Raw genomic sequence first — 54,486 nt, 5'->3', positions numbered from 1 at the left:
CCTGAGCGCTCTGAAATTAAGGGCGCAATGGACTAGCAACCGCAAGACCAAGGCGACAGTTACCTTGACACGTACCGGTTTGTAAAAAAAGTGAGTCGCCGTAAGGGCGAAACCGCCAGCCGCAGCCCCCGAAGAAACGGATATTCACTCAGTCAGCCAGAACATGGTCGCCTATAAGGGCGCCATCGCGAGCAGGCTCACTCCTACAGAAAAGCAAATCGCAGGCAACAAAAAACCCGCAGACAATCCCTCATCTGCGGGTTTCCCGTTCCAGCAGCAAAGAAGATCAGAAATCCTCCAGCCGCCACACCTCATAAGCCGGCGTCTCATACGGATGACTGAGCTTCAACGCCGCCACAACAGCAACAATCAACTCATCCGCAACGACAAGCTCAACCTTCCATTCCTCAACCCGCTCAACCTGCCCCGCCTCACCAATAAACGGCTGACTGCCGTCCAACGGTCGAAACTGACCAGAGCCAAGCACCTGCCACGCACAGTGGTCATAGTCACCGATCCGCCCACCACCGGCAGCGAACACAGCCCCTTTGACCACCTCGACATGACTGTCAGGAACAAAAAAACCGAGCTTGTACACAGGCCTTAGTTCACCCAGACGCGCGCGTTACGGAACATACGCATCCAAGGTGCATCCTCGTTCCAGTCTTCCGAACGCCACGAGTTCTGCACCGCGCGGAACACACGCTCCGGGTGCGGCATCATGATCGTTACGCGACCATCACGGCTGGTGAGGCCGGTAATCCCGCGCGGCGAGCCGTTCGGGTTGGCCGGGTAGGCTTCGGTGACCTTGCCGTGGTTGTCGACAAAACGCATCGCCACGCAACCGGACAGATCGGCTTCCAACAGTGCCTCTTCGCTGGCGAACTCGGCATGACCTTCACCGTGGGCGATAGCGATCGGCATGCGCGAACCGGCCATGCCCTGCAGGAAGATCGAATTCGATTCCTGGATCTGCACCATCGCCACGCGCGCTTCGAACTGCTCGGAGCGGTTGCGCACGAAGTGCGGCCAGAACTCGCTGCCCGGGATCAGCTCGTGCAGGTTGGACATCATCTGGCAACCGTTGCACACGCCCAGCGTGAAGCTGTCGTTACGTTCGAAGAAGCCCTGGAACGCATCACGGGCGCGGCTGTTGAACAGCGCCGACTTGGCCCAGCCTTCACCGGCGCCGAGCACGTCGCCGTAGGAGAAACCGCCGCAGGCTACCAGGCCTTTGAACTCGTTGAGGTCGACACGACCGGCAAGGATGTCGCTCATGTGCACGTCGATCGCGCTGAAACCGGCGCGGTCGAACGCGGCGGCCATCTCCACCTGCCCGTTGACGCCCTGCTCACGCAGCACGGCAACCTGAGGACGGATGCCTTTCTTGATGTAAGGCGCGGCGATGTCCTGATTGACGTCGTAGCTGAGCTTGACGCTCAGGCCCGGATTGTCTTCTTCCAGCAGCGCGTCGAATTCCTGCTCGGCGCAGTCGGCGTTGTCACGCAGACGCTGGATCTGGTAGCTGGTCTCGGCCCACTGACGCTGCAGCAGACGACGCTGGCCTTCGAACACGGTGTCACCGTTGAAGGTGATGTTGATCTGGCCATTGTTGATCGGCTGACCGATCACCGACACGCAGTCGCCCAGACCGGCGGCGCTGAATTGCGCGAGGATGTCCGGGGTGGCGTCCTGACGAACCTGGATCACCGCGCCGAGTTCTTCGTTGAACAGGATCGCGGCGATTTCCGAAGCGGATTCGGCAACACTGTCCAGGTTCAGGCTCAGACCGCAGTGGCCGGCGAAGGCCATTTCCACCACGGAGGTCAGCAGACCACCGTCGGAACGGTCGTGGTAGGCCAGCAGATGACCGTCGGCGTTGAGGCCCTGGATCACCGCGAAGAAGGCTTTCAGGTCTTCGGCGTCATCGACGTCCGGCGCATGTTGGCCGAGTTTGCCGTGGACCTGCGCGAGGATCGACGCACCCATGCGGTTCTGCCCCCGACCGAGGTCGATCAGGATCAGGTCAGTGGTGCCCTTGTCCATGCGCAGTTCCGGGGTCAGGGTCTGACGGATGTCAGCCACTGGCGCGAAACCGGTGACGATCAGCGACATTGGCGAAGTGACGGTCTTGTCTTCGCCGTTGTCGTTCCAGCGCGTGGCCATGGACATCGAGTCCTTGCCCACCGGAATGGTGATGCCCAGCTCGGGGCACAGCTCCATGCCGACCGCTTTCACGGTGTCGTACAGACGCGCATCTTCGCCCGGGTGACCGGCAGCGGACATCCAGTTTGCCGACAGTTTGATGTCGGAGAGCTTGTTGATGCGCGAGGCGGCAATGTTGGTGATGGTTTCGCCGATGGCCATGCGGCCCGAGGCCGGCGCGTCCAGCAGAGCCAGCGGAGTGCGCTCGCCCATCGCCATCGCTTCACCGGTGTAGACGTCGAAACTGGTGGCGGTGACGGCAACGTCAGCCACCGGCACCTGCCATGGGCCGACCATCTGGTCACGGGCGACGAGGCCGGTGATGGTGCGGTCGCCGATGGTGATCAGGAAGCTTTTGCTGGCCACGGCCGGGTGATGCAGAACACGCTCGATGGACTCGCTGATGTCGAGGTTCGACGGATCGAAGTCATCACCCAGCTCGGCTTCGCGGACCACCGAACGGTGCATGCGCGGCGCCTTGCCCAGCAACACTTCCAGCGGCATGTCCACCGGGTTGTTGCCGAAGTGGCTGTCGGTCACGGTCAGTTGCGGTTCGGCAGTCGCTTCACCGACTACGGCAAACGGGCAACGCTCGCGTTCGCAGATCGCCTGGAAGCGCTCGAAATCTTCCGGGCCGACCGCCAGGACGTAACGTTCCTGGGATTCGTTCGACCAGATTTCGTGCGGGGCCATGCCCGGCTCGTCGTTGGGAATGTTGCGCAGTTCGAAACGGCCACCGCGGTCGCCGTCGTTGACCAGTTCCGGGAAGGCATTGGACAGACCGCCCGCGCCGACGTCGTGGATGAAGCTGATCGGATTCTTGTCACCCAGTTGCCAGCAACGGTCGATGACTTCCTGACAACGACGCTCCATTTCAGGGTTTTCACGCTGCACCGAAGCAAAATCCAGATCCGCCGAGCTGGTGCCGGTGGCCATCGACGAAGCCGCGCCGCCGCCCAGACCGATCAACATCGCCGGGCCGCCGAGCACGATCAGCTTGGAGCCGACGACGATCTCGCCTTTCTTGACGTGTTCTTCACGGATGTTGCCCATGCCGCCAGCGAGCATGATCGGCTTGTGGTAACCACGCACTTCGTCGCCGTGCGGGGTAGTGATCGATTGTTCGAAGGTACGGAAATAGCCGGTCAGCGCCGGACGACCGAATTCGTTGTTGAACGCGGCGCCGCCGAGCGGGCCTTCGATCATGATGTCCAGCGCGGTGACGATGCGCTCAGGCTTGCCGTAAGGCACTTCCCACGGCTGTTCGAAGCCCGGGATCTGCAGGTTGGAAACGGTAAAACCGGTGAGGCCGGCCTTTGGCTTGGCGCCGCGACCGGTTGCACCTTCGTCACGGATCTCGCCGCCGGAACCGGTCGATGCACCCGGGAACGGAGCAATCGCGGTCGGATGGTTGTGGGTTTCAACCTTCATCAGGATGTGCACCGGCTCCTGCACCGCACCGTACTGGCGGGTTTCAGGGTTCGGGAAGAAGCGGCCGGCGACGTTGCCAACGATCACCGATGCGTTGTCCTTGTAAGCGGACAGCACACCTTCGCTGTGCATCTGATAGGTGTTCTTGATCATGCCGAACAGGCTTTTTTCCTGGCTCTGGCCGTCGATGTCCCAACTGGCGTTGAAAATCTTGTGGCGGCAGTGCTCGGAGTTGGCCTGGGCGAACATCATCAGTTCGATGTCATGCGGGTTGCGCTTGAGACCATTGAAGGCATTGACCAGGTAGTCGATCTCGTCTTCGGCCAGGGCCAGGCCCAGCTCGGTGTTGGCCTTTTCCAGCGCGGCGCGACCGCCACCGAGGATGTCGATTGCGGTCAACGGCTTCGGCTCGGCATGGCTGAACAGACCGGCGGCCTGCTCGAGGTTGGCCAGCACGATCTGGGTCATGCGGTCATGCAGCGCGTCCGAAATCAGCTGGGCTTCGGCTTCGCTGAACTGCCCTGCAACATAGAAGGCGATACCGCGTTCCAGGCGCTGGATCTTGCTCAGACCGCAGTTGCGGGCGATGTCGCTGGCCTTGCTCGACCACGGCGAGATGGTGCCGAAACGCGGCAGCACCAGAAACAGACGGCCGGTCGGCTCTTGAACCGGAACACTTGGGCCGTACTTCAGAAGGCGCGCTAGCACCTGCTGTTCGTCGCCGGTCAGGACGCCGGTGACTTCGGCGAAGTGAGCGAATTCAGCATACAGGCCACTGACAGCTGGAACCTTCTGGCTCAGTTGCTCAAGGAGTTTGCTGTGGCGAAAGGCAGAAAGGGCAGGAGCGCCGCGCAGGATCAACATCTTCGGGACAGCCTCGGGAAGGGGTGTGCTTTGAGGCCGTGCATTCTAGCCTAAACCGACCTCAACATCACCCGAAACGCTACGCACGGTTGCACTCGGGTAGCAATCTGTGTTTCTGCCTCCGGGGTCAGGTAAATCGAGCGTTTCAGCGCGGCTTATTTTTACTGTAACAAAACGCCCTGAAGGCCCGTATTCAAGGGATTTCGTTCGGATTTGTGATCGCTAGCAGACTAGTCCTACGCTGTCGAGATATGGCGCCCGTGGCCGTTTGCGTATACTGCGCAGATGTTTTTCCCAACGGCTTTGCGTCCGCGATACGCCAAATGGCTGATCGCAACCGGACTCTTCCTGATGCTCGGTGGCTGTGTTGATAAACCCAACACACTCGAGCGCGTAAAGGAGGACGGTGTGCTGCGGGTGGTTACCCGTAACAGCCCCGCCACCTACTTTCAGGATCGCAGCGGTGAAACCGGCTTCGAATACGAGCTGGTGAAGCGTTTCGCCGACGATTTGGGTGTCGAGTTGAAGATCGAGACCGCCGACAATCTCGATGACCTGTTCAATCAGGTAGGCAAGCCGAACGGCCCGGTGCTTGCGGCCGCCGGTCTGGTCAGCAGCGATGAACGCAAGAAGCAGGTGCGGTTCTCCCACTCCTACCTTGAAGTCACCCCGCAGATCATCTACCGCAACGGCCAGTCGCGGCCCACCGATCCGGCGGATCTGGTCGGCAAGAAGATCACCGTGCTCAAGGGCAGCACCCACGCCGAGCAACTGGCGGAGCTGAAACAGAAATTTCCCGGCATCGAATACGAAGAATCCGACGCGGTTGAAGTGGTCGATCTGCTGCGCATGGTCGATGAGGGCCAGATTGACCTGACATTGGTCGACTCCAACGAAGTGGCGATGAATCAGGTGTACTTCACCAACATTCGTGTCGCCTTCGACCTCGGCGACGCACGCAGCCAGAGCTGGGCGGTGGGCCCGGGCGAGGACAACAGCCTGCTCAATGAAATCAACGCCTATCTGGACAAGGTGCAGAAGAACGGCACCCTGCAACGCCTGAAGGACCGCTACTACGGCCACGTTGATGTCCTCGGCTACATGGGCGCCACCACCTTCGCCCAGCACTTGCAGCAGCGCCTGCCGAAATACGAACAGCACTTCAAGAACTACGCGAAGAAAGAGAAAGTCGACTGGCGCCTGCTGGCCGCCATCGGTTATCAGGAATCCCTGTGGCAGCCAACCGTGACCTCGAAAACCGGCGTACGCGGCCTGATGATGCTGACCCAGAACACCGCGCAGGCGATGGGTGTATCGAACCGCCTCGATCCCAAGCAGAGCATCATGGGCGGCGCCAAGTACATGGCCTATATGAAGGATCAGCTAGACGATTCGATTCAGGAACCGGACCGCACCTGGTTTGCCCTGGCGGCATACAACGTCGGCAGCGGCCATCTGGATGACGCGCGCAAACTGGCGGCGAAGGAAGGCTTGAATCCGGACAAGTGGCTGGACGTGAAAAAGATCCTGCCGCGCCTGTCGCAGAAACAGTGGTACAGCAAGACCCGTTACGGCTACGCCCGGGGTGGCGAGCCAGTGCATTTCGTGGCGAACATCCGTCGCTATTACGACATCCTGACCTGGGTAACCCAGCCGCAGCTTGAGGGCGATCAGGTGGCCGAGGGCAATCTGCATGTGCCGGCGATCGACAAGTCGAAACCGGCGCAGGAACCTGCCCCGCTCTAACAACACCTCAAATCCAACTGTGGGAGCGAGCCTGCTCGCGAAAGCATCAGCCCATCAACCCGCGCATCGCCAGAAACAGCAGCGAAGGCCCCAGCAGACACCCAAGCGCGGTGTAGAACGCCGCCGTCAGGCAACCATACGGCACCAACTTCGGATCGGTGGCCGCCAGCCCCCCGGCGACGCCGCTCGAGGTGCCCATCAAACCACCGAAAATCACCGCGCTGCGCGGGTTGTTCAGGCCGATCATCGGTGCCACGAACGGTGTCATCACCATCACCAGAATCGCCTTGATCAGCCCCGCCGCAATCGACAACGCCATCACCTCGGAACTGGCACCAATCGCCGCGCCGGTCACCGGGCCGACAATGTAAGTCACGGCCCCCGCGCCAATGGTGGTCAGGCTCACCGCATCGGTATACCCGAATGCCATCGCCACGCCGACCCCGGCGACGAACGAGGTGCCAACACCGACAAACAGCGCCAGCACACCCACAAACCCGGCACGCTTGAGCTCATCGACACTCACGCCAAACGCCGTCGCCACAATTGCGAAATCACGCAGCATCGCACCGCCGAGCAGGCCGATGCCGGACAGCAGGGGAATATCCACCACGCCTTTTTGCCCACCGGTCAGTGCGCCGCCGATATACGACAGCACCAGCCCGAGCAGAATGGCGATCGCCGAACCGTGCAATCGGCCCTTGGTGAAGGTGTTGGACATCCAGTAGGACACCCACATGGTCAGGCCGACAATCAGAAAGCCGCTGATCAGACCGTAACCGGTGATCACTTTCATCATTGATTCGTACATGGCGATTACCCCGCAGTCTTGGCAGGAGCAATCGGCGTCTCTTGCTTGTTGCCCATGCGTGTCAGCACCGGCACCAAGGCAAAAGCGATCACTACGGCGAGGGTGCCGGCAAGAATCGCCATCGGCCCGCCCTTCAGCGCACCGTAGACATTCTGCTGCGCGGCCATGGCGACCACGATGGGAATGTAGATCGCGCTCCAGAACTCCACGCCCTGCTCGGTCTTGCCCTTGAGCCAGCCGCTCTTGTAGAGATAGCTGCCCAGGCCGATCAGCAGCAGCATCGCAATGCCGACGCCACCGACGTTGGCCGGCACGCCGATCAGCTTGCCGAGCAATTCACCGACCCAGATACCGACCAGCGTGCAAAAGGCGAGAAACGCCACACCGTAAATAATCATTGTTGTAGTCCTCAAAGTGCATCGTCGAATGTTGTTTTTGTTGTTCGAAGCTTGAGTCGCGGCGGTTTTTAGAGTTGGCGGCCACCCTCCTCGCGCAACAGCGCTTGCAAGGTGTCGAGGCGGGCACTGTCGAAGGCAGTGACGGTGCCCTGCTCGAACACCCGGCGCGCCAGCCCGGTCAGCACCGCACCGGGCGGCAGTTCGATCTGTAGACGTACGCCGCGCTCGTAGGCGCTTTGCACGGTGCCGCGCCAGTCCACCACGCGGCACATGTTGAAAGCGAGGTCATCGCGCAGCGCTTCGACTTTGCTCACAGGACGGGCGCGGCTGCCGCTCAGATAAGCGATCTTCGGGTTTTTCAGTTCAATCTTGGCGAAGGCCTCGGCAAGCGCCTGCGCCGGCCTTTCCAGTAGCGGGCAGTGCGACGGCACGCTCACCGCCAGCCGTTTCGCCACTCCGGCACCACGACTACGCGCCAGTTCGGCCACCGCATGCATGGCCTCGTCGCTGCCGGCAATCACCACTTGGTTATCGGCGTTGATGTTGGCCAGATACACCGGCCGATCTTCGCTGTGCACTTGGGCCAGCAGTGTTTCGACTGTGGACAACTGCAAGCCGATGATCGCGGTCATGCCGTAGCCCTGTGGATAAGCCTGTTGCATCAGCTCACCGCGCAGGCTGACCAGATGCAGTGCATCGCTGAAACTCAAGGCCCCCGCCACCACCGCCGCCGGATAAGCGCCGATCGACAGGCCGGCGACGTAATCCGCGCTCAGTTCATCCTGCAATAACTGCCGCGAAGCAGCGACACCGGCGATCAGCAGGCACAGCTGCACCGCTCGTGTCGTGCGCAATGCCTCGGCTGAATCCAACTGTAAAACATCCTCGCCGAGCACATCACTGGCCTCGACCAGCGTTTCCCGAGGCAACCGCTGGAGCATGCCGGATTGCTGCGCGCCCTGGCCGGGAAACACCAGCAGACTGCTCACGCTGCCTGCTCCTGCGGGTTCCACGGATCCATCACCAATGCCGCCTGATGCGCATTTTTCAGCAGCACCCTGGACGAACCGCTGGCCCATTCCCGCAAGGCCACAGCGCCGAACGGCGTTTGCAATTGCATGTCGACCCGGCACACAGCCTGATCGAAAAGCTCCACGAGTTTGCATGCCTGATTGCGCGTGATCACCTGCGGCGCACGCAGAATCAGATCGAGATCACTGGCCGCGTGCATCGCTGCAAAACCGCTGGCCAATTCGAACCCGACACTGCCGCTGACACCCCAGACCCAACCGCAGTCATCGAGCATCGGCCGCAGTTGTTTGAGCCCCTGCATCACCGGCAGATCTCGCTCGTACTCAACATGACAAAGGGCCTCGGGACTGACCCGACAGGCAATCGAATCGAGCGGCATAAACGTCGCCAGCCGCTGCTCGCGCAACACACCACGAACGCCGACCGCGACCAGACCTTCCTCGCTCAAGGCCCGGCGCACCACCACCGGTTGCCCGGCCGCCAGCGCCGCGACCGCCCACTGGGGCGCATCCGCCGGCAACTGCGCCGGGGTCATGCCCCAGAGCAGATCGTGGGCCAGGGGCAGGTTCACCACTGCGCCCTCAGCAACTCGCGAACTTTGCTGGAGGCGGCACGGTTACTCGCACCAAGTCGACCTTTCAAATCAGTGCTGCTCACATCGTTGATCGCTTGCTTCAGGCACTCGCTCACCCGCGCCAGATCTTCCTCTGTCGGCTGTTCAATCTGCTGCACCGAGAGGGTTTCCCAGAGCAGACCGAGGCTGGCGTAGCTGTCGATGTCGTAGGCCATCGGCGGCACGCTCGAGGCCAACGCCTCCAGTTCCTCGACACTGCGCAAGGTGACCCGCGCCGCCGACGCCTTGCCCATCGCGTGGACCATCACGCCGGGATCGCGCAGCGCGATCAGGCGGTTGGCCTGATAACCGTGGGCGAGAAACGCACCCGACATGGCCTTGCCCACCAGCAGCGCAATCACCGGATGGCCGGCCAAGCGTGCACGGGCATAACTGTCCGCCGCGCCGGCCAGCGCCTGATGAATGCCGAGGGCTTCTTCGCGGCGGCCATACGCCTGGCTCGGCACATCGACGATGGCGATGATCGGGCGCTTCTGTGCGCTGTCGCGGTCGGAGCTGATCGCGTCATCCACAGCCTTCGCCAGACCCCAGCCTTCGAGCAAACCGACTTCGCCATGGCGGGCGCGGGGAAAACGATTGTCCGGGTCGGCGACCACGGCGATAAAACGGCCGAGCTCAGCGTCGGCGACTTTCAACGACGGCGGCAAACCTTCGACGACCCTGGCGCCAGCGCTGAGGGCGTTGAACCAGTGCAAACCGCGCAATGAATAACCGCTCATGAGCGCTCTCCTTGATACAGATCGCGAACCACCGACGGTTCGATTTGCTTGCCCGTGTCCAGCTTGCCGAGGCGTTGCAGGAACCACTCGGCGCGCTGACTGCGCGGCTGTGCCGGCAAGCCTTGCTGGAGCAATTCGCCAACCTGCTGACGAATCTGCGCCACATCATCGCCGACATAACGGTCTACCAGCCCCGTGTTGAAACGCTGTTCGCCGCCGGTCAGGCTCCAGATGAAGGGCCGGTCGCGGGAGTCGTATTCCTCAATCCCGGCTTCCTGCTCGATTACCTGCGGGCCATTCAGGCCGAGACGTGCTTCCTGGGTCACCAGCAAATAGCTGCACAGCGCAGCGGCGATCGACATACCGCCGAAGCAACCGACGCTGCCGGCGACCACGCCGACCACCGGTTGGTATTGCTGCAAATCGACAATCGCCGCGTGAATATCGGCAATCGCCGCCAGCCCCAGATTGGCTTCCTGCAAGCGCACGCCGCCGGTTTCCAGCAGCAACACGGCGCGGGTGGGGATGCCGTTGCGGTTGTCTTCGGCAGCCAGTTCCAGCGCCCCGGCAATCTTCGCCCCGCCGACTTCACCGAGGCTGCCGCCCTGAAACGCACCTTCAATCGCCGCGATGACCACCGGCAAACCGTCGAGGCGGCCCTTGGCGATAATCACCCCGTCGTCGGCTTGCGGCACCACACCTTGGCGCTCAAGCCATGGCGACATGACCCGTTGAAACGGATCGAGCAGTTCGCGAAAGGTCCCGGCATCGAGCAAGGCTTTAGCCCGCTGCCGCGCGCCGAGTTCGACGAAACTGTGTTTGTTCAGCAACGCTGCGCTGTCAGTCATGGCCGATCTCCTCGAAACCCTGTTCCAGACGCAAGCGCACCACCCCCGGTGTCGCGCCGAAATCGTGGATATCGATGGCCATCGCCGGCGGCGTGGTGCCGTCGAACATCCGCGCAAACAGGTGCTGCCAGCGCTGCTGCGCGCCGTTGACCGAGGTCTGCACGTTGATAGTCAGTTTGCCGGCCAGACCCGGTTCGATCAGCACTTCCAGATCACCCGAGCCGACACAACCGACCAGCGCACGCCCGCGTGGCGGCTGCCCGGCGGGGAATTCAAACGATAGGTTTTCCATCAAGACGCTCCCTGAGAGATGCCGTCGCGCTCGATACGATCAAGCAACAGCGTGGCCGCGAGCAGGTCGGCGGCGCCACCGGGCGAGGCATTCAATGCGATGAGTTGTTGATCCAGTTCGTGCAGGCGACGACGGCCGCTGAGGCTGGCGCTGCCGCCGGCATCGAGCACCGCTTGTGCGCCGGCCTGCATGGCCTGCAGGCCCGTTTCGCCGGCGCGGTAAAGCACGCAGGTGTCGGCCAGCTCGGTCATGATCGCCAGCAACGCATCGAGCCGGGCGTTCTGTTCGCCGTGGCCGCTGGCGCGACTTTTGTGCAGTTGCGGCAGGCCGCGTTGCAGCACGGACGGGAAGCCGAGCTGCGCTTCTTCCCGAGCGCCGCGTGCGCCGTAACGCTGGGCGACTTGTGCGCCGTGGCTGAGCGGTTTCGGTGCGTAGCGGTCGTCGAGCAGTGCCAGACGGGCGGCACACAGGGCGACGGATTTCGGTTGCAGCGCGGCGGCCGTCACCAACAGTCCCAACGCCCAGATCGCACCGCGATGGGTGTTGACGCCGTTGGTGGTCACGAGCATGGCTTGTTCGCCTTCACGACCGATGCGGCCAATCGCTTCGCGCAATGGCAAACCGACTTCGCCGATCTCCAGCGCCGCCTCGGCCATTTCCTTGAACGCTGGCCACAAGGCCAACGCCGAAGCGTGCATCAGGCCCAGGTGCAGATCAGTGTGTGCGCCATTGCCACGACGGTCGACCAGCGCCGGTTTCGGCGACAGATCGGCTTCGTCGATCAGCGCGTCCACCGCCAGATCGGCCAAGCGGTCAGCCAGAGAAAGCGGTTTCGCTTGCAGGTTGAATGCGTGCATTACCAGCTCCTGAATTTGGCGGGCGGGTTGTACAGGCCACCCGACCACTCGACCAGATCGGCGACGCTTTTCGCCGCGAGCAATTCACGAGTGGCGTCAGTGCGGCGGATGCCGAGGTCTTCGGGCAAGGCGATCAGGCCCTCGCGGCGCATGCGTTCGGTGTCTTTCGGGTTGTGCCGCAGGCCGATGGCGGTGACCCCGGCGACTGCGGCGATCATCGCCTGGCGTTCTTCCAGCGAGCGCGCCTTGTACAGGTAGGCGATGCCTTCTTCGGTGAGCAGGTGCGTAACGTCGTCGCCGTAGATCATGATCGGCGCCAGCGGCATGCCGCTTTTCTTCGCCACTTCCACAGCGTCGAGGGTTTCGACGAAGGTCGGTTTGCCGCCCTCCTGAAAGGTCTCGACCATTTGCACTACAAGTTTCTTGCCGCGTTCGAGCATCGGTTGCGGCCCATCGGCGTGGCGCATGTCCAGCCACGCCGGGGTGCCGTGACGGCGGCCGCGCGGATCATGACCCATGTTCGGCGCACCACCGAAACCGGCGAGACGACCACGGGTCACCGTCGAGGAATGGCCGTCGCCGTCGACTTGCAACGTCGCGCCGATAAACAGATCCACCGCGTACTGCCCGGCGAGTTGGCAGACCATGCGGTTGGAGCGCAGTGAGCCGTCGCGGCCAGTGAAGAACACATCGGGCCGAGCGGCGATGTAGTTTTCCATGCCCAGTTCGGTGCCGAAGCAATGCACGCTTTCGACCCAGCCGCTTTCAATCGCCGGGATCAAAGTCGGGTGCGGGTTGAGCGTCCAGTTGCGGCAGATCTTGCCCTTCAAGCCGAGGGATTCGCCGTAGGTCGGCAGGATCAATTCGATGGCAGCAGTGTTGAAACCGATGCCGTGGTTGAGCGACTGCACGTTGTGTTTTTCGTAGATCCCGCGAATCGCCATCATCGCCATCAACACGTGCACAGGCTTGATGTGGCGTGGGTCGCGGGTAAACAGCGGTTCGATGTAGAACGGCTTGTCGGCGACCACGACGAAATCGACCCATGACGCGGGGATATCTACGCGGGGCAGTTCGCTGACATCGTCGACCACCTGGTTGACCTGGACGATGACGATGCCGTCGCTGAACGCCGCTGGTTCGATCAATGCGGGGGTGTCTTCGGTACTCGGGCCGGTGTAGATGTTGCCGGCGCGGTCGGCCATGAAGCCGGCCGAGAGCACAACGTTGGGGATCAGGTCCACGACAAGGCGGGCGTAGAGTTCGATGTACGTGTGAATGGCGCCGACTTCGAGCAAGCCATCTTCGAGCAACTGGCTGATGCGCAGGCTCTGGGTGCCGGCGAAGGAGAAGTCGAGCTTGCGGGCGATGCCACGTTCGAACAGATCAAGGTGCTCGGAGCGGCCGACGCTGGGCATGATCATGTGCAGATCATGGAGCTTGGCCGGATCGGCCTTGGCCAGCGAACGCGAGAGGAAATCCGCCTGCTTCTGGTTGTTGCCCTCCAGCACCACACGGTCGCCGGGATGAATCAGCGCTTCGAGCGCGGCGACGATTTTGTCGCTGGGCAACACCGCGCCATCGGCGAGCCCGCGCACCTTGTCGAGCCGGCGCTGCTTCTCGTCACGCCGCCGCGTCCAGCGCGAGTCGGGGGAAATTGTTGTTGTCATGCTCACTCCACGGGGTTCGCTGTCGTGGAGCCAAGTTAGGCGTGTGCGGTGAGGGCATCAATCAAGCTGGGTGGTGAATCATTACGCTGAGCGTAACGGACAAGTTGAAGCTCCTGTAGGAGCTGTCGAGTGAAACGAGGCTGCGATCTTTTGATTTTCAGAATCAAGATCAAAAGATCGCAGCGTGCCGCAGCTCCTACAAGGGGAACGCATTCCAATTGTGGGAGCGAGCCTGCTCGCGAAGAGGCCAATCGCCTCAGCGCATTCGCTCAGTCAGTGGGCACCAGTTGCGGGCCGAGGTAATGGTCGAGGGCGCGCTCGGCGGCGTCGTGGAATTTCTTTGAGTCGGGGGATTGGTAGGGCGATGCCGGGTCTTTGGTCGGCGGGTTTGGCGTAACTTTGAACATGAGCTGTGTTCCCGTTGTTGAGCGCCAACCCCTTGGCTACTAAACGAAAGGGAGGCGACTGTACGCAGGTTAGTAGACCGGGGAACTCAGCTTAAGCCGGCGCGCCGAAGCGCCCTACGTACAGCCACCATCAAGCTCAGATGCGGAACACCTGTGATGAATGCACGACCAGCTGAATTACCGCAGGCTACTAAACCCGATCACTGGGAATCAGTGACCCGATCCAAGTTACGCAGCAAGCCCTGGGCGCACAAGCCGGCGGATTCTGGCGCAGGCGTAGGCAGCGGCGCAAGGATTTGTAGGCTGGTGGTGCGTAACAGTGGGTGTCTTTAAACACCTCAATCAATTGTTGTTTACTAGGTGATCTGGATTGGGGATCTACCCGTAGGAATTTGCTGCCGCGACTGGCGCTTTCGCGAGCAAGCCCGCTCCCACATGGGAGCTTCAGGGTACGCAGATTTTGTGTACGACATCGCTCCACTGTAGGAGCGGGCTTGCTCGCGAATACGCCCGCCAGGACACCACAAACCGCAAATCAATAAACCAGGCCAGCCTCCACCAGTAACTGCTCCAGCCCCAACAAATCCGGCACCTTCGCCACCTGCTCGCCCACCTGCACCGCTGCCTGTTCCAGCGCACACAACGGCACATCGACATAACTCAACTGACTGTCGAGCTTGTACGACCGAGGAATCCCCTGCACCAACAGGGCGATGAATCTGAGCTGCGGCAAGCCACCCAGCGCATTCAGGATGACGATCCGCGCCCGTTCGCCGATGACGATTTTCTGCCCGCAGGCCGATTCGAAGCTGATCAGCGGAATCTGCCGCTCACGCCACGTTACCCGGCCCAGGTACCACGGCGGCGTGTCGAGGTCGAAGGCGCTGGCCTGGTAGTCGATCAGCTCGGCGATGGCGACATTGGGCAGGATCAGGTTGCGATCGGCCAGCGGCAGCAGCAGCCCGGTGAGCTGGCTGGTGCGCGGGTTATGCCGGTGCTCATGCATGTTTCTTGCTCCACTGGGCGATGCTCTCCAGCAGCACCGATTCCTGATACGGCTTGCCGAGGTAGTCATTGACGCCGATGGCCATGGCGCGGTCGCGGTGTTTCTGCCCGGTGCGCGAGGTGATCATGATGATCGGCAAGTGGCGCAGGCGTTCGTCGGCGCGCACCTGGGTGGCGACCTCGAAGCCGTCCATGCGCGGCATTTCGATGTCGAGCAGCATCAGGTCGGGCAGGTGCTCTTCGAGCAGCAGCATCGCATCGACACCGTCCTTGGCGGTCAGCACGTTCATGCCGTGACGCTCGAGCAAACGGCTGGTGACCTTGCGCACCGTCACCGAGTCATCGACGACCATGATCAGCAGCGGCTTGTGCGGTTCGCTGTCGATCTCCGTGGCCGTCGGTTCCTGCGCCAGGCGCGCCTGCATCGCGCGGATCGGTGCGAGCAGATCCAGAATCAGCACCACCCGGCCATCGCCGAGAATCGTCGCCCCCGACACGCCCTGCACCGCCGCGAATTGCGGGCCGAGGCTCTTGACCACGATTTCGCGGGTGCCGGCCATGGCGTCGACCAGCACGGCAATGTGGCGGTCGTTGTAATGCACCAGCAGCACCGGCAACGGCAGGTTCTGCCCGAGCAGCTTCGGCCGTGGCGCAGTCTTCAACAGCTCGCCGAGGTAGCACAGCTCATAACGCTGGCCGGCGTATTGATAACTCGGCGGATCCTGACGGAAGTGCCCTTCCAGATCATTCGGCAATACGCGCACGATGCCTTCGATGGTGTTCAGCGGAATCGCGTACTGATCCTCGCCGCACTGCACCATCAGAGCGCGGTTGACCGACACGGTGAACGGCAAGCGAATGCGGAAATGCACGCCCTGCCCCGGCACCGAATCGATGCTCATGCTGCCGCCGAGCTGGCGCACTTCTTCGTGGACCACGTCCATGCCGACGCCACGCCCGGAAATCTGGGTGATCTTTTCCGCCGTGGAGAAACCCGGCTGGAGGATGAACTGCAACACGTCGCGGTCGCTGATATCGGCGTCGGGGGCGAGCAAGCCGCGCTTGATCGCTTTGCGCCGCACGGCTTCCAGCGGCACGCCGGCGCCGTCATCGCGGATGTCGAAAACCATGTCGCCGCCCTCGCGGGACAGATCAAGGGTGATCTGCCCTTGCGCCGGTTTGCCCGCCGCCAATCGCACCTCGGCGGATTCGAGGCCATGGTCGACGGCGTTGCGCAGCATGTGTTCCAGCGGCGCGGCCATGCGCTCCAGCACGTTGCGATCCATCTCGCCATCGGCATTGCCGACGACGAATGCGACATCCTTGCCCAGCTCCTCGGCGACCTGCCGCACGATGCGCTTCAGACGCGGCACCATGCGTTCGAACGGCACCATGCGCGTGCGCATCAGGCCTTCCTGCAATTCGGTGTTGATCCGCCCCTGTTGCTGCAACAGGTTTTCCGCGTCGTGGTTGCGGCGGTCGAGGGTTTCCTTGAGGTCGAGCAGGTCAGAAGCGGATTCGAACAGCGCCCGCGACAGTTGCTGGAGCTGCGAATGGCGGTCCATTTCCAGCGGATCGAAGTCTTCGTACCCGAGGCGTTCGCCATCGACTTGCTGGCGGCTGAGAATGCGCCCCTGGGTTTCCGTGTCGAGGCGGCGCAACTGATCGCGCATGCGCTCGATGGTGGTTTCCATCTCGTTGAGGGCAATCTGCGCATCGTTGACCTGCTGCTCGATCCGCCCACGGAAGATCGAGGTTTCCCCGGCCAGATTGACCAGTTCATCGAGCAATTCAGACGAGACCTTGACCATGTCCGCCCCAGCATCGGCGGCCGGTGGCGCTGCCTCAGGCTTGATGACCGGGGCTGGCGCAGGCGGCGCTTCAATCTGCACCGGGTGACTGAAATTCTGGATCGCGTTGATCAGCCGATCGGCCGGCGGGCAAGGCTGCCCGGCGCGCACGCCATCGAGCATTTGCGCCAGCCGGTCATGGCCGCGCTGCACCAGCGCAAACAGTTCGGCAGACGGTTGCAGCGCACCGGTGGAGAGGCTTTCGTAGAGAAATTCCAGCTCGTGGGCGAGGTCGCCGATCGGGCCGATTTCGACCATCCGCGCGCCACCCTTGAGGGTGTGCAGATCGCGCAGCAGGGTTTCGATTTCCTGCCGGTTGCCCGGCTCGGCCTGCCAGCGCAACAGCGCGGCGCCGGAGCTTTCGATGATGTCGAAACCTTCTTCGAGGAAGATTTCCAGCAACTCCGGATCATGCCCGGCGTTGTCGTGTTCGACCGCTGCGGGGGATGATTCGCTGGCGGCCTGGCCCTGACGCAGCTGACGGATCGCGTCGATCAAATCCTGCGCCGGAGTCAGCGCTTGATGCGCTTGCAGTTGCTCGAGCAACTGCGCCAGCCGCGCGTGACTGTGCTGCAACAGACCTTCGAGCGCGGTGCTGTGGTTGTAGCGTCGATCGACCAGCCCTTCGTAGAGGTTTTCCAGTTCCTGGGCGAGGTCGCCGATGACCTCGACCTCGGCCATGCGCGCGCCGCCCTTCAGCGTGTGCAAGTCGCGCTGCAATGACGACAGCGGCGCGGCGTTTTCCGGATCCTTGAGCCAGCGCTGCAAGGCTTGCCCGGCGCTGTCGAGAATGTCCACCGCCTCTTCGAGGAAGATTTCGACGATCTCGTCGTCAGGCTCGAGGGCGGCAACCGATTGCTGCAATTGGGCGGTGGCGCTGCCCAGTTCGCGAATGTCCAGGGTGCGGCTGCCATCGCTGCGGATCAGGCCCATCGACGCCGGGTCGAGGCCTTCGTCGAGCAGTTCCTGCAGGGCACGAATCCGCTCCGGCTGCGGGGTGATTTCCTGGCCGGCAGCGAGTTCGTCGAGCATGTTGATCAGCGCTTCGTGGGCCAGTTGCGCTTCGTGGAAGAACCGCTCGCTGACCGCCAGGCTGCTTTCTTCCACCGCGCCATACAGATCGAGCAAGGCTTCGCATAAACCATCGACTGCCAGCAGATCGGCAAGGTGCGCGCCTTCGCCGAGGGTGGTCAGTTCATCGAGCAGAGCGCTGAGTTCCTGGCGTTCGCCGGGGTGCTGCTGCCAGCGCTGCAAAAGGTTTTCGGCGTCGAGGAGGATGTCCATGCCTTGGGCGAGGAAGTTGTTGATCAGTTGCGGATCGCGCTTGAGGCGCAGGCCGCTGTCAGCGCCATCGGTGCTGGCTTGCAGGCGCTCGGCGAGCAGCGCCTCGGTGCGTTTGATCAGCGACTGTGCACCGACAATCGGCGCCAGCGGATCGTGTTTGAGCTGGCGCAGGCCGACGCGGAACAGGCCCTCGGCTTCGAGCAGCAGTTCGACCTCGTCCAGATCCAGCGGCAACTGATGCGCCTTGAACTCGCGGGCCAGTTGATCCAGTGAAGCCGCCAGTTCGGCCATCGGCAATACGCCAGCCATCGAGGCACTGCCCTTGAGCGTGTGCAGCGCCCGTTGCAGTTCGTCGCTGGCCGGCAACGGCACCTGTTCGGCGGCCTGATCGAGAAAACGGTTGAGGCTGGCGAGGTGGGTTTCAGCTTCTTTGCGGAAGATTTCCAGCAGCAGCGGATCGAGCGCAGCGACGTCGTCGGTGTCTTCGGCAGCCAGCGGTTCATCGCCTTTGGCCAACGCGTGGGCGCGGGCGGCGAGTTGATCGACATCGCTGCGTTGGCGCTGACGCTGGGTGGCGAATTCGTTGATCAGCTCGGGCAGCAGCAACAGCGTGTCGCCGAGCAACTGGCGCAGCACTGCGCCGGGTTCGACGCTTTGTTCGAGCACGCGATTGAGCAGGTTTTCCACCGCCCAGGCCAGTTCGCCGAGGACCAACGCGCGAACCATGCGCCCGCTGCCCTTCAAGGTATGAAAGGCCCGGCGCAGTTCGGTCAGTGCGGCGCGGTCCTGGGGATTGGCGGTCCAGCGCGGCAGGTATTCGTGGAGGATCGCGAGGACTTCGTCGGTCTCCTCCAGGAACACTTCGCGCAGCTCATCGTCGACCGGTTCTTCATCCGCTGGCGGCGGCATCAGGCTGTCGGGGGTGTTGCGCGCCGGCGGGTTGAGCGACGACAGCGGGCTGGCCAGCACTTCGGCCAGCGACTGCACGACGTCAGGGTCGTCGAGCGCCTGCAGATCCTGCATGAGCTGCGCTTCGCTGGGGCTGAGCACCTCATCGAGCACCGGCACTTGCGCTTCGCCGGGCTGCTCGTTGGCAAAAAAGCCGAGGCTGGCGAGGCTGTTTTGCGCAACATCGAGCAGATGCTCGGCGGGTGCCTGCGGGTCGTCGCTCAGGCGTTCGAGGTAATACTCCAGGCTGCTGATCACATCGGCCAGATGATCGAGTTGTTCCCAGCCCGGTTCGTGGGCATCGAGCATCAAATGCTCGCGGATGAAACCGTTGCAGGCCTCGACCAGACTCGCCGCGCGGGCCAGCGGAATCATCGCCAGCGCGCCGCGCACCTGAGTCAGCAGGTCTGGCAGCGGTTGCAGATGCTGGCGGTCCCAATCGGCGTCGATGTAGTCGACGATCATGTCCTTGGCCTGTTGCAGGCAGATGCGCGCTTCCTTGATCACGATCTGATGGATCTGCGTCAGGTCGGTGGTCGGCAGGCGCGCGTCTTCGGCGCTTTGCGTCTCCACCGTGCCGACCATGCCGGCCAGCGTCGCTTCGACGTAAAGCAAGGCCCCGGCGACGTCCATGAGGATCGCGTCGTTCGGTTCGCGCTGGCCCTGAGCGAGGCTGAGCACCACCGCCAGTTGATCGATGATGACTTTGCGCGGTTGGCCGAAACCCAGTACCGCGAGGGTGTCGGCAATCTGCCGCAGCGGCGCGAGCAGGCTGTCCAGATCCGAAGCATGCTGGCGGTCGCTGCGCACGAACAGATCGAGGCGTTCCTTGACCCGCACCAGCTCTTCGCACAGCGCCGCCAGAACCGAGCGCATGGCATCGCGGTCGGGGCCGGCGAGGCGCGCGCGTTCTTCATCGACCATCGCGCTGTCGGGCAACGCGTCGTCCAGGGAGTAGTGATCTTTCATGGTCAGCATCTGCCCGGTGGGATGTTCGGCTTTGGCAATATAGAACAACAGGCTTTTCAGCAGCTCGGCCGGCGCCGGTTGATTGAGCCCGACGATGCCCTGCTCGAGCAGGCGCTTGAGCTCTTTGTCGGCGTCCTTGAACAGGCTGCGCAGCGCCGGACTGTTGGCGATGACGCCCTCGCGCATGCCCTCGACCAACGCCGAGGCGACCTGCCACAACGGGCTCAACGGCGCGTCGCCGCTCAGCGCTTCGAGACGGCTGAAGACTTTGGCCAGATAGCCAAGGTGCGTCTGGTCGTCCTGTTCGCGCAGCAGACCGACCAGAGCCATTTGCAGCATCTGCCGCAGTTTGCGCAGCACGTTCGGCAGATCGGGCGGTTCCAATGCCGCGAGTGCCGCGTCGCCGAGCGGCGCCAGCTCGGGCAGTGGCGGGCTAAACAGGCTGGTTTCCGCCAGCAGGCTTTCACCGCGAGCGCTGCGCAGATCGTTGATCAGCGGCAACACCACCAGCGGCAGGTCACGGCGCGCGCTCTGCACGCGGTCAAGGTAAAGCGGCAATTGCCCCAGGGCTTGCAGCATCAGATGCAGGGCTTCGTCGCGGTGTGGCACGCGTTGATGTTGCAGGGCTTCGACCAGGTGCTCCATTTCTTCGGCGAGCAACGCTGCGCCGTAGAACTCGACCATCTGCAGGCTGCCGTGGACCTGATGAATGTACGCCAGGCACTCGTCCAGCCCGGGGAAGGCCTGCGGATCGTCGAGCACGGCTTCGATCGCCTGATGCGCCAGCTTCAGCGTTTCGGCAATTTCGCCCTTGACCCATTCCAGGGCCACGTAGTCGTGCCGATCACCCATAACCACTCCACTCACGCTTTATCTGTCGCCGCCGGCAAGGTGAAACCGGACACCGAACGGCGCAACTGACTGGCCATTTTCGCCAGGTTGCCGATGCTCTCGGCGGTGGCCGTGGACCCCGACGAGGTCTGCGAGGTGATCTGCTGGATCACGTTCATCGTCAGTGAGATCTGCCCGGCCGAGGACGTCTGCTGCTGCGCCGCGTTGGAGATGCTTTGAATCAGCGCGGCGAGGGTCTTGGACACGCCTTCGATTTCTTCCAAGGCCACACCGGCATCCTGCGCCAGTCGCGCGCCGCGCACCACTTCGGTGGTGGTCTGTTCCATGGAAATCACCGCTTCATTAGTGTCGGCCTGAATCGCCCGCACCAGGGTTTCGATCTGCCGGGTCGCGGCAGAGGAACGTTCGGCCAGCCGCTGCACTTCGTCGGCAACCACCGCAAAACCGCGCCCGGCATCCCCGGCCATTGATGCCTGGATCGCCGCGTTGAGGGCGAGAATGTTGGTCTGGTCGGCGATGTCGTCGATCAGGCTGACGATGTCGCCGATTTCCTGAGAGGACTCGCCGAGGCGCTTGATGCGCTTGGCAGTGTCCTGAATCTGTTCGCGGATGTTGTCCATGCCGTGGATGGTGTTGTGCACCACCTCGTTGCCTTTGTTGGCGATTTCCACAGAGCGCTCGGCCACCGCCGACGATTCGGCAGCGTTGGCCGAGACCTGATCGATGGACTCGGCCATGTCGCTGATGGCTGTCGAGGCTTCGGAAATCTGCTGGGCCTGTTGCTCAGACGCTTGGGCCAGGTGCATGGCGGTGGCCTGGGTTTCCTGCACGGCGGCGGCAACCTGGCCGGCGGTGAGGTTGATGGTGGCGACCAGATCACGCAGCTGGTCGACGGAATAGTTGATCGAGTCGGCGATGGTGCCGGTGAAGTCTTCGGTTACCGACGCGGTCACGGTGAGGTCGCCATCGGCGAGGTCTTCGATTTCGTCGAGCAGGCGCATGATCGCGTTCTGGTTGCGCTCGTTTTTCTCGGCGGTCTCGCGCAATTGGCGATTGGTTTCGCGGACCATGACCAGACCGATGAGGATGATCGAGGTCAGCGCCAGCAAGCCCAGCACATAGCCGCCAATGGTGTCGGTGTTGCGCCCGCCGGCCAGGTGCTCGAACCCGGTGGCCAGATGCGAGGCTTCGTCGAGCAGGGTTTGCGACAGGGTGAAGATGTTGCTCGCCGATTCGCGGACCTTGAACAGCTCTGGCGAGGTTTCGAGGATTTCATCCACGGAGCCGGAAACGAACTGGAACAGCTCGGAGATTTCGCTCAACCGGGCGCGGGCGTCGCGGTCTTCGACCTGGCTGATTTTCAGCGTCGGGTTGCCCTGCAACATACCGTTGAGCACCAGACCGAAACGCGCGGCATCGCGGCCGAAAGCGTCGGCGGCCTGCTGCGAGTTTTCGTCACCGGCGAGCACGGTGTTGACTGCGCCAAGAATGCGTTCGGCCAGTAGCGATTGCCGTTGCGCCATCGCCACCTGCGCCGCCGGAGCGCCGCGCTGCAAGAGGATTTCCACGACTTTTTCGTATTCGATCTGCAACTGCGGCACGGTTTCGGCGAGTGTCGCGGCGACCTGATGCAGCGACAGTACGGTCTGTTCGCTGGTGAGAATCGCGTCGGTGTTTTTCAGCAGGCGTTCCCAATCCATCTGCACGGCGCGCATTTCCGGGCGCACGGCGACGGGTGCCGGTGGCAGGCCGGTGTTCGGGTCACCCTTTTTCAGGTAACCCCAGCGCTGGGCGAAATCGTTGCGCGCATCGCTGAGCAGTTTGAACGCCGCAGCCTTGCCCGCCGCCGCTTCGGTAGCGTTCTTGGCGATGCGTTGCGAGAGCACGCGCAGCTCACCGGCATGGCCGATGTACTGCTTGTCGTAGTTCGCCTGGGTGTTGAGGTAAGCGAAGTTGGCGAACAGCAGCATGATGAACACGATCAACGCGATAAACAGCACGATGATCTGCGCGCGACTGCGCGATGCTTCTGCCGACTTGCCTGTTTTTGCTTTTGTCATCGGTCCTCGCCTATGAAACTCGCCACCTTCAAATGTGGGAGCGGGCTTGCTCGCGAATACGGTGGGTCAGCCGACACATGGATTGACTGACCCACCGGCTTCGCGAGCAAGCCCGCTCCCACAGGGGGAAGTGTTGTACTTGCTATACCGCCACACCCATGAACACCGGGGATTTGGCCAGTGCGAACAGGCTGAACACCCGCCAGTTCTGCTCGCGGCGGAAATAGCCTTTGACGAATTCGGCCTTGGAGCCCTGGCGCTTGCTGATCGACAACGGCTCGAAACTGCCCTGTTCGAAATGCTGCAAACCAATCACCTCGTCGACCATCACCCCGGCGAACACGTCTTCATGTTCCACCACCAATACCCGTCGCTGTTTGCGCAGCGGCGACAACTCATGGCCGAAGAACCCGCACAGGTCCATGATCGGCAACAGCCGGCCGCGCAGGTTAGCCACCCCCTTGACCCACGGTTTGACCCCGGGCAATTGGGTGAAGCGCGGCTCATGCAAAACTTCGCTGACTTCGCCCATCGGCGCCACATACCAATGCTCGCCGAGGCGAAAGCCGATGCCGCTCCAGCGATCCGGGCGCGCCGCTTGCGACGGCAGGTCCGCTGCCAGCAGGCGGCAGCGCTGGTCGATCTGCCAGAGCAGTTCGAACGCAGTCAGCGATTCGTTCATGATCGCGCGATCAGCCTTTGAGTACGTTGTTCAGGGTCTTGATCAGGGTGTCTTCGTCGACCGGTTTGGTCAGGTAATCCTTGGCGCCCTGGCGGGTGCCCCAGACCTTGTCGGTCTCCTGATCCTTGGTGGTGATGATGATCACCGGGATGTGCGCAGTGTCGGCATCCTTGGTCAACTGGCGGGTCGCCTGAAAACCGTTGAGGCCGGGCATGACGATATCCATCAGCACCGCGTCGGGTTTTTCCTGACGGGCCAGGGCCACGCCGTCGGCGCCGTTCTCGGCCTTGAGCACTTCATGGCCGTGCTTTTCGAGCATGCCGGTGAGTTTGTACATTTCAGTCGGCGAATCATCGACGATCAGGATACGTGCCATGGTCTTCCCCATTTTTCTGGTCGACTGCCGGCCCGCTGGCCGAGCGTCACTGTTCGTGTCTTACTGCGGCAAAACGGCGGCAAAGCCCGGAACATGGGCCTGGATCGCGTTGAGCAGTTCTTCTTTGCTGAACGGCTTGGTCAGAAATTGATCAGAGCCGACAATCCGCCCCTTGGCCTTGTCGAATAACCCGTCCCTTGATGAAAGCATGATCACCGGCGTCGCCTTGAAGGCGCTGTTGTTCTTGATCAGGGCGCAGGTCTGATAACCGTCCAGACGCGGCATCATGATGTCGACGAAGATGATCCCGGGATGGTGGTCGGCGATCTTCGCCAGCGCATCGAAACCGTCGATGGCGGTGATCACTTCGCAACCGACGTTCTTCAACAATGTTTCGGCGGTACGGCGAATCGTTTTCGAGTCGTCGATCACCATGACCTTCAAGGCGCTGGACTGCTGTTCCATAAGAGGGTTCTACCGTCGCCTTTGCGAATCAAATTGTCCGTTTTGCTGTGAATAATGGCCTGAAACCCTTGATAGCCAAGGGTCGGCGCGATCTGCCAGCCTTTTTAGCACAGTCTCCAGATGCAATCTATCGACGGGTTTTTCCTTGACCCGAAACCCGCCCGGCGCCACTCTGGCGGCACTTTTTCAATACCGATCCGGTAGCCAAATTTCGAGGAAAATCCAATGAGCGTTCGCGTCGGGATTGTCATGGACCCTATCGCCAGCATCTCCTATAAAAAGGATAGCTCGCTGGCCATGCTGCTGGCCGCGCAAAAGCGCGGCTGGGAACTGTTCTACATGGAACAGAAAGACCTGTATCAGGCCGAAGGCCAGGCGCGGGCGCGGATGAGCCCGCTGAAAGTCTTCGCCAACCCGGACAAATGGTTCGAACTGGACGCCGAGCAGGACAAACTGCTGAGCGATCTGGACGTGATCCTGATGCGCAAGGATCCGCCGTTCGACATGGAGTTCGTCTACTCCACTTACCTGCTGGAACAGGCCGAAGCCGCCGGCGTGCTGGTGGTTAACAAGCCGCAGAGCCTGCGCGACTGCAATGAAAAGCTGTTCGCTACGCTGTTCCCGCAGTGCACGCCGCCGACCATCGTCAGCCGCCGCCCGGACGTTTTGCGTCAGTTCGCCGACCATCACGGTGACGTGATCCTCAAGCCGCTGGACGGCATGGGCGGTTCGTCGATCTTCCGTCACACCGCCGGCCACCCGAATCTCTCGGTGATCCTCGAAACCCTGACCCTGCACGGCAAGCAGCAGATCATGATTCAAGGCTACCTGCCGGCGATCGTCGATGGCGACAAGCGCATCCTGATGATCGATGGCGAGCCTGTGGATTACTGCCTGGCGCGGATCCCGGCCATGGGCGAAACCCGTGGCAACCTCGCCGCCGGTGGCCGTGGCGAAGCGCGTCCGCTGACCGAAAAGGATCGCTGGATCGCCGCCCAGGTCGGCCCGACCCTGCGCGAGAAAGGCCTGCTGTTCGTCGGCCTCGACGTGATCGGCGAGCACCTGACCGAAATCAACGTCACCAGCCCGACCTGCATCCGCGAAATCGACAATGCGTTCGGCACTGACATCGGCGGCATGCTCATGGATGCTATCGAAAGCAAGCTGCAAGCTTCGAGCCGCAAGCCACAAGCTTAAAGCCGGCCCGCGTCAGCTTGAAGCTTGAAGCTTGCGGCTCGTCGCTTGCTTCTATGTCACTTGCAGCTAAAAACCAACATTGCGTTATCATGCCGGGCCCATGAAAACGCGATGTTGGTTTTTCTGTCATGACCCTCCCGTCCGATCTGCCCGCTGAACTCGCCCATCGTGGCGTGCGCCCGGCCGATCGCCTCGGTTTTACCCTGTTTCTCGCGGCGCTGATTCATCTGGCGCTGCTGCTCGGCGTCGGTTTCACCATGGTCGAGCCGCAGCAGATCAGCAAAACCCTGGAAATCACCCTGGCCACCTTCAAGGCCGAGAAGAAGCCGGAAAAGGCAGATTTTCTCGCTCAGGAAAACCAGGAAGGCAGCGGCACGCTGGACAAGAAAGCCCTGCCCAAGACCACCGAAGTCGCGCCCTTCCAGGACAATCAGGTCAAAAAGGTCACCCCGCCGCCCGCCGCCAAGCCAGTGGTGCAGGAAGCGGCACCGAAGGCAGCGGTGACCACCGTCGCGCCGAAACCGAAAAAGGCGCCGACCAAGAAAGAAGAAAGCAAAACCGAGGTCAAACCGACCGTCGACGCGCCGGTATTCGACAGCTCGCAGTTGTCCAGCGATATCGCCAGCCTCGAGGCGGAACTGGCCAAGGAACAACAGCTGTACGCCAAACGCCCGCGCATCCACCGCTTGAGCGCGGCCTCGACCATGCGCGACAAGGGCGCCTGGTACAAGGACGACTGGCGCAAGAAGGTCGAGCGCATCGGCAACCTCAACTACCCCGAAGAAGCACGGCGCAAGCAGATCTACGGCAATTTGCGCCTGATGGTCTCGATCAACCGCGACGGCTCGCTGTATGAAGTGCTGGTGCTGGAATCCTCCGGCCAACCACTGCTCGATCAGGCCGCGCAGCGCATCGTCCGTCTGGCCGCGCCGTTTGCGCCGTTTACCGGCGATCTGTCGGATATCGACCGCCTGGAAATCATCCGCACCTGGAAATTTGCCCGGGGCGACAAACTGTCCAGCAATTAAGAGCAAAATCAAAAGATCGTCCGATCGCGGCCCGAGCCTTCGGCAGCTCCTACAGTGGGCCTGCGTACACCCTGTAGGAGCTGCCGAAGGCTGCGATCTTTTAAAGCCTCAGCTTGTCAGTTCGCCCTTGCGACGCCACACTAGCGCTCATGAAAAACGTCAGCCCCAGCTACCTCAAGCATCACTTCCTGATCGCCATGCCACACATGGCCGACCCGAACTTTGCCCACACCTTGACCTACATCGTCGAGCACACGGCCAATGGCGCGATGGGGCTGGTAGTCAACAGGCCGCAAGACTTGAACCTGGCCGACATCCTCGAACAACTGCGCCCGGACATCGAGCCGCCGGCACGCTGCCAGGATGTGCCGATCTTCATCGGCGGGCCGGTGCAGACCGATCGCGGTTTCGTCCTGCACCCGGCGGGCCAGACCTTTCAGGCCACCGCGCAGCTGGACGGCGACCTGGCCCTGTCGACTTCGCAGGACGTGCTGTTCGCCATCGCTGACGGCGTCGGCCCCGCGCAGAGCCTGATCACCCTCGGTTACGCCGGCTGGGAGGCCGGGCAACTGGAAGCCGAACTGGCCGACAACGCCTGGCTGACCTGCCCGTTCAATGCCGACATCCTCTTCAACACCCGCAGCGAATTGCGCCTGGAAGCGGCAGCGCGGCACCTGGGCATCGATCTCAATCTGCTCACCAGCCAGGCAGGTCACGCCTGATGGCCCTGCGCCTGATTCTCGGCTTCGACTACGGCACCAAACAGATCGGCGTCGCGGTCGGCCAGGTCATCACCGGCCAGGCCCGCGAGCTGTGCACCCTGAAAGCGCAGAACGGCGTGCCGAACTGGGATCAGGTCGAAGCGCTGATAAAAGAATGGAAACCCGACGCCGTGGTGGTCGGCCTGCCGTTGAACATGGACGGCACGCCCAGCGAGATGTGCGTACGCGCGGAGAAATTCGCCCGCCGCCTCAACGGCCGCTACAACCTGCCCTTCTATACCCACGACGAACGCCTGACCACTTTCGAAGCCAAGGGCGAGCGACTGGTGCGTGGCGGGCAGAAAGGCAGTTACCGCGACAACCCGGTGGACGCCATCGCCGCCGCCCTGCTGCTGCAGGGCTGGCTCGATGAAAACACTGCATTGTTTGAATCCTGACAAGCGCTTCGGCGCTTTTCTTTTGGTTATAAACCGAGCTTCGTCCGGCAGGACGCAGCGCGGAATCACGAAGGAGCAACCATGAGCCTGCCCAATCCCGCCGATCTGATCAGCCAGATGGCGACCCGCCTCAAGGCGCACCTTGCCCAGCGTGACATCAGCGAACCGCGTTACATCGGCATCCGCACCGGCGGCATCTGGGTCGCGCAGGCGCTGCTCAAGGAACTGGCCAGCGATGCGCCACTAGGCACGCTGGATGTGTCCTTCTACCGCGACGACTTCAGCCAGAACGGCCTGCACCCGCAAGTGCGCCCGTCCGCCCTGCCCTTCGAAATCGAAGGCCAGCATCTGGTGCTGATCGACGACGTGCTGATGAGCGGTCGGACCATCCGCGCCGCCATGAATGAACTGTTCGATTACGGCCGCCCGGCCAGCGTCACCCTGGTCTGCCTGCTGGACCTGGACGCCGGCGAGCTGCCGATCCGCCCGAACGTGGTCGGCGCCACCCTGGCCCTGGCCGGCAACCAGCGAGTCAAGTTGTCCGGCCCCGAACCGCTGACGCTCGAACTGCAAGACGTCACCCTTTAATCCGCCCTATTGAGAGTCCCCCTCGCGATGACGCCTCTAGATACCAAGCGCCCGCTGCAGCTCAATGATCAGGGCCAGCTGCGCCACTTCCTCTCGCTCGACGGCCTGCGCCGCGAGTTGCTGACGGAAATCCTCGACACTGCCGACTCGTTCCTTGAAGTCGGTGCCCGGGCGGTGAAGAAAGTCCCGTTGCTGCGCGGCAAGACTGTGTGCAACGTGTTCTTCGAAAACTCCACGCGCACCCGCACCACGTTTGAACTGGCGGCCCAACGACTGTCGGCGGACGTGATCACCCTGAACGTGTCGACATCGTCGGCAAGCAAGGGCGAAACGCTGCTCGATACCCTGCGCAACCTCGAAGCGATGGCCGCCGACATGTTCGTCGTGCGTCATGGCGACTCGGGCGCGGCGCACTTCATCGCCGAGCATGTCTGCCCGCAGGTGGCGATCATCAACGGCGGCGACGGCCGGCATGCGCACCCGACCCAGGGCATGCTCGACATGCTCACCATCCGTCGGCACAAGGGCGGTTTCGAAAACCTCTCGGTCGCCATCGTTGGCGACATCCTGCATTCGCGGGTGGCGCGCTCGAACATGCTCGCGCTGAAAACCCTCGGCTGCCCGGACATCCGTGTGATCGCGCCGAAAACCCTGCTGCCGATCGGCATCGAGCAGTATGGCGTCAAGGTCTACACCGACATGGCTGAAGGTCTGAAAGACGTCGACGTGGTGATCATGCTGCGCCTGCAGCGTGAGCGCATGACCGGCGGCCTGCTGCCCAGCGAAGGCGAGTTCTATCGCCTGTTCGGCCTGACCACCGCGCGTCTGGCCGGGGCCAAACCCGATTGCATCGTCATGCATCCGGGGCCGATCAACCGTGGTGTGGAGATCGAGTCTGCGGTGGCCGATGGCCCGCACTCGGTGATCCTCAATCAAGTGACCTACGGCATCGCGATTCGTATGGCCGTGCTGTCCATGGCCATGAGCGGGCAGACTGCGCAACGTCAATTCGAGCAGGAGAACGCCCAGTGAAGCTCAGCATTCTCGGCGCACGCGTCATCGATCCCAGCAGCGGCCTGGATCAAATCACCGACATCCACGTTGAAGCCTGCAAGATCGTCGCCCTCGGCGCCGCCCCGGCCGGTTTCAGCGCAGTGGAAACCATCGATGCCCAAGGCCTGGTGGCCGCGCCTGGCCTGGTCGACCTCAACGTTGCCCTGCGCGAGCCGGGCTACAGCCGCAAAGGCTCGATCGTCAGCGAAACCCGCGCCGCCGCCGCCGGTGGCGTGACCAGCCTGTGCTGCCCGCCGAAGACCAAACCGGTGCTCGACACCTCCGCCGTGGCTGAGCTGATCCTCGACCGCGCCCGCGAGGCCGGCAACACCAAGGTGTTCCCGATCGGCGCGCTGAGCAAAGGTCTCGATGGCGAGCAATTGGCCGAACTGGTCGCTCTGCGCGACGCCGGTTGCGTGGCGTTCGGCAATGGCCTGGAAAGCTTCCGCAATAGCCGCACCCTGTGCCGGGCGCTGGAATACGCGGCGACTTTCGACCTGACGGTGATTTTCAACTCGCAGGATCACGATCTGGCCGAGGGCGGTCTGGCCCACGAAGGCGCGGTCGCCAGTTTCCTGGGTCTGCCGGGCATCCCGGAAACCGCCGAAACTGTGGCGCTCGCTCGCGATCTGCTGCTGGTCGAGCAGACCGGCGTGCGTGCGCATTTCAGCCAGTTGACCAGTGCGCGCGGTGTGGCACTGATTGCCCAGGCGCAGGCCCGTGGCTTGAAGGTAACGGCGGATGTTGCGTTGTATCAGCTGATCCTGACTGACGAAGCGCTGATCGACTTCAACAGTCTCTACCACGTGCAACCACCGCTGCGCACCCGTGCTGACCGCGATGGCCTGCGTGAGGCGGTGAAGTCCGGGGTGGTTTCGGCGATCTCCAGCCATCACCAGCCCCACGAGCGCGACGCCAAACTGGCCCCGTTCGGTGCCACCGAGCCGGGTATCAGCAGTGTTGAACTGCTGCTGCCACTGGCGATGACCCTGGTCGAGGATGGTTTGCTCGACTTGCCGACGCTGCTGTCGCGTCTGAGCGCAGGCCCGGCCGAAGCGCTGCGTCTGCCGGCAGGCAAACTGGCGGTGGGCGGTGCGGCGGATATCGTGCTGTTCGATCCGAAGGCTTCGACGGTGGCCGGTGAACACTGGCTGTCGAAGGGCGAGAACTGCCCGTTCATCGGGCACAGTCTGCCGGGTGTGGTGCGCTATACGCTGGTGGATGGGCGGATTACCCACCAAGCCTAAAAAGTAAAAGATCGCAGCCTGCGGCAGCTCCTACAATGGAATGCGTTCCAATTTGTAGGAGCTGCCGCAGGCTGCGATCTTTTGATCTGGCAAAAACTTACTGGAAGGCGCCGCGATTCTGCGCGTTGCGCACCGAGACCTGATCGTTCAGGGTCCAGAAGTCATACAGCACGCCAATAAAGAACAACCCGCCCGTCAGCAGATACAGCAAACCGCTGATCCACTTGCCTTGATACATCCTGTGCACGCCGAACACGCCGAGGAAAGTCAGCAGGATCCACGCGACGTTGTACTCGATCGGCCCGGCAGCAAAGCGCAGGTCGGCCTCGCGATCCATCGCCGGGATCAGAAACACGTCGATCAGCCAGCCAATCCCCAGCAAACCAAAGGTGAAGAACCAGATCGTCCCGGTCACCGGCTTGCCGTAATAAAAGCGGTGCGCCCCGGTGAATCCGAAAATCCATAGCAGGTAGCCGATGACTTTGCTGTGAGTGTCTTTTTCCTTCACGCGGGGTAACTGATAGCTGTTCATTAAGACCTCATTGCACTCGATAGATAAATATTCTTCATTTCTTTGTGACTTTTTTACAGGTGGCCGACGTATGGCAAATGTTACCGTTGCTAGCGCGAAACCCTTGTAGAACCTGACTTCTGTCGGACAATTGCGTACTTTTTGAGCGTTTTTGGTTCCGTAGCCAGCCGAATGAATCGATGAACGGCCTCGGAACGGCAAAAAAAGCTGTTATAAAGTTGCGCGCTATCACTTATGAGCCACGCCTAATGCGACCATTTTTCAAGACATGGCTGACTATTTGCCTATTAATGCCACTGGCCGCCCACGCCACCAATCGTGAGCAACGTCTTCCCAACGTCAACGGCTTCACCCCTAAATCCCATGCTTCGGCTCCATCGAGCAAAAGCAGCAAGAGCAAGACCACCACGCTGAGCAGCAAGAGCCGCAGCAAGCTGGTGCCACCGATGGCGAGCAAGGAAAGCAGCAATGTGCTGAGCCGTGCGGTAAACGTCCTCGGTACACCTTATCGTTGGGGCGGCAGCAGCCCAAGTAAAGGCTTCGATTGCAGCGGTCTGGTGAAATATGCGTTCAACGACGCTACGTTCGACCTGCCACGCACCTCCAATGCCATGGCCAGCGGTCACGGCGAGAAAGTCGAGCGCAAGGATCTGAAGCCGGGCGATCTGATTTTCTTCAACATCAAGAGCCGTCGGGTCAATCACGTTGCCATCTACCTGGGCAACGACCGCTTCATCCACGCCCCGCGCCGTGGCAAAGCGGTGAGCATCGACACGCTGAACAAGCCGTACTGGGAAAAGCATTACGTCGTGGCCAAGCGCGTACTGCCGAAAGAACAACAGCAACTGCGCGTAGTCCAGCGTTAAGGATCAAAAGATTGCAGCCTTCGGCAGCTCCTACATTGGGATCAGCGTTTCCCTGTAGGAGCTGCCGAAGGCTGCGATCTTCTGCTTTTGCCTGCTAGAAATTATCCGGGGTGCGCGCCTTCTCCCGCGCATGCTCGCGGCTGATCAAGCCTTTGGTCACCAGATCCTTCAGGCACATATCGAGTGTCTGCATCCCCAACGACCCGCCGGTCTGAATCGCGGAATACATCTGCGCCACCTTGTCCTCGCGAATGAGGTTACGGATCGCCGATGTCCCCAGCATGATTTCATGCGCCGCCACCCGCCCGCCGCCGATCTTCTTGATCAACGTCTGCGACACCACCGCCAGCAACGACTCCGACAGCATTGAGCGAACCATCGACTTCTCGTCGCCGGGAAACACGTCGACCACGCGGTCGATGGTCTTCGCCGCCGAGGTCGTGTGCAGCGTGCCGAACACCAGATGCCCGGTCTCGGCGGCGGTCAGCGCCAGGCGAATGGTTTCCAGATCACGCATCTCGCCAACCAGAATCACGTCCGGGTCTTCACGCAGGGCCGAGCGCAGTGCAGTGGCGAAGCTGCGGGTATCGCGGTGGACTTCGCGCTGATTGATCAGGCATTTGCGCGATTCGTGAACGAACTCGATGGGGTCTTCGATGGTGAGGATGTGGTGATGGCGATGGGTGTTGAGGTAATCGATCATCGCCGCCAACGTGGTCGACTTGCCCGAGCCGGTCGGCCCGGTGACCAGGACCAGCCCGCGCGGCGCATCGGTGATCTTGCGGAAAACGTCGCCCATGGCAAGGTCTTCCATGCTCAGCACTTTCGACGGAATGGTGCGGAACACCGCTCCGGCGCCACGGTTCTGGTTAAAGGCGTTGACGCGAAAGCGCGCCACGCCGGGTACATCGAAGGAAAAATCCGTTTCCAGATTTTTCTCGAATTCGATGCGCTGGGTGTCGTTCATGATGTCGTAGATCAGATCGTGCACTTGCTTGTGGTCCAGCGCCGGCAGATTGATCCGCCGCACGTCGCCATCGACGCGGATCATCGGCGGCAGGCCGGCCGACAGGTGCAGGTCGGAAGCGCCCTGTTTGGCGCTGAAGGCCAGCAGTTCAGTGATATCCATAGCGTCCCTCAATTCCAGTAGAATGCCGCGAACCTACAGACCGCCGGCGCCTCTTGATGTCCACGATAGCAGACAACATCCTTCAGGTTAGTTCGCGCATCCAGGCAGCGGCCAAAGCCGCGCACCGCGACGAAAACAGCATCCATTTGCTCGCCGTGAGCAAGACCAAACCCGCCCAGGCCCTACGGGAAGCCTATGCGGCGGGCCTGCGCGACTTCGGCGAAAACTACTTGCAGGAAGCCCTGGGCAAACAGCTGGAGCTGGCCGACCTGCCCTTGATCTGGCACTTCATCGGCCCCATTCAATCGAACAAGACTCGCGCGATTGCCGAGCATTTCGACTGGGTGCACTCCGTGGATCGTCTGAAAATTGCCCAACGCCTGTCCGAACAACGCCCGGCCGAACTGCCGCCACTGAACATCTGCATTCAGGTCAATGTCAGCGGCGAAGCGAGCAAATCCGGCTGTACTCCGGCCGATCTGCCGGCGCTGGCCGAGGCCATCAGCGCGTTGCCACGCTTGAAACTGCGCGGTTTGATGGCGATTCCCGAGCCGACCGAGGAGCGCGCCGAACAGGACGCTGCCTTCGCCGCCGTGCAGGCATTGCAGGCGAGCCTCGCTCTGCCGCTCGACACACTGTCCATGGGCATGAGCCACGACCTCGAGTCGGCCATCGCCCAAGGCGCCACCTGGGTGCGGATCGGTACCGCGCTGTTTGGCGCCAGAGATTATTCCCAGTCTTGAACGTTTCCAGATAAGGACCACACATGAGCAACACACGAATTGCGTTTATCGGTGCGGGCAACATGGCGGCCAGTCTGATTGGCGGCTTGCGCGCCAAAGGTCTGGAAGCGGCGCAGATCCGCGCTAGCGATCCGGGCGAAGACACCCGCGCCAAGGTCAGCGCCGAGCACGGCATCGAAACCTTCGCAGATAACGCCCAGGCCATCGACGGCGTCGATGTCATCGTCCTGGCGGTCAAGCCCCAGGCGATGAAAGCCGTGTGCGAGGCGATTCGCCCGAGCCTCAAGCCTAATCAACTGGTGGTGTCGATTGCCGCTGGCATCACCTGCGCGAGCATGACCGCGTGGCTCGGCGAACAGCCGATCGTGCGCTGCATGCCCAATACTCCGGCGCTGCTGCGTCAGGGTGTCAGCGGTCTGTACGCGACCAGCGAAGTAACCGCCGAGCAGCGCCAGCAAGCCGAAGAGCTGCTGTCCGCCGTCGGCATCGCCCTGTGGCTGGACGAAGAACAGCAACTGGACGCAGTCACCGCAGTGTCCGGCTCCGGCCCGGCATACTTCTTCCTGTTGATCGAAGCGATGACCGCCGCTGGCGTCAAACTGGGCCTGCCGAAAGCAATCGCTGAGCAACTGACCGTGCAGACCGCCTTGGGCGCCGCGCACATGGCGGTGTCCAGCGATGTCGATGCAGCCGAACTGCGCCGCCGCGTGACCTCGCCGAATGGCACCACGGAAGCTGCGATCAAATCATTCCAGGCTGGCGGCTTCGAAGCGCTGGTTGAAACCGCACTCGGCGCCGCCGCGCACCGCTCGGCCGAAATGGCCGAACAACTGGGCAAATAAGGAGCCTTACATGATCGGATTGAACACCGCAGCGGTTTACGTGCTGCAAACCCTCGGCAGCCTGTACCTGCTGATCGTGCTGCTGCGCTTCGTCCTGCAACTGGTGCGGGCGAACTTCTACAACCCGCTGTGCCAGTTCGTGGTCAAGGCCACCCAGCCGCTGCTCAAGCCTTTGCGCCGGATCATCCCGAGCGTGTTCGGCCTCGACATGTCGTCGCTGGTGCTGGCAATCCTGGTGCAACTGCTGCTCATGGCACTGACCCTGCTGCTGACCTACGGCACCACCGGCAACCCGCTGCAGCTGTTGATCTGGTCGCTGATCGGCGTCACCGCACTGTTCCTGAAGATCTTCTTCTTCGCCCTGATCATCAGCGTGATTCTGTCGTGGGTCGCACCGGGCAGCCACAATCCGGGCGCTGAACTGGTCAACCAGATCTGCGAACCGGCGCTGGCACCGTTCCGCCGCTTCCTGCCGAACCTGGGCGGCTTGGATCTGTCGCCGATCTTCGCCTTCCTTGCGCTGAAACTGATCGACATGCTGGTGATCAACAATCTGGCGGCGATGACGATGATGCCGGAGATTCTGCGTTTGCTGATGTAAGCCAGTGCGTTCGGTCTGACTGACCGAGTCGCCTTTTTCGCGAGCAGGCTCGATCCCACATGGGAATGCATTTCAACTGTGGGGGCGAGCCTGCTCGCAAATGGCTGCACCTCGATCCGAAGCGAAAACGCCGGACCTGATCGTTGCTTGCCGCTAACCCCCCCGGTCTTTAGACTTACGCCTCATTTCAACGAGAGCAGGGTCGATGCCAACTGCCTTTCCCGCCGATTCTGTTGGTCTGGTAACGCCGCAAACCGCGCATTTCAGCGAACCGCTGACGCTGGCCTGTGGCCGTTCGCTGGCCGCTTATGACCTGATTTATGAAACCTACGGCACGCTGAACGCCCAGGCGAGCAACGCCGTGCTGATCTGCCACGCGCTGTCCGGCCACCATCACGCCGCCGGCTATCACAGCGTCGACGACCGCAAGCCCGGTTGGTGGGACAGCTGCATCGGCCCCGGCAAGCCGATCGACACCAACAAGTTCTTTGTGGTCAGCCTGAACAACCTCGGTGGCTGCAACGGCTCCACCGGCCCGAGCAGTATCAACCCGGAAACCGGCAAGCCGTTCGGCGCCGATTTCCCGGTGCTCACCGTGGAAGACTGGGTGCACAGCCAGGCGCGCCTCGCTGATTTGCTCGGCATCGGCCAGTGGGCAGCGGTGATCGGCGGCAGCCTCGGCGGCATGCAGGCGCTGCAATGGACCATCACTTACCCGGATCGCGTGCGTCACTGCCTGGCCATCGCCTCGGCACCGAAGTTGTCGGCGCAGAACATTGCCTTCAACGAAGTCGCGCGTCAGGCGATCCTCACCGATCCGGAATTCCACGGTGGTTCGTTCCAGGAAGCCGGTGTGATCCCCAAGCGCGGGCTGATGCTGGCGCGCATGGTCGGGCACATCACCTATCTGTCCGATGATTCCATGGGTGAGAAATTCGGCCGTGGCCTGAAGAGCGAAAAGCTCAACTACGACTTCCACAGTGTCGAGTTCCAGGTCGAAAGCTATCTGCGATATCAGGGCGAAGAGTTCTCCGGGCGCTTCGATGCCAACACCTATCTGTTGATGACCAAAGCGCTGGATTACTTCGATCCGGCGGCGAACTTCGACGATGATCTGGCGAAAACCTTCGAAAAAGCCACCGCCAAGTTTTGCGTGATGTCGTTCACCACCGACTGGCGCTTCTCCCCCGCCCGTTCGCGGGAATTGGTGGATGCGCTGATGGCCGCGCGCAAGGACGTCAGTTATCTGGAAATTGACGCCCCCCAGGGCCACGACGCCTTCCTGATTCCGATCCCGCGTTACTTGCAGGCGTTCGGCAATTACATGAACCGCATTTCGTTGTGAGAAAGCCATGAGAGCTGATCTGGAAATCATTCAGGAATGGATCCCCGCCGGCAGCCGCGTCCTCGACCTCGGTTGCGGTGACGGCGAGCTGCTGACCTGGCTGCGCGACAACAAGAACGTCACCGGTTATGGCCTGGAAAACGACGCCGACAACATCGCCGAGTGCGTGGCCAAGGGCATCAACGTCATCGAGCAGGATCTGGACAAAGGCCTGGGCAACTTCGCCAGCAACAGTTTCGACATCGTCGTCATGACCCAGGCCCTGCAAGCGGTGCATTACCCGGACAAGATCCTCGACGAAATGCTCCGGGTCGGCCGTCAGTGCATCATCACCTTCCCCAATTTCGGCCACTGGCGCTGCCGCTGGTATCTGGCGAGCAAGGGCCGCATGCCGGTCTCGGAATTCCTGCCCTACACCTGGTACAACACGCCGAACATCCACTTCTGCACCTTCGAGGATTTCGAGGAACTGTGCCGCGAACGTGACGCGAAGGTCATTGATCGGCTTGCCGTGGATCAACAGCACCGCCACGGGTGGGCCAGTAAGCTATGGCCTAATCTGTTAGGTGAAATCGGTATCTACCGCGTCAGCAGTCCCCAGTTGGCGGACCACCGAGTCGCGGTCTGAGCCAGGGCATTTGAAGGAGCACGAACATGAGTCGTCTAGCGTTGCTGTTACTCACCGCCTGCCTGAGCGCTGGCGCCGTGGCGGCGGATGTCATCAAGGGTGAACGCAAGGAAACCTTCGGTGACATCACGGTGCACTACAACACGTTCAACTCGACGTTCCTGCAACCGGACATCGCCAAGGCTGCCGAGCTGATCCGCAGCAAGAACCAGGGCGTGATCAACGTCTCCGTGGTCAAGGACGGCAAACCGGTGATCGCCAGCGTCACCGGCACGATCAAGGACCTGACCAGCAACAGCGTGGCGCTGAAATTCCGCCAGGTCACCGAACAGGGCGCGATCTACTACATTGCCCAGTACCCAGTGCCGCAGCAGGAAACCCGCACCTTTGAAATCAAGGTGCAGAACGGCGACAAGATCAACACCATCAATTTCAACCAAGAACTCTTTCCCGGCGAATGATGAACATCAAGCAGCTCGTACTGGCCAGCCATAACGCCGGCAAACTCAAAGAACTCCAGGCCATGCTCGGCGACTCGGTGCAACTGCGCTCGATTGGCGAGTGGAGCAAGGTCGAACCGGAAGAAACCGGCCTGTCGTTCGTCGAAAACGCGATCCTCAAGGCCCGCAACGCCGCGCGCATTTCCGGGCTGCCGGCACTGGCCGACGACTCCGGGCTGGCAGTGGATTTCCTTGGTGGTGCGCCGGGCATCTACTCGGCGCGTTATGCCGACGGTCAGGGCGATGCGGCGAACAATGCCAAACTGCTCGATGCGCTGAAGGACGTGCCGCAAGCCGAGCGCGGTGCGCAATTCGTTTGCGTATTGGCGCTGGTGCGTCACGCCGATGATCCGCTGCCGATCCTCTGCGAAGGCCTGTGGCACGGGCGCATCCTCAACGCAGCCAGCGGCGCACACGGTTTCGGTTACGACCCGCTGTTCTGGGTGCCGGAGCGCGATTGCTCCAGCGCCGAGCTGAGCCCGGCCGACAAGAACCAGATCAGCCACCGCGCCCGTGCAATGGATCTGCTGCGCCAGCGTCTGGGCTTGAAATGACCACTGATTCTTCCGCGTCGTCGCTGATCATCGGCGGCGCCGCGTCCTCGCCTCGGGCACCGCTGCCAACCCTGCCGCCCCTGGCGCTGTACATCCACATCCCGTGGTGTGTGCGCAAATGCCCGTATTGCGATTTCAACTCGCACACTGCCAGCCCGGTGCTGCCGGAGCAGGAATACGTCGACGCGCTGCTGGCCGATCTCGATCAGGATCTGCATGCGGTGTATGGCCGTGAGCTGACCTCGATTTTTTTTGGTGGCGGGACGCCGAGCCTGTTCAGCGCCGAAGCCCTTGGACGCTTGTTGACGGGCGTCGAGCAACGCATCCCGTTCGCCGCCGACATCGAAATCACCCTTGAGGCGAATCCGGGCACGTTCGAGCAAGAGAAGTTTGTCGCTTACCGCAAGTTGGGGATCAATCGCCTGTCGATCGGCATCCAGAGCTTTCAGCAGGAAAAGCTCGAAGCACTCGGCCGCATCCACAACGGTGACGAAGCCGTGCGTGCGGCAGGCATGGCGCAGCAGGCCGGGTTCGATAACTTCAACCTCGACCTGATGCATGGTTTGCCCGATCAGTCGCTGGACGATGCCCTGAGCGATCTGCGCCAGGCCATCGCCCTGAAGCCGACGCACATTTCCTGGTATCAACTGACGCTGGAGCCGAACACGGTGTTCTGGAATCAGCCGCCAGTGCTGCCGGAAGACGACACGCTGTGGGACATTCAGGAAGCTGGCCAGGCGCTGCTGGCCGAGCACGGTTACGCGCAATACGAAGTGTCGGCGTACGCCCAGGCCGGGCGACCAGCGCGGCACAACCTCAATTACTGGAGTTTTGGCGACTTCATCGGCATCGGCGCCGGCGCCCATGGCAAGCTGAGTCACCCGGACGGGCGCATCGTGCGCACATGGAAAACCCGCCTGCCGAAGGATTATCTGAACCCGGCGAAAAGTTTTCAGGCCGGCGAGAAATCCCTGAGCAATGACGAGATGCCGTTCGAGTTCCTGATGAACGCCCTGCGCCTGACTGCCGGGGTCGAATCGCGCCTGTATCCGGAACGCACCGGTCTGTCGCTGGAGACCCTCGCCGAAGGCCGCCGCGAGGCCGAACAAAGCGGCCTGTTGCAGGTCGAACCGTCACGCCTGGCGGCGACCGAACGCGGCCAGCTGTTCCTCAACGATTTGCTGCAACAATTTCTGAACTGACTTCAGCTCAAAGGGAAAACGCATGGATTTGATACTCGACCTGCTGGCCACCGTCTCCCGCTGGAGCCGCAGCAATCTCTCGGAAATCGCTCTGGCGCTGGTCGGTTGCCTGCTGGTGCTGTTCGGCGCCGACTTCAAAGGCTGGGTCGAGCAACGCCTGGGCAGCATCGCCGGCGCCCTGCGCGTGCCCCTGATGGCCCTGCTCTGCCTGATCGGCAGCGGCGCCGCGCTGATCTACGCCACGCCGTGGGTGATCAAAGGCCTGAGCCAGTTCAACAACTACAGCCTGGCGCCGGTGCTGCTGGTGGTACTGGTGCTGATCGGCGTGGTTGCCGATCGCCGCTGACTCCGCAAACACCCCGAAACGACCGTGGGAGCGAGCCTGCTCGCGAAGGCGTCATGACATCCAACATCATCGTTGATTGTCAGACCGCTTTCGCGAGCAGGCTCGCTCCCACAGTTGATCGCAATGAAAGGGAAGTTCATGAGTAAAAAACTACTGGATGAGACGAGCAAATTTCTCAGCTTCGTGTTGCGTCACCAGCCTCAAGCGATTGGTCTCACGCTGGACTTGGATGGCTGGGCAGATATCGACGCATTGATTAATGGCGCCGCGCGTGACGGTCATAACCTCGATCGCGATTTGATTGAAACAGTGGTGACAAGTAGCGACAAAAAGCGTTTTGCGATTTCCACTGACGGCTTGTGCATCCGCGCTGTTCAGGGCCATTCGACGAAGACTGTCGAGTTGCAGTTCGACGAGAAACACCCACCGCAAACGCTGTATCACGGCACAGCCACGCGTTTTCTCGATTCGATCAATGCACAAGGTTTAATCCCTGGATCACGCCATCATGTACATCTTTCGGAAGAGATCGTCACTGCTACTTCCGTAGGTCAACGCTACGGCAGCGTAGTGGTCCTCGCAGTCGCGGCGCAGCAAATGCAGGAAGAAGGCTTCAAGTTCTATCAGGCCGAAAACGGCGTATGGCTGACAGACCACGTACCTGCGCGCTTCATGACCAAACTGTAAATCCGAGACACTCATAACTACTGTAGGAGTGAGCCTCCTCGCGATAGCTGTTTGACACTCAACATTCACGCCGACTGACACCCCTCTTCGCGAGCTGGCTCGCTCCCACTATTGGGCCCTGGTTCAATGATTCTTCGATAAGCGGCTCTGCGCCTGAAGGATCGCCTTGAGGCCAACGGAATCCTTGCAGCCCAGCGCTATCGCTTTATCGAAGTGTTCGATATTGCCGCTGTCGCGCAGATCGCTGCCGTTTACACGAGTCAACGCGAGTATGTAGTAGGCCTCAGCCCGAAACTGGTCTTCGGACAATACCAAGCCAGCTGCGCGGGCTCGCATGGCGGCCAGCGGCCCGACCTTGCCGGCAGGCGCCCCGTTTTCTTCGAAACACAGCGAACGTTTGGCCTGCAACGGATAGTCGTCAGCATGCGTATCAGGCTTGAGCAGCAACTGCTCGAGAGACTGCAAGAATTTCAAATGATCAGGATTTTGCGCATCAAATCGTTCATACGCCTTGTCGCACAAATGGTAATAGCCCACCGCAGCCGCTAACAATCCATCATCCATGGCCTGCTGATAAAGACCACAGGTCTGTAAGCGCGTCTGCTCGGAAAACATCGGGTTGTCCTGCAGGCTGGCCAGAAGATAGGTGGCCAGCGTGTGCCCGCCGTCCGACGCATGCTTGAGGTTGTCCACAAGAGCCTCGAGATCACCTTCGGCAACGCGCAACTGTTCAGGGGTGTATTGCACGCTTTCCCCGGCGGCCTCACGCTTGAGCCGGTCATTGGCGTCGCGCTCGATCTTTGCCGCCGTTCTCTGCGCACTCGCGAAGTATTCCTCGGGGCTGACTACCCGTTCGCACGCTGCACAAAACAGCAGACCCAGAACCAGCGTGCAGGCAAAAATGGCTTTCAAGATTTGTCTTCCTTTACAAATGGTGACCTCGAGCTTTCGGCGGATCATGGCCAAACTTGAGCAAACGCCAGAAACAACTGTAGGAGCTGCGGCACGCTGCAATCCTTGATCTTCAAAATCAAGATCAAAAGATCGCAGCGTGCCGCAGCTCCTACAGGGGTGTTGCGTGATGATTAAGAGAGTTTTTCGAACTTCAGATCCCACACGCCATGGCCAAGACGTTCGCCACGGCGTTCGAACTTGGTGATCGGGCGTTCGGCCGGGCGCGGGACGCATTTGCCGTCTTCGGCAAGGTTGCGGTAGCCCGGGGCGACGTTCATCACTTCCAGCATGTACTCGGCGTACGGCTCCCAGTCGGTGGCCATGTGCAGAATGCCGCCGACCTTGAGCTTGCTGCGCACCAGTTCAGCGAACGAGGCCTGAACGATACGACGCTTGTGGTGGCGGCTCTTGTGCCACGGATCCGGGAAAAACAGCATCAGGCGATCGAGGCTGTTGTCGGCGATGCAGCGGTTGAGCACTTCGATCGCGTCGCAATCGTAGACGCGCAGGTTGGTCAGCCCTTGGGTCAGCACGCCATTGAGCAGCGCGCCGACACCCGGACGGTGCACTTCAACACCGATGAAATCCTGCTCTGGAGCAGCGGCGGCCATTTCCAGCAGCGAGTGGCCCATGCCGAAACCGATTTCCAGCGAGCGCGGCGCCGAGCGGCCGAACACCTGGTCGTAATCGACCGGCGCATCGGCCAGCGGCAGCACGTACAGCGGCGCGCCCTGGTCCAGGCCGCGTTGCTGGCCTTCGGTCATGCGCCCGGCGCGCATCACGAAACTCTTGATGCGGCGGTGTTGGCGCTCGTCGCCTTCGTCCGGCTGGACAGGCGTGTCGTTCGATTCAGTCATCAATGGCTCTTACTTGATCAGACCATCCAGCGGCGAAGAGGCGCTGGCATAGAGTTTTTTCGGCATGCGGCCGGCGAGGTACGCCAGGCGACCAGCGACGATGGCGTGTTGCATGGCTTGCGCCATCATCACCGGTTGCTGGGCGTGGGCGATGGCCGAGTTCATCAGTACGGCGTCGCAACCCAGCTCCATGGCGATGGTCGCGTCGGAAGCAGTACCGACACCGGCATCGACCAGCACAGGAATCCTGGCTTCTTCGAGGATGATCTGCAGGTTGTATGGATTGCAGATGCCCAGACCGGAGCCGATCAGGCCGGCCAGCGGCATGACGGCGATGCAGCCGATTTCCGCCAACTGGCGAGCGATGATCGGGTCATCGCTGGTGTAGACCATCACGTCGAAGCCTTCCTTGACCAGCGTTTCGGCGGCCTTGAGGGTTTCGATTACGTTGGGGAACAGGGTTTTCTGGTCGGCCAGCACTTCCAGCTTCACCAGGTTGTGACCGTCGAGCAGCTCACGCGCGAGGCGGCAGGTACGCACGGCTTCGATGGCGTCATAGCAACCGGCGGTGTTCGGCAGAAAGGTGTAGCGATCCGGCGACAGCACTTCGAGCAGGTTCGGCTCGCCTTCGATCTGGCCCAGGTTGGTGCGGCGCACGGCGAAGGTGACGATCTCGGCACCCGAGGCTTCGATGGCCTGGCGGGTTTCTTCCATGTCACGGTACTTGCCGGTACCGACCAGCAAACGCGACTGGTAAGTACGACCGGCCAGCACAAAAGGCTTGTCGCTGCGAACGATGCTCATGGGGAATCCTCTTTAAGGGTGAGGGTCTTGCACAATTCTGTGCCCTTGCGGGCCGGGACAATCAACCGCCGCCGATGGCGTGGACCACTTCGACGTTGTCGCCGTCGCTCAATGGGGTATCGGCATGCTGGCTGCGCGGGACGATGTCCAGATTGAGCTCTACGGCCACACGGCGCCCGGTCAGCTCCAGACGAGTGATCAGGCCCGCAACGGTTTCACCGTCGGGCAATTCAAAGGACTCACCGTTCAACTGAATGCGCATGCACAACGCCGCCATCATTTTTAGGGGCTGGCATTCTAGCCCGATCAGTCAGGCTGACCCAAGCCATTCGTCTTGAAACACGTCCGTGCAGGAGCTGCCGAAGGCTGCGATCTTTTGATCTTGAAAAACAAAATCAAAAAGATCGCAGCCTTCGGCAGCTCCTACAGGAGGGAGCGTCAGATTCAGGATAGGCGCCAAGCAGCGAGGCCGAGGCAGACCCAACCGATGAGAAACGCGAGGCCTCCAAACGGGGTAATGATGCCGAGCTTGCTGATGCCGGTCATGGTCAGCAGATACAGGCTGCCGGAGAACAACACAATGCCGACGGTGAAGGACACCCCGGCCCAACTGATCAGGCGCCCTTGAATTTGCGTGGCCAGCAGCGCCACCCCGAACAGCGCAAGAGTGTGCACCAATTGATAGGTGACGCCGGTATGGAAAATCGTCAGGTATTCCGGGGTCAGGCGGTTTTTCAGGCCATGGGCGGCGAAAGCGCCCAGCGCAACACCGGTAAATCCGAAAAAAGCGGCCAGCATCAAAAAGCCACGCAGCATGGGGAACTCCAGTCAGACGCGATCGGCAGGGTCTGTATAATGGCCCGCTCCACGGGTTCGGCCAAGCCATCTCTATGCTGCGTTCAATTTTCCGTCGTCTCACGAAGGCTCTGCTCTGGTTCGCCGGTGGCAGTGTCTTGCTGGTGCTGGTGTTCCGCTTCGTGCCACCGCCGGGCACGGCGCTGATGGTCGAGCGCAAGGTCGAATCCTGGGTCGACGGCGAGCCGATTGACCTGCAGCGCACCTGGAAACCGTGGGACGAAATCTCCGATGACCTGAAAGTGGCGGTAATTGCTGGCGAGGACCAGAAATTCCCTGAACATTGGGGTTTCGATCTGCGCGCAATCCAGGCCGCCCTCGCCCACAACGAGCTGGGCGGCTCGATTCGCGGCGCCAGCACCTTGAGCCAGCAAGTGTCGAAAAACCTGTTTTTGTGGTCCGGCCGCAGTTATCTGCGCAAAGGCCTGGAAGCCTGGTTTACCGCGCTGATCGAGGTGTTTTGGCCCAAGCAGCGGATTCTTGAGGTGTACCTGAACAGCGTCGAGTGGGATGACGGCGTGTTTGGCGCTGAAGCGGCGGCCCGCCACCACTTTGGCGTGAGTGCGAAGTCATTGTCGCGTCAGCAGGCGAGTTATCTGGCGGCGGTACTGCCCAATCCACGGGTGTGGAGCGCGAGTCATCCAACCGGTTATGTATCGCGCCGGGCTGGGTGGATTCGCCAGCAGATGAGTCAGTTGGGCGGGGACAGCTATTTGCTTGGGCTGAATGATTCGCGGCGGGCGCCTTGGGCTGAATAAATCAAAAGCAAAGATCGCAGCCTTCGGCAGCTCCTACATGGGATTGCGTTTCACCTGTAGGAGCTGCCGAAGGCTGCGATCTTTTGATCTTCCAAATGAAAACGCCCCGATCATCGCTGATCGGGGCGTTTTTTATTGCGGATTCGCCAGTTACGCGGCGATCGACAACTTGAGCTTGTTCATCGCGCTCTTTTCGAGCTGACGGATTCGCTCGGCCGACACGTTGTACTTCTGCGCCAGGTCATGCAGCGTGGCTTTTTCTTCCGCCAGCCAGCGCTGGTAGAGGATGTCACGGCTGCGCTCGTCCAGCACTTCCAGTGCTTCGTGCAGGTTGGTGTTGGAGTTGTCGCTCCAGTCGGCATCTTCCAGTTGACGCGCCGGGTCGTACCGGTGGTCTTCCAGGTAGTTGGCCGGAGACTGGAAAGCACTGTCGTCGTCGGCTTCGGCAGCCGGGTCGAAGGCCATGTCGTGGCCGGTCAGACGGCTTTCCATCTCGCGCACTTCACGTGGTTCGACGCCAAGGCTTTCCGCCACACGGTGGACTTCCTCGTTGTTCAGCCACGCCAGACGCTTCTTCTGGCTGCGCAGGTTGAAGAACAGCTTGCGCTGGGCCTTGGTGGTCGCGACTTTCACAATGCGCCAGTTGCGCAGGATGAACTCGTGAATTTCCGCCTTGATCCAGTGCACGGCAAACGACACCAGCCGCACACCCATTTCCGGGTTGAAGCGCTTGACGGCCTTCATCAGGCCGACGTTACCTTCCTGGATCAGGTCAGCCTGAGCCAGACCGTAGCCGGAATAGCTACGGGCAATGTGTACGACAAAACGCAGGTGGGCGAGCACCATCTGCCGAGCCGCCCCCAAATCCTGCTCATAGTAGAGACTCTCGGCCAGTTCACGCTCCTGCTCCGGCGTCAGCAATGGAATGCTGTTGACGGTGTGCACGTAGGCTTCCAGGTTCGCACCCGGAACCAGCGCATACGCAGGTTGCAAAGAATTGGTCATACGAAAAAACCTCCCACTTACATACTCGTGCCTCTCGGCACTGCGAAAAATTGACCGGGAACTCAGGTACAAGTTCCCATAAAAACCGCAAGGTCAATCACGCGCAAAAAAGATTCTACTTCGGCGCCAGCTCCCTGAGATGACGTGCGACTGCAATCCATGCACCGATATAACCCAACAGCACCGCGCCAAGCAAGAGCGACAGACCGTCGGCCACTGGCACGCCGGCCAGGGCGAAATCACTGCCGTACAAACCGGCCAGTCCAACCACCGCATCGTTCAGCCAGTCGAGGCCGAACGCCAATACACCCCAGGACAACAGCCCTGCACCGAAGCCATACAACGCACCCATATAAAGGAAAGGGCGACGCACATAACTGTCAGTGCCGCCGACGAGTTTAATCACTTCTATCTCGGTGCGGCGGTTTTCAATATGAAGACGAATGGTATTGCCTATCACCAAAAGTAATGCAGACACCAAAAGCACCGTCAGACCGAAGACAAAGCGGTCGCCAAGCTTGAGGATGGCGGCCAGACGCTCGACCCAGACTAGATCAAGTTGCGCCTGTTGTACCTTGGGCAGCTCGGAAAGTTTTTGTCTTAATGCTTCGAGTGTTGGCTTGTCGACTTCGTTCGGTGTCACCAGCACCACACCCGGCAAAGGGTTCTCGGGCAGCTCACGCAGGGCTTCGCCCAGGCCGGACTGCTGCTGAAACTCTTCCAGCGCCTGATCACGGCCGACATATTCGGCATCAGCTACGCCGGGCATGCCTTTGATCTGCTCACGCAGGGACTCGCCCTGTTCCGGGCTGGCGTCGAGTTGCAGGTACAGGGAAATCTGCGCCGCGCGTTGCCAGGAACCGCCAAGACGCTCGACGTTATTGAGCAACAGCGAAAGCCCCATCGGCAGACTCAACGCCACGGCCATCACCATGCAGGTGAAGAAGCTGCCGATCGGCTGTTTGCCGAGACGGCGCAGGCTGTCGAGCAGGCTGGCGCGATGGCTTTCGATCCAGGCGTGGAACAGCGTGGCGAAGTCCGGGCCGTCGTCATCGTCGTGCTTTTTCTTCTTCTGCGGTTGCGGATCGGCGGCCTTCGGGGCCACACGCTCGGAAACCTTCGGACTGCGTGTTGCACTCATACCCCGGCCTCCCCGTCGCCGATCAATCGGCCGCGTTGCAGGGTCAGCATGCGATGACGCATGCGCGCGATCAGCGCCAGGTCATGACTGGCGATCAGCACGCTGGTGCCCAAGCGGTTGATATCTTCGAACACGCCCATGATTTCAGCGGCCAGGCGCGGGTCGAGGTTACCGGTCGGTTCGTCCGCCAGCAGCAAGGCCGGGCGATGCACGATGGCGCGGGCAATACCGACGCGCTGTTGCTGGCCGGTGGACAGATCGCCCGGGTACAGATCGGATTTGTCCGACAGCGCCACGCGTTCCAGCGCCGAATCGACGCGCTTGGCGATTTCGACCTTGGACAGGCCGAGAATCTGCAGCGGCAACGCGACGTTGTTGAACACCGTGCGATCGAACAGCAACTGGTGGTTCTGGAAAACTACGCCGATCTGCCGGCGCAGAAATGGAATTTGTGCGTTGCTGATGGTGCTCAGGTCTTGCCCGGCGAGCAGCAGTTTGCCGCTGGTCGGCCGTTCCATTGCCAGCAACAGGCGCAACAGCGTGGATTTACCGGCACCGGAGTGGCCGGTGACAAACAAGAACTCGCCACGACGGACTCGAAAGCTCAGCTCATGCAAGCCGACGTGACCGTTCGGGTAGCGTTTACCGACCTGTTCGAAACGAATCATGAACGCTCCCGCTCGGCAAACAGTGCCTGGACAAAGGGTTCGGCTTCAAAGGTACGCAAATCGTCGATGCCTTCACCGACGCCGATGTAACGGATCGGCAGGCCGAACTGCTTGGCCAGGGCGAAAATCACCCCGCCCTTGGCGGTGCCGTCGAGCTTGGTCAGCGCCAGGCCCGTAAGTTCGACGGTCTGGTTGAACTGCTTGGCCTGATTGATCGCGTTCTGGCCAGTACCGGCGTCGAGCACCAGCAGCACTTCATGCGGGGCGTCGGCGTCGAGTTTGCCGATCACCCGGCGAACCTTTTTCAGCTCTTCCATCAGGTTGTCTTTGGTGTGCAGACGACCGGCGGTGTCAGCGATCAGCACGTCGATGCCACGGGCCTTGGCCGCTTGCACCGCGTCGAAGATCACCGAAGCCGAATCGGCGCCAGTGTGCTGAGCGATCACCGGAATCTTGTTGCGCTCGCCCCAGACCTGCAATTGCTCCACGGCAGCGGCGCGGAAGGTATCACCGGCCGCCAGCATGACTTTCTTGCCTTCCAGTTGCAGCTTCTTCGCCAGTTTGCCGATGGTGGTGGTTTTGCCGGCACCGTTGACGCCGACCACCAGAATCACGAACGGCTTGTTCTGCGAGGCGATCTTCAGCGGTTGTTCGACCGGCTTGAGCATCGCGGCCAGTTCAGCCTGCAGCGACTTGTACAGCGCATCGGCGTCGGCCAGTTCCTTGCGCGCGACCTTCTGGGTCAGGCGCTGGATGATCTGCGTGGTGGCTTCGACGCCGACGTCGGCAGTGAGCAGACGGGTTTCGAGGTCATCGAGCAGGTCATCGTCGATGGTCTTGCGCCCGAGGAACAGGCTGGCCATGCCCTCGCCGATGCTGGCGCTGGTCTTCGACAGGCCTTGCTTGAGGCGGGCGAAGAAACCGGCTTTGGTTTCTTCGGTGCGCGGGGTTTCGACGGGCGTTTCTAGAGGGACTTCGACCGGCACGATCGGAGCGATAACCGGCGCAACGGCAAGCGGTGCGGGCTCAGGCTCGGACGGCTGGACAACCGGGGCAATCGGGGCAATCGGCTCGGCAACGACCGGCGCTGGCGCGACAACCGGCTCAGGCGCAGGCTGCGCAGCCACTTCGGCAACCGGCGCAGGAATCACTGGCGTCACATGCGGCGCTGCTTCTTCAACCAGCGCGACCGGCTCTTCTGCCACTGGCAAGGTCAGCCACGGCTCGGCGGCGGGCGTCAGCGGCAACTCGGCAGCGGCCGGCGTTTCGGGCTCGGCCTCAACCTCCGGTTGCAGCACCGGTTCGGCGATCGGCAGCACAATCGGCGCCGGCTCTTCTTCTATTACAGGAGCTGGCGCGGGAGCCGGCTCAGGAATCGCGGGCGGCTGTTCGACGACGGGTTCCTGCGGTTTCTTCCGCAGCCATCCGAACAGGCTTTTCTTCTCGCCAGCCGCAGCTGGGCTCTTCTTGTCGTCGTTGGAACCAAACATGGAGGACGGCTATCTCACGGTAGCGACGCGCCATAAGGGCGCCCCGGCAAATAAATATTCGATGCAGAACAGACTGTGTTTCACCCAGCTTGTTCACGCGCAACATTTTGTCGAGGCGCCAAAGGCACCTCAAGGATCGTTTTAACGAAGAGTTAAACCGGTAAAAATCGGCGAAAAAGCGCAGTCTAGTCGATAAACAGCCGCCTTCTGCCATGAACCCATACAGCCCAATCAGCGTTCGAAGTCTGGTAGGCGTGGTCGCCGGTAAAACGGATCAGTATCCTAGGGCGTGTCATTGATCATTACCAGTACCGCGTGGCCGCCTGAAAACGGGCCAGACAAGGCGCAGGCCGCAGGGAATGTGCTTTCCTTGCCAAGGGCTGCAACGCAGTATGGCCCGTTTTCAGGCGCCACCCGGAGGGCCGGGCCTGATAGTGTGCAGGGCTGCGTTGCTCGAAGTTTATTTGGAACAACCAAACCACACTCCTCGCGCCTTGCCCTGCACACTATCAGGCGCCGGCGCGGTACTGGTAATGATCAATGACACGCCCTACCTCTCGCCCGCCGACGCTAAGACCAAGCGGGCAGCCCAACAGGTTGAAAAACGAATGAATGCTCTTGCCCGCCGCGCTGCTGGCCTGCTGCTCAGCGCAGTCTGCCTGCCCCTTTCGGCCCTGGCGGCCGACCCGCAACCGACCCATGAATTCACCCTCGACAACGGCCTCAAGGTCGTCGTGCGCGAAGACCATCGTGCGCCGGTGGTCGTTTCGCAGATCTGGTACAAGGTCGGCTCCAGCTACGAGACTCCGGGCCAGACCGGTCTGTCGCACGCGCTCGAGCACATGATGTTCAAGGGCAGCGAAAAAGTCGGCCCCGGCGAAGCGTCGCTGATCCTGCGCGACCTCGGCGCCGAAGAGAACGCGTTCACCAGCGACGACTTCACGGCTTATTACCAGGTGCTGGCCCGGGATCGTCTCGGCGTGGCCTTCGAGCTGGAAGCCGACCGCATGGCCAACCTGCGCCTGCCGGCCGACGAGTTCGCCAAGGAAATCGAAGTCATCAAGGAAGAGCGCCGCCTGCGCACCGATGACAAGCCGATGTCCAAGGCCTACGAACGCTACAAGGCTATGGCCTACCCGGCCAGCGGTTATCACACGCCGACCATCGGCTGGATGGCTGACCTGGACCGCATGAAAGTCGAGGAACTGCGCCACTGGTACCAGTCCTGGTACGCGCCGAACAACGCTACGCTGGTGGTGGTCGGTGACGTCACTGCGGACGAAGTGAAAACCCTCGCCCAGCGCTATTTCGGCCCGGTCGCCAAACGCGAAGTGCCACCGGCGAAAAAGCCGCTGGAACTGGGCGAGCCCGGCGAACGCCAGATCACCCTGCGCGTGCAAACCCAACTGCCGAGCCTGATGCTTGGCTTCAACGTGCCGAGCATTGCTACCGCTGAAGACAAACGCTCGGTCAACGCCCTGCGCCTGATCTCGGCGCTGCTCGACGGCGGCTACAGCGGGCGCATCCCGACGCAACTGGAACGCGGCGAAGAGCTGGTCTCCGGCGGCTCGTCGGACTATGACGCCTACACCCGTGGTGACAGTCTGTTCACCCTGTCGGCGACGCCGAACACACAGAAGAAAAAGACCATCGCTCAGGCTGAAGCCGGTTTGTGGAAACTGCTCGAGCAGCTGAAAACCACTGCGCCGTCTGCCGAAGAGCTGGAACGCGTCCGCGCTCAAGTCATCGCCGGCCTGGTCTACGAGCGTGACTCGATCACCAGCCAGGCCACCGCGATCGGTCAACTGGAAACGGTCGGCCTGTCGTGGAAGCTGATGGACACCGAACTGGCCGATCTGGAAAGCGTGACCCCGCAAGACATCCAGAACGCTGCGAAAAAGTATTTCACCCGCGAACGTCTCAGCGTCGCCCACGTCCTGCCTTTGGAGACGACTCATGAGTGAGCGCAAAACCCCACGCCTGATGCTGCTCGGCCTGATTGCTGTCGCGGTGATTGGCTCGGCAGCGGTTTATTTGTCGCCAAGCGCTGACAGCAAGGCCAGCGAAGCACTGGATAACGCCAAGTCCAGCCAGAAACTGCAATCGCTGGCCGAACTCGACGGCAAGGCCCCGGCCAGCCGCAAGCTTGATGTGCAGACCTGGAACACTGCTGAAGGCGCGAAAGTGCTGTTCGTCGAAGCGCATGAGCTGCCGATGTTCGACATGCGCCTGATCTTCGCCGCTGGCAGCAGCCAGGACGGCAACGTCCCCGGCCTCGCGGTGCTGACCAACGCCATGCTCAACGAAGGCATCGCCGGCAAAGACGTCGGCGCCATCGCTCAAGGGTTTGAAGGCCTCGGCGCCGACTTCGGCAACGGTGCATTCAAGGACATGGCGCTGGCTTCGCTGCGCAGCCTGAGCGCACCTGAGCAGCGTGAACCGGCGCTGAAACTGTTCGCCGATGTGGTCGGTAAACCGACCTTTCCCGCCGATTCCTTCGCGCGCATCAAGAACCAGCTGCTGGCCGGTTTCGAATATCAGAAACAGAACCCCGGCAAACTCGCCAGCCTGGAGCTGATGAAGCGCCTGTATGGTGATCATCCGTACGCACATTCCAGCGACGGCAATCCGCAAAGCGTGCCGAAGATCACCGTCGCGCAATTGCGCGAGTTCCATGCCAAGGCCTACGCCGCCGGTAATGCGGTGATCGCGCTGGTCGGCGATCTGTCGCGAGCTGAAGCCGAAGCGATCGCCAATCAGGTTTCCTCTGCCCTGCCGAAAGGCCCGGCGCTGGCGAAGATCGCTGCGCCGCAGGAACCGACGGCCAGCGTCAACCACATCGAATTTCCGTCGAAACAGACCAACCTGATGCTCGCGCAACTGGGCATTGATCGCGACGACCCGGATTACGCCGCGCTGTCGCTGGGTAATCAGATCCTCGGCGGCGGTGGCTTTGGTACGCGTCTGATGAGCGAAGTGCGCGAGAAGCGTGGCCTCACCTACGGCGTGTATTCGGCGTTCAGCCCGATGCAGGCCCGTGGTCCGTTCATGATCAACCTGCAGACCCGCGCCGAGATGAGCGAAGGCACCCTGAAACTGGTGCAGGACGTACTCGCCGACTACCTGAAAACCGGGCCGACGCAGAAAGAACTCGACGATGCCAAGCGCGAGCTGGCCGGCAGCTTCCCGCTGTCCACCGCGAGCAACGCCGACATCGTTGGCCAACTCGGCGCGATGGGCTTCTATAATCTGCCGCTGAGCTATCTCGACGATTTCATGCGGCAGTCGCAGAGCCTGACCGTAGAGCAGGTGCGCGATGCGCTGAACAAACACCTGAGCACGGAGAAAATGGTCATCGTCACCGCTGGCCCGACCGTGCCGCAAAAGCCGTTACCGGCCCCATCTGATAAACCTGCCGAGCAACCGCTCGGGGTTCCGGAGCATTAATGGCGACTCGAGCACCGAAAAAACCTGTGCAAAACGTGCACAACGGCGTCAATCAGCTGCGCATCATTGGCGGCCAGTGGCGCAGCCGCAAGCTGAGCTTCCCTGACGCGCCGGGCCTGCGCCCGACCCCGGACCGCGTGCGTGAAACCCTGTTCAACTGGCTCGCGCCGTACGTCGAAGGGGCGAAAGTGCTCGACCCGTTCGCCGGCAGCGGCGCGCTGTTTCTCGAAGCGCTGTCCCGTGGCGCGGCTACCGCTCAGGCGCTGGACGCCAGCAACGTTGCGGTTTCCAGCCTGAAAGAACACCTCGGCACCTTGCGCTGCACCAACGGCCAAGTACAAACCGCCGACGCGCTGCGCTATCTGGAAACCCAGACCGCGACGCCGTTCGATCTGGTGTTCCTCGACCCGCCGTTCAACCAGAACCTGTTGCCGGCAGTTTGTACTTTGCTGGAAGAGCGCCAATGGCTGGCGGCCGATTCGTGGATCTACACTGAAAGCGAAACAGCGCCATCAACGCTGGGCCTGCCGGGCAATTGGCGCCTGCATCGTGAACAGAAATCCGGTCGGGTTTTTTACGCGTTGTGGCAGCGCACGGCGGACATCGCCGGCTGACAAGGTCGCAAGCAACATGCGGCGAGGGGGCGTATTCCCTCGCCACAAGCCCATCGAGAATCATCGTGCCCCCTTCGCCAGAACGCTTCATCCCCGCCTTCGGCCTTGGCAACCCGCATCTGCAAACCCTGTGGGGTCCGCTGTGGCGCAAGACTGTGCACATCGAGCGCGAACGCGAACGCCTGTGGCTCGAGGACGGCGACTTCCTCGACCTCGACTGGCACGGCCCGCACAGTGCCGAGGCGCCCTTGGTGCTGGTGCTGCATGGGCTGACCGGATCGTCCAATTCGCCCTACGTGGCGGGCATCCAAAAGGCGTTGGCCGAGCAGGGCTGGGCCAGCGTCGCGCTGAACTGGCGCGGTTGTTCCGGCGAGCCGAATCTGTTGCCGCGCAGCTACCACTCCGGCGCCAGCGAAGACCTGGCCGAAGCCATCCAGCATCTGCGCGCGAAACGACCGTTGGCGCCGTTGTACGCAGTCGGTTATTCACTGGGCGGCAATGTGCTGCTCAAGCATCTGGGTGAAACCGGCAGCGACAGCGGCGTGCTCGGTGCGGTGGCGGTGTCGGTACCGTTCCGCCTCGATCAATGTGCTGATCGCATCGGCCAGGGGTTTTCGCGGGTGTATCAGGCGCACTTCATGCGGGAGATGGTCGCCTACATCAGGAACAAGCAGCGCCAGTTCCAGCATGACGGGCGCGAAGACGGCCTGGCAAAACTGGCCGCGCTCGGCTCGCTGGAAAACATGCGCACATTCTGGGATTTCGACGGCCGGGTCACCGCGCCACTGCATGGTTTCACCGATGCCGAGGATTACTACCGCCGCGCCTCGAGCCGCTACTACCTCGGCGAAATCCGCACGCCGACGCTGATCATTCAGGCGGCGGACGATCCGTTCGTATTTCCCCACAGCCTGCCGCACGCCGACGAGTTGTCAGCCTGCACCCGGCTCGAATTGCAGGCGCGTGGCGGTCACGTCGGCTTCGTCGAAGGCTCGGTGCGCAGGCCCGGGTATTACCTGGAACGGCGCATACCGCAGTGGCTGGCCGCACTCGGTCATTGAGCGCCGCATATCCCTTGCAGGAGTGAGCCTGCTCGCGAAGGCGTCCGTCAGGTAATGAAGTGATAACTGACCCACCGCTTTCGCGAGCAAGCCCGCTCCCACAAGGGATCTGCGCTTTGGTCAGATTTTGCGATGCGACAAAAGACTTTGTGGGAGCGAGCCTGCTCGCGAAGGCGACCC

Annotated in this window: 52 protein-coding genes and 1 pseudogene; 24 read left to right on the top strand and 29 right to left on the bottom strand. The window is 61.6% G+C overall.

The annotated features are described in order from the left end of the window. Nucleotides 1-286: 286 nt before the first annotated feature. Nucleotides 287-598: a YqfO family protein gene (locus AC4IHP_RS23720; RefSeq protein WP_102356444.1), complete on the bottom strand. Its 312-nt coding sequence runs from the start codon at nt 596-598 to the stop codon at nt 287-289. Between the two features lie 5 nt (nt 599-603). After that, nucleotides 604-4,500: a phosphoribosylformylglycinamidine synthase gene (gene purL / locus AC4IHP_RS23715; RefSeq protein WP_073473626.1), complete on the bottom strand. Its 3,897-nt coding sequence runs from the start codon at nt 4,498-4,500 to the stop codon at nt 604-606. Between the two features lie 285 nt (nt 4,501-4,785). Between purL and mltF the strand changes: the two genes are divergently transcribed. Continuing rightward, complete coding sequence (gene mltF, locus AC4IHP_RS23710; RefSeq protein ID WP_490832898.1) at nt 4,786-6,246, top strand: membrane-bound lytic murein transglycosylase MltF; 1,461 nt, start codon at nt 4,786-4,788, stop codon at nt 6,244-6,246. Nucleotides 6,247-6,292: 46 nt separating this feature from the next. On the opposite strand, the gene madM is transcribed toward mltF, so the two are convergent. The 16 genes and pseudogenes from madM to pilG all read right to left on the bottom strand — a co-directional run bounded on the left by madM (nt 6,293) and on the right by pilG (nt 24,405). Beyond that, the gene (gene madM / locus AC4IHP_RS23705) at nt 6,293-7,057 is read right to left on the bottom strand and encodes a malonate transporter subunit MadM (protein ID WP_041476796.1); all 765 of its coding nucleotides are present in this window, start codon (nt 7,055-7,057) and stop codon (nt 6,293-6,295) included. A gap of 5 nt (nt 7,058-7,062) precedes the next feature. After that, complete coding sequence (gene madL / locus AC4IHP_RS23700; protein ID WP_016772756.1) at nt 7,063-7,455, bottom strand: malonate transporter subunit MadL; 393 nt, start codon at nt 7,453-7,455, stop codon at nt 7,063-7,065. 68 nt (nt 7,456-7,523) lie between these two features. Then, nucleotides 7,524-8,444 (bottom strand): malonate decarboxylase subunit epsilon, encoded by a 921-nt coding sequence (gene mdcH / locus AC4IHP_RS23695; RefSeq protein WP_490832897.1) that lies wholly within the window; start codon nt 8,442-8,444, stop codon nt 7,524-7,526. Beyond that, a complete protein-coding gene (locus AC4IHP_RS23690; RefSeq protein ID WP_490832896.1) occupies nt 8,441-9,061 on the bottom strand; it encodes a malonate decarboxylase holo-ACP synthase in 621 nt (206 codons plus the stop codon). The genes mdcH and AC4IHP_RS23690 overlap by 4 nt, the downstream gene beginning before the upstream one ends. Then, on the bottom strand, nt 9,055-9,840 hold the full coding sequence (mdcE, locus tag AC4IHP_RS23685; protein ID WP_490832895.1) for a biotin-independent malonate decarboxylase subunit gamma: 786 nt from the start codon (nt 9,838-9,840) through the stop codon (nt 9,055-9,057). The genes AC4IHP_RS23690 and mdcE overlap by 7 nt, the downstream gene beginning before the upstream one ends. Then, the gene (locus AC4IHP_RS23680) at nt 9,837-10,688 is read right to left on the bottom strand and encodes a biotin-independent malonate decarboxylase subunit beta (protein WP_490832894.1); all 852 of its coding nucleotides are present in this window, start codon (nt 10,686-10,688) and stop codon (nt 9,837-9,839) included. Before AC4IHP_RS23680 ends, mdcE begins: the two co-directional genes overlap by 4 nt. Then, on the bottom strand, nt 10,681-10,980 hold the full coding sequence (locus AC4IHP_RS23675) for a malonate decarboxylase subunit delta (RefSeq protein WP_039757560.1): 300 nt from the start codon (nt 10,978-10,980) through the stop codon (nt 10,681-10,683). The genes AC4IHP_RS23680 and AC4IHP_RS23675 overlap by 8 nt, the downstream gene beginning before the upstream one ends. Beyond that, nucleotides 10,980-11,837: a triphosphoribosyl-dephospho-CoA synthase gene (locus tag AC4IHP_RS23670; RefSeq protein ID WP_490832893.1), complete on the bottom strand. Its 858-nt coding sequence runs from the start codon at nt 11,835-11,837 to the stop codon at nt 10,980-10,982. Before AC4IHP_RS23670 ends, AC4IHP_RS23675 begins: the two co-directional genes overlap by 1 nt. After that, entirely contained in the window at nt 11,837-13,507 is a 1,671-nt protein-coding gene (gene mdcA / locus AC4IHP_RS23665; RefSeq protein ID WP_490832892.1) for a malonate decarboxylase subunit alpha, read from the bottom strand. The genes AC4IHP_RS23670 and mdcA overlap by 1 nt, the downstream gene beginning before the upstream one ends. 290 nt (nt 13,508-13,797) lie before the next feature. Next, nucleotides 13,798-13,914 (bottom strand): annotated as a pseudogene (locus AC4IHP_RS23660) (DUF6124 family protein); the annotation flags it as partial. Between the two features lie 535 nt (nt 13,915-14,449). Further along, a complete protein-coding gene (locus tag AC4IHP_RS23655; RefSeq protein WP_490832891.1) occupies nt 14,450-14,920 on the bottom strand; it encodes a chemotaxis protein CheW in 471 nt (156 codons plus the stop codon). Continuing rightward, nucleotides 14,913-20,822 carry an Hpt domain-containing protein gene (locus tag AC4IHP_RS23650; RefSeq protein ID WP_490832890.1) on the bottom strand — a complete coding sequence of 1,970 codons (5,910 nt, stop codon included), beginning with the start codon at nt 20,820-20,822 and terminating at the stop codon, nt 14,913-14,915. Before AC4IHP_RS23650 ends, AC4IHP_RS23655 begins: the two co-directional genes overlap by 8 nt. 11 nt (nt 20,823-20,833) lie before the next feature. Next, nucleotides 20,834-22,882, bottom strand: a complete 2,049-nt coding sequence (locus tag AC4IHP_RS23645) for a methyl-accepting chemotaxis protein (protein ID WP_460122062.1) — start codon at nt 22,880-22,882, stop codon at nt 20,834-20,836. A gap of 142 nt (nt 22,883-23,024) precedes the next feature. Then, nucleotides 23,025-23,564 carry a chemotaxis protein CheW gene (locus AC4IHP_RS23640; RefSeq protein WP_122603374.1) on the bottom strand — a complete coding sequence of 180 codons (540 nt, stop codon included), beginning with the start codon at nt 23,562-23,564 and terminating at the stop codon, nt 23,025-23,027. Nucleotides 23,565-23,574: 10 nt separating this feature from the next. Beyond that, the gene (gene pilH / locus AC4IHP_RS23635; protein ID WP_039757553.1) at nt 23,575-23,940 is read right to left on the bottom strand and encodes a twitching motility response regulator PilH; all 366 of its coding nucleotides are present in this window, start codon (nt 23,938-23,940) and stop codon (nt 23,575-23,577) included. 60 nt (nt 23,941-24,000) lie between these two features. After that, entirely contained in the window at nt 24,001-24,405 is a 405-nt protein-coding gene (pilG, locus tag AC4IHP_RS23630; protein WP_016772743.1) for a twitching motility response regulator PilG, read from the bottom strand. A gap of 225 nt (nt 24,406-24,630) precedes the next feature. Here pilG and gshB point away from each other — a divergent pair, with 225 nt between their 5' ends. From gshB to AC4IHP_RS23595, 7 genes are all read left to right on the top strand, one after another. Then, nucleotides 24,631-25,602: a glutathione synthase gene (gene gshB, locus AC4IHP_RS23625; protein WP_490832889.1), complete on the top strand. Its 972-nt coding sequence runs from the start codon at nt 24,631-24,633 to the stop codon at nt 25,600-25,602. Between the two features lie 128 nt (nt 25,603-25,730). Beyond that, a complete protein-coding gene (locus AC4IHP_RS23620; protein WP_039757551.1) occupies nt 25,731-26,630 on the top strand; it encodes an energy transducer TonB in 900 nt (299 codons plus the stop codon). A 149-nt stretch (nt 26,631-26,779) separates the two neighbouring features. Further along, nucleotides 26,780-27,352 carry a YqgE/AlgH family protein gene (locus AC4IHP_RS23615; RefSeq protein ID WP_016772739.1) on the top strand — a complete coding sequence of 191 codons (573 nt, stop codon included), beginning with the start codon at nt 26,780-26,782 and terminating at the stop codon, nt 27,350-27,352. Then, nucleotides 27,352-27,789 carry a Holliday junction resolvase RuvX gene (ruvX, locus tag AC4IHP_RS23610; protein ID WP_016772738.1) on the top strand — a complete coding sequence of 146 codons (438 nt, stop codon included), beginning with the start codon at nt 27,352-27,354 and terminating at the stop codon, nt 27,787-27,789. Before AC4IHP_RS23615 ends, ruvX begins: the two co-directional genes overlap by 1 nt. Nucleotides 27,790-27,870: 81 nt before the next feature. After that, on the top strand, nt 27,871-28,377 hold the full coding sequence (gene pyrR / locus AC4IHP_RS23605) for a bifunctional pyr operon transcriptional regulator/uracil phosphoribosyltransferase PyrR (protein WP_490832888.1): 507 nt from the start codon (nt 27,871-27,873) through the stop codon (nt 28,375-28,377). 27 nt (nt 28,378-28,404) lie between these two features. Continuing rightward, nucleotides 28,405-29,409, top strand: a complete 1,005-nt coding sequence (locus tag AC4IHP_RS23600; RefSeq protein WP_016772736.1) for an aspartate carbamoyltransferase catalytic subunit — start codon at nt 28,405-28,407, stop codon at nt 29,407-29,409. After that, a complete protein-coding gene (locus AC4IHP_RS23595) occupies nt 29,406-30,677 on the top strand; it encodes a dihydroorotase (RefSeq protein WP_460122068.1) in 1,272 nt (423 codons plus the stop codon). The genes AC4IHP_RS23600 and AC4IHP_RS23595 overlap by 4 nt, the downstream gene beginning before the upstream one ends. Before the next feature lie 97 nt (nt 30,678-30,774). Here the strand turns inward: AC4IHP_RS23595 and AC4IHP_RS23590 are convergent, their stop codons facing one another. Beyond that, the gene (locus AC4IHP_RS23590) at nt 30,775-31,209 is read right to left on the bottom strand and encodes an NINE protein (protein WP_039757549.1); all 435 of its coding nucleotides are present in this window, start codon (nt 31,207-31,209) and stop codon (nt 30,775-30,777) included. A 248-nt stretch (nt 31,210-31,457) separates the two neighbouring features. Here AC4IHP_RS23590 and AC4IHP_RS23585 point away from each other — a divergent pair, with 248 nt between their 5' ends. After that, nucleotides 31,458-32,075: a C40 family peptidase gene (locus AC4IHP_RS23585; protein WP_024014657.1), complete on the top strand. Its 618-nt coding sequence runs from the start codon at nt 31,458-31,460 to the stop codon at nt 32,073-32,075. A 94-nt stretch (nt 32,076-32,169) separates the two neighbouring features. Here the strand turns inward: AC4IHP_RS23585 and AC4IHP_RS23580 are convergent, their stop codons facing one another. Next, a complete protein-coding gene (locus tag AC4IHP_RS23580; RefSeq protein ID WP_016772732.1) occupies nt 32,170-33,204 on the bottom strand; it encodes a type IV pilus twitching motility protein PilT in 1,035 nt (344 codons plus the stop codon). 56 nt (nt 33,205-33,260) lie between these two features. Between AC4IHP_RS23580 and AC4IHP_RS23575 the strand changes: the two genes are divergently transcribed. The 10 genes from AC4IHP_RS23575 (at nt 33,261) to AC4IHP_RS23530 (ending at nt 40,652) form a co-directional block, all read left to right on the top strand. Further along, nucleotides 33,261-33,947, top strand: coding sequence for a YggS family pyridoxal phosphate-dependent enzyme (locus tag AC4IHP_RS23575; RefSeq protein WP_016772731.1), 687 nt, complete (start codon nt 33,261-33,263; stop codon nt 33,945-33,947). A 23-nt stretch (nt 33,948-33,970) separates the two neighbouring features. Further along, nucleotides 33,971-34,789, top strand: a complete 819-nt coding sequence (gene proC / locus AC4IHP_RS23570) for a pyrroline-5-carboxylate reductase (RefSeq protein ID WP_490832887.1) — start codon at nt 33,971-33,973, stop codon at nt 34,787-34,789. Between the two features lie 10 nt (nt 34,790-34,799). Beyond that, the gene (locus AC4IHP_RS23565; protein ID WP_434767013.1) at nt 34,800-35,390 is read left to right on the top strand and encodes a YggT family protein; all 591 of its coding nucleotides are present in this window, start codon (nt 34,800-34,802) and stop codon (nt 35,388-35,390) included. 205 nt (nt 35,391-35,595) lie between these two features. Beyond that, nucleotides 35,596-36,735, top strand: coding sequence for a homoserine O-succinyltransferase MetX (metX, locus tag AC4IHP_RS23560; protein WP_323165018.1), 1,140 nt, complete (start codon nt 35,596-35,598; stop codon nt 36,733-36,735). Between the two features lie 7 nt (nt 36,736-36,742). After that, nucleotides 36,743-37,363: a methionine biosynthesis protein MetW gene (metW, locus tag AC4IHP_RS23555; protein ID WP_024014659.1), complete on the top strand. Its 621-nt coding sequence runs from the start codon at nt 36,743-36,745 to the stop codon at nt 37,361-37,363. Between the two features lie 26 nt (nt 37,364-37,389). Further along, nucleotides 37,390-37,824 carry a DUF4426 domain-containing protein gene (locus AC4IHP_RS23550; RefSeq protein WP_434767014.1) on the top strand — a complete coding sequence of 145 codons (435 nt, stop codon included), beginning with the start codon at nt 37,390-37,392 and terminating at the stop codon, nt 37,822-37,824. Further along, the gene (rdgB, locus tag AC4IHP_RS23545) at nt 37,821-38,417 is read left to right on the top strand and encodes an RdgB/HAM1 family non-canonical purine NTP pyrophosphatase (protein WP_122506139.1); all 597 of its coding nucleotides are present in this window, start codon (nt 37,821-37,823) and stop codon (nt 38,415-38,417) included. The genes AC4IHP_RS23550 and rdgB overlap by 4 nt, the downstream gene beginning before the upstream one ends. Next, the gene (hemW, locus tag AC4IHP_RS23540; RefSeq protein WP_490832886.1) at nt 38,414-39,619 is read left to right on the top strand and encodes a radical SAM family heme chaperone HemW; all 1,206 of its coding nucleotides are present in this window, start codon (nt 38,414-38,416) and stop codon (nt 39,617-39,619) included. Before rdgB ends, hemW begins: the two co-directional genes overlap by 4 nt. A 22-nt stretch (nt 39,620-39,641) precedes the next feature. Beyond that, nucleotides 39,642-39,965, top strand: coding sequence for a DUF3392 domain-containing protein (locus tag AC4IHP_RS23535; protein ID WP_008083808.1), 324 nt, complete (start codon nt 39,642-39,644; stop codon nt 39,963-39,965). A 138-nt stretch (nt 39,966-40,103) separates the two neighbouring features. Continuing rightward, entirely contained in the window at nt 40,104-40,652 is a 549-nt protein-coding gene (locus AC4IHP_RS23530; protein WP_460122080.1) for an RNA 2'-phosphotransferase, read from the top strand. Nucleotides 40,653-40,775: 123 nt separating this feature from the next. Here AC4IHP_RS23530 and AC4IHP_RS23525 read toward each other — a convergent pair whose 3' ends face one another. The 5 genes from AC4IHP_RS23525 to AC4IHP_RS23505 form a co-directional block, all read right to left on the bottom strand. Continuing rightward, complete coding sequence (locus AC4IHP_RS23525) at nt 40,776-41,564, bottom strand: hypothetical protein (RefSeq protein ID WP_490832885.1); 789 nt, start codon at nt 41,562-41,564, stop codon at nt 40,776-40,778. 173 nt (nt 41,565-41,737) lie between these two features. After that, entirely contained in the window at nt 41,738-42,463 is a 726-nt protein-coding gene (gene trmB / locus AC4IHP_RS23520; protein ID WP_016772721.1) for a tRNA (guanosine(46)-N7)-methyltransferase TrmB, read from the bottom strand. A 9-nt stretch (nt 42,464-42,472) separates the two neighbouring features. After that, nucleotides 42,473-43,267, bottom strand: coding sequence for a thiazole synthase (locus AC4IHP_RS23515; RefSeq protein WP_041476820.1), 795 nt, complete (start codon nt 43,265-43,267; stop codon nt 42,473-42,475). A 61-nt stretch (nt 43,268-43,328) separates the two neighbouring features. Further along, nucleotides 43,329-43,529, bottom strand: a complete 201-nt coding sequence (thiS, locus tag AC4IHP_RS23510; RefSeq protein WP_460122084.1) for a sulfur carrier protein ThiS — start codon at nt 43,527-43,529, stop codon at nt 43,329-43,331. Between the two features lie 182 nt (nt 43,530-43,711). After that, nucleotides 43,712-44,083 (bottom strand): DUF423 domain-containing protein, encoded by a 372-nt coding sequence (locus tag AC4IHP_RS23505; protein ID WP_490832884.1) that lies wholly within the window; start codon nt 44,081-44,083, stop codon nt 43,712-43,714. A gap of 74 nt (nt 44,084-44,157) precedes the next feature. On the opposite strand from AC4IHP_RS23505, the gene mtgA reads away from it, so the two are divergent. Beyond that, complete coding sequence (gene mtgA, locus AC4IHP_RS23500; RefSeq protein ID WP_016772718.1) at nt 44,158-44,880, top strand: monofunctional biosynthetic peptidoglycan transglycosylase; 723 nt, start codon at nt 44,158-44,160, stop codon at nt 44,878-44,880. Nucleotides 44,881-45,030: 150 nt separating this feature from the next. Here mtgA and rpoH read toward each other — a convergent pair whose 3' ends face one another. The 4 genes from rpoH to ftsY form a co-directional block, all read right to left on the bottom strand. After that, a complete protein-coding gene (gene rpoH, locus AC4IHP_RS23495) occupies nt 45,031-45,885 on the bottom strand; it encodes an RNA polymerase sigma factor RpoH (RefSeq protein ID WP_016772717.1) in 855 nt (284 codons plus the stop codon). A gap of 115 nt (nt 45,886-46,000) precedes the next feature. After that, nucleotides 46,001-47,026: a permease-like cell division protein FtsX gene (gene ftsX, locus AC4IHP_RS23490; RefSeq protein ID WP_434767019.1), complete on the bottom strand. Its 1,026-nt coding sequence runs from the start codon at nt 47,024-47,026 to the stop codon at nt 46,001-46,003. Next, nucleotides 47,023-47,694, bottom strand: coding sequence for a cell division ATP-binding protein FtsE (gene ftsE, locus AC4IHP_RS23485; RefSeq protein WP_016772715.1), 672 nt, complete (start codon nt 47,692-47,694; stop codon nt 47,023-47,025). The genes ftsX and ftsE overlap by 4 nt, the downstream gene beginning before the upstream one ends. Continuing rightward, nucleotides 47,691-49,184, bottom strand: coding sequence for a signal recognition particle-docking protein FtsY (ftsY, locus tag AC4IHP_RS23480; RefSeq protein WP_490832883.1), 1,494 nt, complete (start codon nt 49,182-49,184; stop codon nt 47,691-47,693). Before ftsY ends, ftsE begins: the two co-directional genes overlap by 4 nt. A 608-nt stretch (nt 49,185-49,792) precedes the next feature. Between ftsY and AC4IHP_RS23475 the strand changes: the two genes are divergently transcribed. The 4 genes from AC4IHP_RS23475 to AC4IHP_RS23460 all read left to right on the top strand — a co-directional run bounded on the left by AC4IHP_RS23475 (nt 49,793) and on the right by AC4IHP_RS23460 (nt 54,306). Further along, nucleotides 49,793-51,148 carry a M16 family metallopeptidase gene (locus tag AC4IHP_RS23475; RefSeq protein ID WP_490832882.1) on the top strand — a complete coding sequence of 452 codons (1,356 nt, stop codon included), beginning with the start codon at nt 49,793-49,795 and terminating at the stop codon, nt 51,146-51,148. Then, nucleotides 51,141-52,631, top strand: a complete 1,491-nt coding sequence (locus AC4IHP_RS23470; protein WP_460122093.1) for a M16 family metallopeptidase — start codon at nt 51,141-51,143, stop codon at nt 52,629-52,631. Before AC4IHP_RS23475 ends, AC4IHP_RS23470 begins: the two co-directional genes overlap by 8 nt. Continuing rightward, nucleotides 52,631-53,245 carry a 16S rRNA (guanine(966)-N(2))-methyltransferase RsmD gene (gene rsmD, locus AC4IHP_RS23465; RefSeq protein WP_039757533.1) on the top strand — a complete coding sequence of 205 codons (615 nt, stop codon included), beginning with the start codon at nt 52,631-52,633 and terminating at the stop codon, nt 53,243-53,245. Before AC4IHP_RS23470 ends, rsmD begins: the two co-directional genes overlap by 1 nt. Before the next feature lie 65 nt (nt 53,246-53,310). After that, nucleotides 53,311-54,306, top strand: coding sequence for a hydrolase (locus tag AC4IHP_RS23460; RefSeq protein ID WP_490832881.1), 996 nt, complete (start codon nt 53,311-53,313; stop codon nt 54,304-54,306). Nucleotides 54,307-54,486: the final 180 nt, after the last annotated feature.

Source organism: Pseudomonas sp. UF-293 (assembly GCF_058245595.1).
This window is presented reverse-complemented; position numbering and strand designations above follow the sequence as displayed.

Bases quoted from the DNA above. Each gene is read 5' to 3' on its own strand.
- AC4IHP_RS23680 (WP_490832894.1), bottom strand. From the start codon at position 10,688: ATGACTGACAGCGCAGCGTTGCTGAACAAACACAGTTTCGTCGAACTC.
- hemW (WP_490832886.1), top strand. From the start codon at position 38,414: ATGACCACTGATTCTTCCGCGTCGTCGCTGATCATCGGCGGCGCCGCG.
- proC (WP_490832887.1), top strand. From the start codon at position 33,971: ATGAGCAACACACGAATTGCGTTTATCGGTGCGGGCAACATGGCGGCC.
- AC4IHP_RS23515 (WP_041476820.1), bottom strand. From the start codon at position 43,267: ATGAGCATCGTTCGCAGCGACAAGCCTTTTGTGCTGGCCGGTCGTACT.
- ruvX (WP_016772738.1), top strand. From the start codon at position 27,352: ATGGCCCTGCGCCTGATTCTCGGCTTCGACTACGGCACCAAACAGATC.
- pilG (WP_016772743.1), bottom strand. From the start codon at position 24,405: ATGGAACAGCAGTCCAGCGCCTTGAAGGTCATGGTGATCGACGACTCG.
- rpoH (WP_016772717.1), bottom strand. From the start codon at position 45,885: ATGACCAATTCTTTGCAACCTGCGTATGCGCTGGTTCCGGGTGCGAAC.
- AC4IHP_RS23620 (WP_039757551.1), top strand. From the start codon at position 25,731: ATGACCCTCCCGTCCGATCTGCCCGCTGAACTCGCCCATCGTGGCGTG.
- AC4IHP_RS23535 (WP_008083808.1), top strand. From the start codon at position 39,642: ATGGATTTGATACTCGACCTGCTGGCCACCGTCTCCCGCTGGAGCCGC.
- metX (WP_323165018.1), top strand. From the start codon at position 35,596: ATGCCAACTGCCTTTCCCGCCGATTCTGTTGGTCTGGTAACGCCGCAA.
- trmB (WP_016772721.1), bottom strand. From the start codon at position 42,463: ATGACTGAATCGAACGACACGCCTGTCCAGCCGGACGAAGGCGACGAG.
- rsmD (WP_039757533.1), top strand. From the start codon at position 52,631: ATGGCGACTCGAGCACCGAAAAAACCTGTGCAAAACGTGCACAACGGC.
- mtgA (WP_016772718.1), top strand. From the start codon at position 44,158: ATGCTGCGTTCAATTTTCCGTCGTCTCACGAAGGCTCTGCTCTGGTTC.
- thiS (WP_460122084.1), bottom strand. From the start codon at position 43,529: ATGCGCATTCAGTTGAACGGTGAGTCCTTTGAATTGCCCGACGGTGAA.
- AC4IHP_RS23650 (WP_490832890.1), bottom strand. From the start codon at position 20,822: ATGGGTGATCGGCACGACTACGTGGCCCTGGAATGGGTCAAGGGCGAA.
- madM (WP_041476796.1), bottom strand. From the start codon at position 7,057: ATGTACGAATCAATGATGAAAGTGATCACCGGTTACGGTCTGATCAGC.
- AC4IHP_RS23675 (WP_039757560.1), bottom strand. From the start codon at position 10,980: ATGGAAAACCTATCGTTTGAATTCCCCGCCGGGCAGCCGCCACGCGGG.
- mdcA (WP_490832892.1), bottom strand. From the start codon at position 13,507: ATGACAACAACAATTTCCCCCGACTCGCGCTGGACGCGGCGGCGTGAC.
- AC4IHP_RS23645 (WP_460122062.1), bottom strand. From the start codon at position 22,882: ATGACAAAAGCAAAAACAGGCAAGTCGGCAGAAGCATCGCGCAGTCGC.
- AC4IHP_RS23590 (WP_039757549.1), bottom strand. From the start codon at position 31,209: ATGAACAGCTATCAGTTACCCCGCGTGAAGGAAAAAGACACTCACAGC.
- AC4IHP_RS23505 (WP_490832884.1), bottom strand. From the start codon at position 44,083: ATGCTGCGTGGCTTTTTGATGCTGGCCGCTTTTTTCGGATTTACCGGT.
- ftsE (WP_016772715.1), bottom strand. From the start codon at position 47,694: ATGATTCGTTTCGAACAGGTCGGTAAACGCTACCCGAACGGTCACGTC.
- pilH (WP_039757553.1), bottom strand. From the start codon at position 23,940: ATGGCACGTATCCTGATCGTCGATGATTCGCCGACTGAAATGTACAAA.
- AC4IHP_RS23550 (WP_434767014.1), top strand. From the start codon at position 37,390: ATGAGTCGTCTAGCGTTGCTGTTACTCACCGCCTGCCTGAGCGCTGGC.
- AC4IHP_RS23640 (WP_122603374.1), bottom strand. From the start codon at position 23,564: ATGAACGAATCGCTGACTGCGTTCGAACTGCTCTGGCAGATCGACCAG.
- purL (WP_073473626.1), bottom strand. From the start codon at position 4,500: ATGTTGATCCTGCGCGGCGCTCCTGCCCTTTCTGCCTTTCGCCACAGC.
- AC4IHP_RS23575 (WP_016772731.1), top strand. From the start codon at position 33,261: ATGTCCACGATAGCAGACAACATCCTTCAGGTTAGTTCGCGCATCCAG.
- ftsY (WP_490832883.1), bottom strand. From the start codon at position 49,184: ATGTTTGGTTCCAACGACGACAAGAAGAGCCCAGCTGCGGCTGGCGAG.
- ftsX (WP_434767019.1), bottom strand. From the start codon at position 47,026: ATGAGTGCAACACGCAGTCCGAAGGTTTCCGAGCGTGTGGCCCCGAAG.
- gshB (WP_490832889.1), top strand. From the start codon at position 24,631: ATGAGCGTTCGCGTCGGGATTGTCATGGACCCTATCGCCAGCATCTCC.
- AC4IHP_RS23530 (WP_460122080.1), top strand. From the start codon at position 40,104: ATGAGTAAAAAACTACTGGATGAGACGAGCAAATTTCTCAGCTTCGTG.
- metW (WP_024014659.1), top strand. From the start codon at position 36,743: ATGAGAGCTGATCTGGAAATCATTCAGGAATGGATCCCCGCCGGCAGC.
- AC4IHP_RS23565 (WP_434767013.1), top strand. From the start codon at position 34,800: ATGATCGGATTGAACACCGCAGCGGTTTACGTGCTGCAAACCCTCGGC.
- AC4IHP_RS23655 (WP_490832891.1), bottom strand. From the start codon at position 14,920: ATGCATGAGCACCGGCATAACCCGCGCACCAGCCAGCTCACCGGGCTG.
- pyrR (WP_490832888.1), top strand. From the start codon at position 27,871: ATGAGCCTGCCCAATCCCGCCGATCTGATCAGCCAGATGGCGACCCGC.
- AC4IHP_RS23580 (WP_016772732.1), bottom strand. From the start codon at position 33,204: ATGGATATCACTGAACTGCTGGCCTTCAGCGCCAAACAGGGCGCTTCC.
- madL (WP_016772756.1), bottom strand. From the start codon at position 7,455: ATGATTATTTACGGTGTGGCGTTTCTCGCCTTTTGCACGCTGGTCGGT.
- AC4IHP_RS23475 (WP_490832882.1), top strand. From the start codon at position 49,793: ATGAATGCTCTTGCCCGCCGCGCTGCTGGCCTGCTGCTCAGCGCAGTC.
- mdcE (WP_490832895.1), bottom strand. From the start codon at position 9,840: ATGAGCGGTTATTCATTGCGCGGTTTGCACTGGTTCAACGCCCTCAGC.
- AC4IHP_RS23470 (WP_460122093.1), top strand. From the start codon at position 51,141: ATGAGTGAGCGCAAAACCCCACGCCTGATGCTGCTCGGCCTGATTGCT.
- AC4IHP_RS23615 (WP_016772739.1), top strand. From the start codon at position 26,780: ATGAAAAACGTCAGCCCCAGCTACCTCAAGCATCACTTCCTGATCGCC.
- AC4IHP_RS23670 (WP_490832893.1), bottom strand. From the start codon at position 11,837: ATGCACGCATTCAACCTGCAAGCGAAACCGCTTTCTCTGGCTGACCGC.
- AC4IHP_RS23585 (WP_024014657.1), top strand. From the start codon at position 31,458: ATGCGACCATTTTTCAAGACATGGCTGACTATTTGCCTATTAATGCCA.
- rdgB (WP_122506139.1), top strand. From the start codon at position 37,821: ATGATGAACATCAAGCAGCTCGTACTGGCCAGCCATAACGCCGGCAAA.
- mltF (WP_490832898.1), top strand. From the start codon at position 4,786: ATGTTTTTCCCAACGGCTTTGCGTCCGCGATACGCCAAATGGCTGATC.
- AC4IHP_RS23600 (WP_016772736.1), top strand. From the start codon at position 28,405: ATGACGCCTCTAGATACCAAGCGCCCGCTGCAGCTCAATGATCAGGGC.